Consider the following 55185-nt stretch of genomic DNA (forward strand, 5'->3'; position numbering starts at 1 on the left):
GATGGATCCCGGCCCCGCTGGGAAGCGTATGGCACGCGCACCCCAGGTAAAGCCGACCCGGCTTAGTTGTGCGGCTCGCTTTAGTCTGGGGTTGCGTTTTCGGCGTTGTGGGCGCCTGGCAATTCATCCTTTAGAGCCATGATCGTCTATTTTATTCGTATAGAATAGGGGTATGGACCCTGATGCCGTCCTCAAAGCGGCCTTCGTGGGCATGGGTAAAGCCGTGGCTGAGTTTTCGGTGACCCTGCTCAACTATGTATCCGATCTTGAGCCTCGTGATCGGGAATTCTCTGAAGAGCTGTTGATGCGTGAACTGCGCGTGTCGAGGGTGAAAGCGGGTTGGTTGATTGACCGTGCCACGGACCTCGCCTCCCGCCCGGGAGTGTTGAAGGCGATGGTCGAAGGCCGGGTTGATGAGGGCAAAGCGTTGATGATCATTGATCTGTTGCGGGTTCTCTCGGTCGCGCATGCGGCGGTCGCTGAGGAGGCGTTGTTGGCGCATGCGGAGAAGAACTCTTACTCGACGACGCGTCAGTACGCGGTTCGGTTCATTCACCGTCTTGATCCGAAGGCCGCTGAACGTCGGTTCCAGGCCAAACGCAAGCAGCGGATGGTGGAGAAGATCAACCTGGATGACGGCATGGCTCTGATCAGGTTGATGATGACCGCCCATGACGCGGCGATGGTGTATGACCACGTGAACCGCATTGCCCGTTCCCTGCCGAAGGATGACCGGACTCTGGATCAGAAGCGCTCTGATGTCGCCCGGGATCTGTTGTTGGGCCATGACACTCCGGCGCCGCAGGGTCAGACGATGGTGTATCTGACGATGCCGATCACCTCGGCGTTCGGTATGACCAACGACCCGGCGATCCTTGGTGGTTACGGGCCGATCCCGGCTCGCATCGGCCGGGATATCGCCGCAGGCGGCATCTGGAAGCGGATCTTGACCGATCCGATGACGGGGATGGCTGAAGAGATCAGCCACGTCTACCGGCCGTCCCCGAAACAACGGGAACTCATCGCAGCCCGCTACCCGACCTGCATGGCCATCGGATGCAACCAACCCGCACACCGCTGCGACCTCGACCACTGCTGCCCGTTCGACGGCACGAACACCACACTCAACAACCTGCGGCCGAAGTGCCGCAGGCATCACCGGATGAAGACGCATTCGAACTGGAAGTGCACCAACCAGCCTGATGGGACGCACACCTGGACGACACCGAACGGGAAGACCGAGGATGTGCATCCGGAACCCATCGCCGAACCGGCGCCGTTCTAAGACTCACGCACTCCACGAAGGGGAGCGGCCGCTCAAAGCGAGGGCCTTCTCCAGTATGGGTGCATTCTCCGACACGGAAGCTTCGGGGCCGTACACGCCCATTGAACGGCCCTGATCGGCGCTTCGAGCGACCTCGGCGTAAACGTAGGAGACGACATCGGCGTCCCACTCGGCGTGCTGGTTGGTGGCGCGGGCGAGATCCCATCCGTGCAGGACGAATTCGCCGATCACCATTCCTGCGACCAAATCTGCGGGGAGCTCGAAAGAACCGCCCATGGTGGTCATGCCCTCCCATGCGGAAGCCGGACGCCACGCGGTGAGAGTGCGGGCGACCTGGGTCTTCAAGGCCTCGGACCAGGGGCCGGGGAGCGCGCCGGGGGCGACGGCCTCCTTGCGCGCGGCGCCTTCCAGGGACGGGGCCCAGTGGAGGAAATGGTCGATGAGGGCTTGGACGTCGAACTCCGAACACGGGGTGGGAGCCGACAGGTGGTGGGGCTCGATGTTGCCGACGATCTCCAGGAAAGGCGCGGCGGCGCGGGCCATCAGGTCGCTCATGACAGGAGAGCAAACCCGCGCGGTCGGCGGGTGTCTTGCACAAAGGCGACATAGGCTGCGCGCCATGGGCAGGGACGCACGCGGGCTCGGCGGCGCGTGGGTGAAGCACCAGCGGCACGCCTTTCCGGGGCCGTCGGCGGACCTGGAGCCTTATGTGGCGCGGTACTGGGTGGTGTCGTGGGAGTACGACGAGCCGTACCGGCAGCTGATCGTTCCCTACCCCAACGTCCACCTGACCTTCCAAGGCGGTCGCGCGACGGTGAACGGCGTGGCCAGCGGGCACCAGGTCAAGGTGCTCGACGGGCACGGAGGAGTGCTCGGCGTGGCGTTTCGGCCGGGGGTGTTCCGGCCGTTCCTGGGGGCGTCGGTCAGCACGATCACCGATCGCGTGGTCGACGCGGCGGAGATCTTCCCCGGAGCCCTTCCCGGCGAGCCGGACGTGCCGGAGGTGGAGGCGTTCCTGCGGGCGCACCTGCCGGAGCCGGACGCGCGGGCGCAGCACGCCGCCGAGGTGGTCGACAAGATCATCGCAGAGCCGGGGATCACCAGGGTGGACGCGCTCGCGCGGGAGCTCGGCGTGAGCGTGCGGGCCTTGCAGCGGATGTTCTCCGAGCACGTGGGCATCGGTCCGAAGTGGGTGATCAGGCGCTACCGTCTGCGCGAGGTGACGGAGCGGCTGGCCGGGGGCGAACCGATCGACTGGGCGGTGCTGGCGGCCGACCTTGGCTACTCCGACCAAGCGCACTTCGTCCGCGACTTCCGCGCCATGTTCGGCGAACCACCCACGCGGTACGCGCAGCGCTACTGACCACGCGCCACTGAACATTCACGGTTTTGTGAAACGGGTGTAGCTTGGTGGGCATGGGCCGCGAGAAGATCACGCTCACCGGGACGCAGGAGACCATGCTGGCCACGCTCTACGGCCGGGCACTGGACAGCGCGCTGCCCCGGCCGATCCTCGGTGACGCGGTCTCGGCCGAGGCGGTGCGGCGCATCGACTACGACTTTCGCAAGACCGGGATCACCAGCGCTACCAAGTCCGCGAGCGTCACGTTGCGGGCGAAGACGCTGGACGACTGGGCGCGGGAGTTCCTCGCGGCCAACCCGGAATGCACGGTGCTGCACCTCGCGTGCGGCCTGGACACGCGCGCGCACCGGCTGGCCCCGCCGTCGGCGCGCTGGTTCGACGTGGACTTCCCCGACGTGGTCGAGCTGCGCGAGCGCCTGCTGCCGACACCGCCCGGCGACTACGCGATGATCAGCTCCTCGGTGACCGACGAGGCGTGGCTGGAGCAGGTGCCCGACGACCGCCCGGTGCTCGTCGTCTTCGAGGGGCTGAGCATGTACCTGCGCGAGGAGGACGGCGCCCGGCTGATCCGCCGCGTCACCGAGAGCTTCCCGTCGGGCGAACTGCTCTTCGACTGCTTCAGCTCGCTGGGCATCCGCGCGCAGAAGCTGATCCCCGCCGTGCGCAACTCGGGCTCGACACTGCACTGGGGCATCGACGACCCGCGCGAGATCGAGCGCCTGCACCCCGGCCTGACCTGCGTGAACGCCCTGCGCAGCGTGGCGGTGCCCGGGATCGAGCTGCTGCCGCTTCCCGCGCGGATCGGGTTGAAGGTGTTCTCCGCCATCCCCGCGCTGCGTGACTTCGGCAGGATCATGCGGTTCAGGTTCACCAGTGCTTGACTTGGAGCGCACTCCAACGGTGAGGATGCGCGCATGGACGAATCGCACGGGGCGCTGACGGTCAGCGAGGCCGCGGCCGCCGCCGGGGTCAGCACGCACACGCTGCGCTACTACGAGCGCGCCGGGCTGCTCGACCACATCGAGCGCGGACCGTCGGGCCGTCGCCGTTACAGCGAGCGCAACCTGGGCGCGATCGAGTTCATCCTGCGGCTGCGCAGCACCGGCATGTCGATCGGTGAGATCAAGAAGTACACGGACCTGGTGCGCGCGGGCGAGGGCAACGAGCGCGCCCGGCTCGGCCTGCTGGAAGACCACCGGGACAAGATCGTGGCCTCGCTCGCCGAGCAGCGCGCCCACCTCGCCGCCATCGAGAAGAAGATCGAGATCTACTCCGAGCTGCTCGGCGTCGCACCCGCGCGTCGCGATCTGCCCAGCAGCCCGAGCAGCACGGTGGTGCCGGCGGCGAGGGCGAACCTCCGCAGCGTGCGGTAGTCCCTGCGCACTCCTCCGTCCACAGTGGATCGATCGGGTTGTTCGCCGGAGCCGCTGAGCTTGCCGGCGCTGAGCGCGGGACTGGTGCCCCGGACACCCGCGCGCATCCCGGCGAGCTGCTCGCGCGCGCAGTCCGCGCTGCTGTGCCGGGGCGAGAAGCCGAGTTCGCGCCGAGCACGCGAGGTGTCCAGCAGCGGCGACACAGCGGCGAGGTCGAACCACCCCGGCGACGTGCCGATCAGCCTGGCTCGCCACAACAGCGCGACGATCGCCTTCACCAGCACGTCCGGCACGGGAATTGCTTTGGCGCGCGCGACTTCCGCCAGCGCGTCGCGGTCGAGGGTGTCGTCGGCGGAGAGGTTGAACGCGCCCGTGGCCCGCTTCTCCAAGATCGAGATGATCGCGTCGGCCACGTCGTCGGCGTGCACGAGCCGGAGCTTGAGCCCGGCCGGGATCGGGAGCAGCGGAGGCCGCACGCGCAGCAGGAAGGGCGTGACCAACGGCCGCAGGTACAGCGCGGCGATCCCGGCCGAAGCGACCCGCTGCATGACCAAGGTCGGCCGAACGACAGCGACGGACAAGTCGGTGAAGCCCGCGAGCTCCCGCTCCACCGCGACCTTGTGCCTGCTGTAGATGGAACTGGGCACTCCGGTCGTCGGAGAGGACTCGTCGACCGGGAGCGCGGAGGGCGCGTAGGCCCCGACGGACGAGGCGTGCACGAGGTGCGGGACCCCGGCCCTCCGCGTCGCTTCGAACACCGCGCGGCTGCCCTCGACGTTGACGTGGTGCAGCCACTGCTCGTCGCGGATCGGCTGCACCGCCCAAGCCAGGTGCACCACCGCGTCCGCTCCCGCGAAGATCTCGCTCAACCGCTCGGTGTCGGTGATGTCGGCGGCCTGCCACGCGGCGAGGTGGTAGGGCGGCGACGAAGCCGGGGGAGGCCTGCGGCACACGCCCACGATCTCGTGCTGCTCGCCGCTCTCACCCAGCCGCCGCAGCAGAGCCGTTCCGAGGTTGCCCGATGCTCCGGTGATCACGATTCTCATGCGGAAGGCTTACCCACCACGGGCGGCATCAGTCGCGGGCGTGCTCCAGGTAGCGCTTGGCCGAGCGCCGCACGACCTCTTCGGCGTCGCGCGGCACCTCCGACTCCCACCACGCTCCGTAGATCGTTTCGAAGCGGTGGTCGGCGAGCAGCTCGGCCGCGCGGCGCACCACGCTCGGCCGCTCCGGGATGAGGTTCGGGTAGGAGTACATGAAGCCGACGAAGTTCCGGTCGGGGATGACCTGCACGATGTCGCCGGTGAGCAGGGTGCCCGCGCCGTTCGCGCCATCGCGCCAGTGCAGCACGGTGCCGCCCGCGAAGTGCACGCCGAGGTTGATCAGCGTCAGGTCGTCGGCGAGCTGCTTGGTGGTGCCGCTCCACAGCTCGACGGACGGATCGGGGCGGCCGATCCACTGCTTGTCGTTCTCGTGCAAGTGGATCGGCACGTCGAAGGTGTGCGCCCACTCCACCATCGTCGTGTAGTAGTGCGGGTGGCTGATCGCGATGGCCGTGATGCCGCCGAGCTCCCGGACCCGCTCGACGACCTCGTCGTCCAGGTAGGCGGAGCAGTCCCACAGGACGTTCCCGGACTTCGCCCTCACCAGCAGCGCGCGCTGCCCGATCGCGAAGCGCGGTTCGCTGCCGATGCCGATCAGGCCCGGCCCCTGCTCGCGCACGGCGGCCCGGTGCTCGCCCGCGCGCAGGGCCGCGAAATCGGTCCAGGCCTGCCCGGTCGACGGCACGTACTGGCGCTCGTCCTCGCAGATCGGGCAGTCCGGGCGCGGCGCCGCGTACTGCGTGCCACAGGTGAGGCAGATCGGCATGGTCGTCATGTGCGTCCTCGGGGTGCGCGCCCCTCCGGCTGACTCACCTTCGGCGGCTCGGGTGCGGGTGGGATCGGCAGCGTCACCTCCGAGCCGGTCTCCACCACGATCGCCTCCCCGTGGTGCGAGGTGTGCAGCGGTGGACCGGAGTCGACGCGGTAGGTGGCGCTGTCGCGGTCCACGGTTACGGAGAACCTGGTGTCCCGCAAGCGGATTCGGAAAGAAAGTCGGTTCAGCGCGGGCGGCGTCCTCGGCGCGAAGGTCACCTTCCCGCCGTGGTCGCGCATCCCGCCGAACCCGGCGACCACCGCCGTCCACGCCCCGGCGAGCGAGGCCATGTGCAGGCCGTTGCGCGAATTGCCGTGCAGGTCGTCGAGATCGGTGAACACCGCTTCGAGCAGGTAGGAGTACGCGAGGTCGAGGTGCCCGATCTCGGCGGCCAGCACCGCCTGCGTCCCGGCGGACAACGAGGAGTCCCGCACGGTCCGCGCTTCGTAGTAGGCGAAGTTGCGCGCCTTCTCCTCGTCGCTGAACGCGTCGCCGCGCAGGTGCATCGCGAGCACGAGGTCGGCCTGCTTGATCACCTGCTTGCGGTAGAGGTCGAAGTACGGGTAGTTGAGCAGCAACGGGTAACCGGAGTCCGGCGTGCCCGCGAAGTCCCACTCCGCGTGCGCGGTGAAACCCTCGGACTGCTCGTGCACGTCGAGCGCGCGGTCATAGGGGACGGTCATCGCGTCGGCCGCCGTGGTCCACGCCGAGACCTCGTCATCGGAGACCTCCAGCCGACGAGCCACATCGGGCTGGCGCTCGCACGCCGCGACGGCCTCGCGCAGGTTCTTCTGCGCGATCAGGTTGGTGTAGACGTTGTTGTCCACGATGGCGCTGTACTCGTCGGGACCGGTGACGCCGTCGATGCGGAAGCCGTCCTGCGGGTCGTGGTGGCCGAGCGCCGCCCACAACCGCGCCGTCTCGATCAGCAGCTCCGCGCCGCACTCGCGCTCGAAGTCCTCGTCGCCGGTCGCCGCGACGTACTGCGCGGTGGCGTAGGCGACGTCGCCGGACACGTGGAAGGCCGCCGTGCCCGCGGGCCAGTACGCCGAGCACTCCGCGCCATTGATCGAGCGCCACGGGAACGCCGCGCCGCGCTGACCGAGCTGCTGCGCGCGCTCCAACGCTTTGTCCAAAGTGGAGTGCCGCCAGCGCAGCGCGTCCCGCGCGGCCTCCGGGACCGTGTAGGTGAGCAGCGGCAGCACGAAGATCTCGGTGTCCCAGAAGGCGTGCCCGTCGTAGCCGGGACCCGTGAGGCCCTTGCCCGCGATGGCCCGTGTCTCCCCGCGCGCCCCCGCCTGCAACACGTGGAACAGCGCGAAACGGATCGCCTGCTGCACGCGCTCGTCGCCGTCGATCTCCACGTCGGCCGCCGCCCAGAACCGGTCGAGGAACGCGCGCTGCTCGGCGAGCAGCCCTTCCCAGCCGGTCTGCAACGCGCCGTCCAACGCCGCCTCGACCTGAGCCCGGAGCGCGGGCACGGACCGGTTCGCCGACCACCCGTAGCCCAGGTACTTCGTCAGCCGCAGCCGCTCGCCCTTGCGCACGTCGACCGCGACGGTGAAGCGCGCGAGGTCGTCCTCGGCGTGGATGTTGGTGCGCAGGTTGTCCTTGGTGTGCAGCGTGTGGTCCATCGCGGCGGCCATCCGCAGCCCGGAGTGCCTGGTGTGGTGCGCGAGCACGGCCCGGCTGCCGCGCGCCGCCGCGAAGTCGGCCACCAGCGGGTCCTCCAGCGCGGCGGCCACGCGCGGGTCACCGGAGCGCTGCTCGATCGGCTCGTTGGCCAGCAGGTCCGACTGCACCACGAGCTGGATGTCCTCGGCGGGCTCGATCTCGTAGTGGATCGCGGCGACCGCGCGCTGGGTGAAGGACACCAGCCGCTCGGTGCGCACGGTGACCCGTCGCCCGGTCGGCGACTCCCACTCCGTCCGCCTGCGCAGCGTTCCGGAGCGGAAGTCCAGCACGCGCTCGTGCGAGAGCGCGCGGCCGTAGCGCATGTCCAGCGGCTCGTCCTCGACCAGCAGCCGGACGATCTTGCCGTCGGTCACGTTCACCACGGTCTGCCCGGCCTCGGGGTAGCCGTAACCGCCCTCGCCGTAGGGCAGCTGGTGCTCCTCGTAGAAGCCGTTGAGGTAGGTGCCGGGCAGCCCGCGCGGCTCCCCCTCCTCCAACGTGCCGCGCAGCCCGATGTGCCCGTTGGACAGGGCGAAGCTCGACTCGGTGCGGTCGAGGCTGCCGACGTCCAACCCCCGCCAAGCCAGCTGCCACGGATCTGTCTGGTAGCTCACAGCAGCTCCTCCAGATCGTTCACGACGACGTCCGCCCCGTGCGCGCGCAGCGCCTCGGCCTGGCCCGCGCGGTCGACGCCGACCACGTAGCCGAAGTTCCCGGCGCGCCCGGCCTCGACGCCGGACAGCGCGTCCTCGAAGATCGCGGTCGCCGACGGCTCCACGCCGAGCTTGCGCGCAGCCGCCAGGAACGAGTCCGGCGCGGGCTTGCCGCGCAGGCCCTCCTCGTCGATCACCACGCCGTCCACCCGCACACTGATCAACGGCGCGAGCCCGGTCGCGGCCAGCACGCGCTCGCCGTTGGCCGAGGAGGTCACCACGCCCAGCGCCATCCCGGCTTCGTGAGCGGCTTTCACGAACTTCACGGAGCCCGGGTAGGGGGAGACCCCTTCCTCGGTGAGGATCTTGTCGATCAGGTCGTTCTTGCGGTTGCCGACCCCGTGCACGGTCGCCAGGTCGTGCGGGTCGTTCGGCCCGCCCTCCGGCAGCGTGATCCCGCGCGAGGCGAGGAACGCGCGCACGCCGTCCCGCCGCGGCCTGCCGTCGACGTGGTCCAGGTAGTCCTGCTCGCTGAACGGCGTGAACGACGGGCCCTCGCGCGCGGCCAGGAACTCGTCGAAGACCTGCTTCCACGCCCTGCGGTGCAGCTCGGCGGTGCTGGTGAGCACCCCGTCCATGTCGAACAGGCACGCGGTGACCCGTCCCGGCAACGTCGTCGGCATCCGAGGAACCCCCGTGTTTCGGTGATCGTTTCGCGCTCGGAGTGCCCTCCGCCGTCCGAGCCTAACCGCGCTGCCCCCGCGGCACCGCCCGCCCGATTCCTGGGGGGCCACGTGGGGAAACGGGTCCGTTTCATTACTCGATCATTGTTGTGTGTTCTTTTCGTGATCGCTGCTCGGGTTGTGAAAACGGGACGGGAAGGGGGAAAATTCACCCCCGCTTCACCGCGGCGCCAGCCTTGCTAGGTGGAGCGATAGGACGGAGCTATGGCTTGCCGCTATGGCGGCTGAGTACGGTGTGAAGTTCCTGATTCCAGGCGAAGCGAGACATCCCCGCACTGGTAAGTTCCCGTTCCGAAGTACCGGCGAACCATTCCTGGGACGGAATGACGGGCGCGGCGCGGGAAGTCAATCCCTGCACCCCTGTGTGGATCTGGGGGTCTTCGACGGGGATAGGGGTCGGCTTTCGGTGCCACCGTCCCTAGGTTCGGTGGTGCCGTGCGCGCTTGGGGGCGTGCTCGGCACCGACCGCGTGTCGCCGGCGTGCTTGACGGCCCTCGGGGTCGTCGAGAAAGGGGACGGCAATGTCCGCACGGGACGAGCGGATCGCGATCGTGTCGGTGGCGCACCGGCAGCCCTGCGCGGGGCAGCCCGGGTTCGACTCGGCGCTGTTCGGGATCGACGCCGCGGACCTCGACGCGGCCAGGCGGGTCTCGCTTGAGCTGGCGTGGGAGGTCCTGGAGCGCGGCGGCCTCGATCCGGCTTCGGCGCGCGAGGGCCGGACGGGCGCTTACGGCTGCGCTGGCGCGGAGCTGGCGGCCGCGTTCAGGCTGGCCGGGCCGGCGATCACCGTGGACACGGCGCACACGCCGCTGGTCGCGGTGCACGTGGCCGCCCGCGCGCTGCGCGAGGACGAGTGCGACCTCGCCGTCGCGGGCGGGGCGACCGCCACCGACGGCGCGGCGATGCTGTTGCTGGAGCGCCTTTCCGACGCGCGCAGGCACGGGCACCCGGTCCTCGCCGTGATCGTGGCGAGCGCTGTGGGCTCAACGGTAGAGCGCGCTAACGACGCCGTGCTGCGCCTTGCGGGCCTCGAACCGTCCGAAGTGGACAGTCTGGCCGGGCTGCACGCGCTGACACCGGATCTCCCGGGTGCGGTGGGCGTGTCCTCGCCGCCCGGGGCCACCGGCGCCTCCCTCGTGCTGGAGTCGGTGAAGACCGCCGTCGAGCCGAGCACCGCCGTCGAGCTGCCCGACACGCCGCTGCTGCTGTCCGCGGCCAACCGCGCGGGGCTGCGCGCACAGGTGCTGCGGTTGCTCGACCACCTCGAAGCCGACGAGGACGCCAACCTCACCGACGTCGCCTACTCGCTCGCGACGAGCCGGGCCGCGCTGCCGCTGCGGATCTCCGTGGTGGGCGACCGCCACGAGGTGCTCGACGGGCTGACCGCCATCGCCGCGAGCGAGCTGGACGTGACCCGCGCGACCCAGGTCTCTCCGACGTACTTCTGCACCGGCGAGGCGCCCCCGGCGTTCGGCCGCGAGCTGCACGCCGAGTTCCCCGTCTTCGCCGAGGCCTTCGACGAGGTCTGCGCGGAGTTCGACGCCTTGTTGGACCAGCCGTTGCAGGACGTGGTTTTCGAGTCTGAAGACCCCGAGGCCGACTACGAGCGCGCCGCGACCTTCGCCGTCGAGGTCGCGCTGCACCGGCTCGCTGAGCACTGGGGCCTGCTGGTCGACCGCGTCGAAGGCCGTGGCGTCGGTGAGATCAGCGCCGCGTACTGCATGGGCGAGCTGTCCTTGGTTCAGGCGTGCGTGCGCGTGCTCGCCGCTGACTCGGAGATCGTTCCGCTGTCGCGCTTGGACCTCGGCCCGCTCGCGGTGCTCTCGACCATGCCGGAGATCGCGTTCGGCACCGCGCCGAGCACCGCGCGCCTGGCGCTGCTGCACCCCGACGAGGCGGAGCCGCGGTCCCTGGTGACCGGCTTCGCCCAGCTGCACGACCGGGGCGTCGAGCTCGACTGGGCGGAGTTCTTCGCGGACACCGGCGCGCGCCGCGTGGACCTGCCGACCTACCCGTTCCAGCACGTCACGGTGCCGTCGCGGCCGGATGGCGAGCTGTGGCGCGGCACTCCGGAGTCCGGCACGTGGCTCGTGGTCACCGCCGCGGACTGCGCCGACGAGCCGCTGACCGGTGCGCTGCGCGATGCGCTCGCTCGCGATGGAGCGGTCGTGCGGTCCATGGAAGCCGGGCCGTGGAGCCGCGAGCAGTTCGCCGAGCACCTCCGCGCCGCGCTCGGCGACGAGGCGCCCGACGGAGTGCTCGCGATGGCCGGGGTGGAGACCGACGTCCTCGTGCTCGCCATGGGCGACGCGGAGATCGACGCGCGGTTGTGGCGCTTGGCGCCTGCTCTACGCGTCAACTCCGGAGCGGCGCGCCGAGGCCCGCGCGGCGCGTTCTGCCACCGCGGCCGCCGCTGACCTGGCTTCCCGCTCGCGGCGCGTGTTCGTGGCGTGCCCGCGCGGGAAGCCGTACTTGGTGAGCCGCGTGTCGGCGTTCTCCGGCGCGTAGGACAGCGAGTAGTACACGCCGACGATCATGCCGAGCACCAGCGCGAGCAGCACGACCTCGCCCGGCCCCGCCAGCGCGACGCCGAACACCAGGTACAGCAGCGCGAGCACGGGGGAGACCAGGACCAGCGACCGCACGACGTGCCGGGCGAACCAGGTCCGGCAGGTCAGGTCGCGCACCACCCAGTCGCGGTAGCGCGCGGGCAGCTTGCCGCCGAAGGCGTACCACAGCCACAACGCCGGGTTCGGTCGTCTCACGGGAGCCTCCTCGATTGCTGGCCCAATTCTTGCCGGACCAATGGTTAGTGTACCAACTATTGGTACGCTCTCCACTGTGACTCAGCAGACGGATCCGCTCGAACTGGAGCGGCAGGTGTGCTTCGCCCTCTCGGTGGCGTCGCGCTCGGTGGTGGCGATCTACCGGCCGCTGCTGGAGCCGATGGGGCTGACGCACCCGCAGTACCTGGTGATGCTCGCGCTGTGGCAGTACGCGCCGCTGTCGGTGAAGGACCTCAGCGGCCTGCTCCAGCTCGACCCCGGCACGCTCTCCCCGCTGCTCAAACGCTTGGAGGCCGGAGGTCTGCTGCGGCGCGAGCGGGACAGCCGCGACGAGCGCAGCCTGGCCGTGACGCTCACCGCCGCCGGGCGCGAGCTGCGTGCCGATGCGGAGAAGATCCCGCCCGCCGTCGTCGCCCGGCTCGGCATCCCGCTCGACGAGCTGGAAAGCCTGCACAAAGCGCTGACCAGGGTGATCGCCGCGGCGACCTGAGCCGTTTCGGGCACAAGGCGCCGGGTACCTCTGGTGGCATGCCTGCTCTGACTCGTGTGCTCGGCGCGGCCACCGCGGCCTACGGCGCCACCATCACCGCGCGTCCTCGCGTACTGGCCAAGCCCTGCGGTTTGACCACGCTCACCGGGGACACCACCGCACCCGTGCGCACCCTGGTCTCCGCGATCGGCGTGCGCGACACCGCGATCGGCGTGGCGATGCTGTGCGCTGCACCCGGCCGCGCGCTACGGGTGGCCGTGATGACCCGAGTGGCCTGTGACGCCGCCGACGCGCTTGTCTTCGGTCTCACGCTCCCAGACCGCAAGGCGCGCAAGAAGGTCGCCGTCTTCGCCGTCGGCTGGGCGGCGCTGTGTGCGCTGTCCTCGTTGCAGCGCTAGGGATTCGCGGCGCGGTACTTGCGGTAGGCGGGGCGCATCATCAGCTTGTCCTGGATGACGTGGACCGCCGTGACCACCTCCGGCTTGGCCAACGGGTGCAGCTCGGGCAGCGCGAAGAACGCGGCCGTCGCCCGCACCACGAGCAACCAGCAGTCCGCCTCGGCCTCGGTGAACCCGGCTTCGAGCACGCGCTTGCGGTCCTTCAACTCCTCCGGCGTCCACCGGTTCGGTGCGGCGGAAGCCGTTGCGGGAACAAGGGAAAGGGTGGCGGCGGTGCCTGCGACGGCGGCGGAGCGCAACATCGCGCGGCGGGGCATTTCAGTCATGTCTCCTGCCTATTGGCCGCCCCACGGCGTGACAACCCGCTGATCGGCGCACCCCTTTCACAGGTTTTTCGGTAGGCGTGTCGAACCACGCGCGGCCCGTTCGACGCACGGGTATGACTGAGAAAGCACCGATCTCCACCCGCAACCTCGACCAGTACGGCAGCGCCGAGCTGCCGTGGAGCCGCGCGCGTAACGTCCTCAGCGACTCAGGCTCAGCCGACCTGACGTTCTTCGTGTCCACCGTGCGCCCCGACGGGCGTCCGCACTCCGCAGGCGTGGGAGCCGTGTGGGTGGACGACGCGCTGTACTTCAAGGGCGGTCCCGCCACGCGCAGATCACGCAACCTAGCGGAGAACCCCGCGTGCAGCGTCTCGGTGCGCCTGCGCGGAATCGACCTCGTGCTCAACGGAGAAGCGCGTCGAGTCTCCGACTCCGAGACCCTGGAGCGCGTGGCCGCCGTCTACCGCGCAAGTGGTTGGCCCGCCACTGTGGAGGGCGACGCGCTCACCGCACCCTTCACCGCACCGAGCGCCGGCCCCGCGCCGTGGCACCTCTACCGCCTCACCCTGCACGACGCCGTCGGAGTGGCCAGCGCCGAGCCCCACGGCGCCACCCGCTGGACCTTCAAGCACCCGTGACCGGTGTGCCTGGCCGACGTTGAGGTGCGTGCGATGTTTCCGACCGCGCGGGGCAGGGGAACAGCACAGGGATGAGTCGTTCCTGGGAGTTCGTCCCGTTCGTCCTCGGCTCGTTGCGCAGGCCGGTCAGCACGGGGGCGTTCGTGCCCAGCACTCGGCGCTGCGCCGCGGCCCTGCTCGACGGGATCGGCGCGGAAGCCACCGACACCGTGGTCGAGCTGGGCGCGGGCACCGGAGCGATCACCCGCGCGCTGGACGCCGCGTTGCCCGTCTCCTCCCGCCTGATCGCGGTGGAGATCAACGACGGGTTCGCCGCGCGCTTGCGCCGGACCGCGCCGCCCCGGGTCGAGGTGGTCTGCGACTCCGCCGTCGAGCTGCCCCGCATCCTCGACGAGCGCCAGGTGGAGCGGGTGGACGCCGTGGTCAGCGCGCTGCCGTGGACGGTGATGCGCCCCGAGGACCAACGCGCGGTCCTGATGGCCGTCGCCAAGGTGCTCCAGCCCGAAGGCTCCTTCGCCACCCTGCTGTCGGTGCACCGTGCGCGCACCGACAGCGGCAGGGAGTTCGCGTCGCTGCTCGCCGACACCTTCGGCGAAGTGCGCCGCAGCCGGACGATCTGGGCCAACCTCCCGCCCGTCACGGCCTTCCACTGCACCCGGCGTTAGGACTCCACGGTGGTGAGCGGGTTGGCGAACTGGGCGGCGTAGAGGCGGGCGTAGGCGCCTTCCGCCGCGAGCAGTTCCGCGTGCGAGCCCTGTTCGACGATGCTGCCGGATTCCATCACCAGGATCAGGTCGGCGTCGCGGATCGTGGACAGGCGGTGCGCGATCACGAAGCTCGTGCGGCCCTCGCGCAACGCGTTCATCGCGCGCTGGATGAGCACCTCGGTGCGCGTGTCCACCGAGCTGGTCGCCTCGTCGAGGATCAGGATCGCGGGCTCGGCGAGGAACGCGCGTGCGACGGTGATCAGCTGCTTCTCGCCCGCGCTGACGTTGTCGCCCTCCTCGTCGATCACCGTGTCGTAGCCGTCCGGCAGCGTGCGCACCAGGCGGTCCACGTGCGTGGCCTCCGCGGCGGCCACGATCTGCTCGCGCGTGGCACCGGGGGAGCCGTAGGCGATGTTGTCGGCGATGGTGCCGCCGAACAGCCACGCGTCCTGGAGCACCATGCCGGTCTTGGCGCGCACGTCCTCGCGGGTCATCTCCGCGATGTCGACGCCGTCGAGGGTGATCCGGCCGCCGTCCAGCTCGTAGAAGCGCATGAGCAGGTTGACCAGCGTGGTCTTGCCCGCGCCGGTCGGGCCGACGATGGCGACGGTGCGCCCCGGCCGCACGCTCAGCGACAGGTTCTCGATCAGCGGCTTGTCCTCCTCGTAGCGGAAGGACACGTTGTCGAACTCGACCTGCCCGCGCACGGTGGGCTGGCGCACCGGCTCGGCGGGCTCGGGGCTCTGCTCCTCGGCGTCCAGCAGCTCGAAGACCCGTTCGGCGGAAACCACACCGGACTGCAGCAGGTTCGCCATCGCGGCGATCTGCGTCAGCGGCTGGCCGAACTGCCGCGAGTACTGGATGAACGCCTGCACGTCACCGAGCGAGATCGCGCCGGAGGACACCCGCAGCGCCCCGACGACCGCGACCAGCACGTAGCTGATGTTGCTCAGGAACATGATCGCGGGCTGGATCATCCCGGAGATGAACTGCGAGCGGTACGCGGCGTCGTAGAGGTCGTCGTTGTGCTCCTTGAAGGTCTGCTCGGCCTGCTGGCGCCTGCCGAAGACCTTGACGAGCCCGTGGCCGGTGAACATCTCCTCGATGTGCCCGTTGAGCTTGCCGGTGGTGCCCCACTGCTTCACGAACTGCGGCTGCGCGCGCTTGCCGATCTTCGCCGCGACCAGCATCGACAGCGGCACGGTCACCAGCGCGACGAGCGCCAGCAGCGGCGAGATCACCAGCATCATCACCAGCACGCCGACGATGGTCAGCAGCGAGGTCATCATCTGCGCCATCGTCTGCTGCATCGACATGGCCACGTTGTCGATGTCGTTGGTGACCCGGCTCAGCACCTCTCCGCGCGGCTGCTTGTCGAAGTAGCGCAGCGGCAGCCTGGCGAACTTCTCCTCGACGCGCTCGCGCAGGTCGAACACGGCGTGCTGGACCACGCGCGCGGTCAGCCTGCCCTGCACGAGCGCGAACAGCGAGGAGAACAGGAACAGCACCATCGCCAGCAGCAGCACCTGACCGACCGCGCCGAAGTCGACGCCCAGTCCCGGCCGCAGGTCGAGCGTGGAGAACGTGTCGGCGAGCGTGCCGTTGCCCTCCGCGCGCAGCTGCGCCAGCACCTGGGCCTTGTCCAGGCCTTCCGGGTACTGCTTGCTGACCACGCCGGAGAAGATCAGGTCGGTCGCCTTGCCGAGCAGCAGCGGCCCGACGACGGTCAGCGCGATGCTGACGACGCTGACCGCCAGGATGCCGAACAGCGACAGCCGGAACGGCGCCAGCAGCTTGAGCAGCCGCTTCACCGAGCCGCGGAAGTCGGTGGCCTTGGACGTGGGCGGGCCGCCCATCATGCGCGCCATGGCGTTGCCGCCGGGGCCCACCGGAGCCGACGGCCGGGAGTTGGTCGTGGTGCTCATGCCGCTTCCGCCTCACTGAGCTGGGAAAGCACGATCTCGCGGTAGACCTCGCAGGAGCCCATCAGCTCCTCGTGCCTGCCGGTTCCGACGACGCGGCCCTCGTCGAGGACGACGATGCGGTCGGCGTGCCGGATGGTGCTGATGCGCTGGGCGACGATGACCACGGTGGAGTCGGTCGTCTCGTCGGCGAGCGCGGCGCGCAGGGCCGCGTCAGTGGCGTAGTCCAGCGCCGAGAACGAGTCGTCGAAGAGCAGCACGGGCGCGCGGTGCACCAGCATCCTGGCGATGGCCAGCCGCTGGCGCTGACCGCCGGAGACGTTGGTGCCGCCCTGGGCGATCGGTGCTTCGAGCTGGTCCGGGAGCTTCTCGACGAAGTCGCGCGCCTGGGCGATCTCCAAGGCGCGCCACAGCTCTTCGTCGGTCGCGTCGGGGTTGCCGTAACGCAGGTTCGAGGCGATCGTGCCGGAGAACAGGTAGGCGCGCTGCGGCACGATGCCGATAGCCGAGGACAGCGAGTCGGCGTCCAGCTCGCGGACGTCGACGCCGTCGAGGAACACGGTGCCCGCCGTGACGTCGAACAGGCGTGGCACCAGGCTCAGCAGGGTCGTCTTGCCGCTACCGGTACCGCCGATGATCGCCGTGGTTTCGCCCGGCCGCGCCACCAGGTCGATGTCGTGCAGCACCGGTTGCTCCGCGCCGGGGTAGCGGAACTCCACGCCGCGCAGCTCCACCTCGCCGCGAGGTTCGGGCAGCCGCACAGGGTTCTTCGCCGGCACGACACTGGGCGCGGTCGCGAGCACCTCCTGGATGCGCTCGGCGCAGACCTCCGCGCGCGGCAGCATCATGAACATGAAGGTGGTCATCATGACCGACATCAGGATCTGCATCAGGTAGGACAGGAACGCGGTGAGCGCGCCGACCTGCATGGCACCGCTGTCGATCCGCCCGGCACCGAACCAGAGCACCGCGACGCTGGAGGCGTTGAACACCAGCATCACCACCGGCGACATCAACGCGGTCAACCTGCCGACGCGCAGCGACACGTCGAGCAGCTCGCTGTTGGAGCCGGTGAAGCGCTCGCGCTCATGGGTGTCGCGGACGAAGGCGCGGATCACCCGGATACCGGTGATCTGCTCGCGCAGCACGCGGTTGATGCCGTCGATGCGGGTCTGCATCGAGCGGAAGGCCGGGCGCATCCTCGCGATGATGAAGCCGACGCCCACGCCCAGCAGCGGCACGGCGACCAGGAGCAGGCCGGACAGCGGCACGTCCTGGTCGAGCGCGAGCGCGATGCCGCCGACGGCCATGATCGGCGCGGAGGCCACCATGACGAACATCATCACGGCCAGCGTCTGCACCTGCTGGACGTCGTTGGTGGTCCTGGTGATCAGCGACGGCGTGCCGAACTGGCCGACCTCGCGGGCGGAGAAGTCCTGCACCCGGTGGAAGACCGCGGCCCGGATGTCCCTGCCGAGCCCCATCGCGCTGCGGGCGCCGTAGTAGACCGCGCCGAGCGCGCACACCACCTGCACGAGGGACACGGCGAGCATGACGGCGCCGATCCGCAGGATGTAGCCGGTGTCGCCCTTCACCACGCCGTAGTCGATGATGTCGGCGTTGAGCGTCGGCAGGTAGAGCGCGGCGAGCGTCTGGGCCAGTTGGAACAGGACGACGAACAGCAGGGGCCGCTTGTAGGCACCCAGATGCGCGCGGAGCAGCTTGGTCAGCACGAGGGCTTCTTTCGGCGTGGTGGTTGAGGAAGGCCCGCGGCGAGTGACCGCAGGGCCTCAGTCATGAGCGGGAGCAGCTCCACGGGTGGGTCGGCGTTCAGCCAGCGGCCCATGACCACCCGCGTCGCGCTGGCCACCGCGCCCGCTACAAGGCTCGGGTACATGTCAATTCGGATATCGGTGCCGATCCGCTCGGCAATGCCCTCGGCGAGCACGCGTTCGAGCGCCATGCCCGCCTTCAGGTGTTCGCCGAGCAGCGCCGGGTGACGCATCTGCATCCGCACCCTGGCCACCATCTCGCGGTCCGGCTCGCCCCCGTACTGCTCCAGCACGGAGGCGATCACCGCCTCCCACAGCGGTTCCTCGGCCGGGCGCTCCAGCAGCGCGGCTCGCACCCGCTCCTGGCGGTCGAGCCCGATCGCGCAGATCGCCTCCTCCTTCGAGGAGAAGTAGTTGTTGAAGGTCCTCGGGGAGACCCCCGCCTCGGCCGCGATCTGCTCGACGCGCACGTTCTCCGGGCCGTGTTCCATCGCGAGGCGCAGCGCTGCCCAGCTCAGCGCGGCGCGCGCCGCCAGCTTCTTGCGCTCCCGAAGACCCATGGCGGGGAGAGTACACGGACGTTTTGCGTGGTGCGCAATATTTCGCGCAACGCAGAAATCAGCTCAGATCTCGGCGAGTTCGGCCAGTGCGAGCGACCACAGGCGGCACAGCTGCGCGCCGTCGCGCACGGCCTGGTCCATGACGAACCCCGCGCCGACGTGACCCGCGTTGTCCACCAGGTACGCGCTCAGCCAGTGCCCGCGCGGCAGCGGCCCGAGCGGGGCCAGCTGGCGCATCCGGCAGTCCTGGAACGCCAGCTCCCGATCCGAGCCGCGCACGCTGCCCGCGACCAGGCCGATCCGCCTCGACCGCTGGGCGAACCATGACGGGCGGCTGCCCTCGCCGTCCTGCGAGGTGGCCGCGCCGATGACGGCCAGCCGGGTCGCCGGGTCCGGCTCCTGGCACGGCAGCAGCACCAGCCGGTCGATCCCCGGCACCACCGTCCACACCGGACACGGCAGCCCGCGTTCCCACGGGGTGTGCCGCCACTCCCGGATCGCGGTGGTCAGCGCGGCCAGGAACACGTCGTTCACGGTGAGCCCGTGCCGCCCGGCGATCCGGTCCAGCCGCTCGCGATCGGCTGCGGCCCAGAAGAACTGGCGCTCGCCGGAGCCGTCGAACTGGGCGAAGGCCCTGCGCGCCAACGGGAGCGGTCGGTGCTGCGCGGGCAGCCAGCCCCGGGTGGTCCGGTCGGAGCCGGAGAGCAGCGGGTCGCGCCGTCCGCGCTGGCGCGGGATCGGCACCGGGTCGAACAGGCCGGTCACCACGTGGATGATCGAGGCGGTGTCCAGCAGCGCTGAGTGCGTGGTGAGCACCACCGCCCACTCGTCCTTGGCGTAGCCGCGGATCAGCCACAGCTCCCACAGCGGCCGCTCGGTGCGCAGGTTGACCGACATGACCTGCTCGACCGCGGCGTTGAGGCCGGTGCCGGTCCGGCACACCCACTGCCGCACGTGCGTGGTGATGTCGGCTTCGGGAAGTCCCAGGCTGGGCCACTCGGCGAGCCGGGGCCGCATCGCCGCGCGGAAGTCCTCCAGCGTCGGCGGCCTGCCCTCGAACCGGGCGACGCCCCCGCCCACCAGCGCGCGCTCCAGCCCGGACGGTCGCACCTCGCCCGTTCCCTGGAGCAGCACCTGATCACCGTTTCGCGTCTCGCTGAGCCGTCGTCGTCGCGCTGATCATCACATCGGCCCCGTCGACCGGCAACCGGAGGCCCCTGGTGACCAGCCCGAACGAGCACTCGTCCGTCCTCATAGGACTGTCGAGCCGTCAGTCCTCGGCGGCCGCGAGATTCGCTTCGGTGAGCACCCGCATCCCGAGCAGCTGCACCAGCATCAGCGGAGCCATCACCAGGAACACCGCGTTCACGCCGAGCAGTTGCGCGATCAGCCCTCCGGTCACCGCGCCCAGCGGCATCGATCCCCAGGCCAGCAGCCGGTAGCCGCTGTTGACCCTGCCGAGCAGGCGGCCCGGCACGATGCGCTGCCGCAGGGACACCGTGATCAGGTTCCACGTCATGAGCCCGACCCCGCCGACGAAGAACACGCCCGCGATGACGAACGGGTTGGTGGTCAGGCCCGGCACGCCCACGACCCCGGCCGTGCCGAGCACGGTCAGCGCCAGCGTGCGCGAGCGGCCGAACAGCTTCTCGATGCGTTCGGCCACGAACGACCCCACCAGGCTGCCCGCCGCGACGCCGGTCATCAGCAGGCCGAAGGACTGCTCGGACAGGCCCAGCGCCGAGGTCGGCCCGACGGCGTGCAGCACGAACACCGAGAACGCCGCGTTCGTCGCGAAGTTCGACATGCCGACCATGGCCGCCAACGTGCGCAGAACCCTGTGGTGCGCAAGGAACTTCAGGCCTTCCGCGATGTCGGCGCGCAGCGTCGTGCGGTGCTCGCGCTCGATCCGGTACGACCCGCGCACCAGCAGCAGCGCCGCGACCGCGAGCGCCCAGAGCGCGACCGGGGCGCCGAAGGCGAACGCCGCCCCCGCCGCGACCAGGAACCCGGCCAGCGGGGGACCGGCGAACTCGTTCGCGGTCAGCTCCACCGCGTAGAGCTTGCTGTTCGCCCGGGAAATGCCCTCGCGCGGCACCATCTGCGGGATGATCGACTGCGCCGACGTGTCGTAGATCGTCTCCGCGGTGCCGATGCACAGCGCCACCGCGTACAGCGCCCAGATCGAGCCGAAACCCGTCAGCAGGGCCACCGTGAGCACGCCCAGCGCGAGCGTGCGCACGACGTTCGCGCCGATCATGGCCCGGCGGCGGTCGAGGCGGTCGGCGAGCGCGCCCGCGGGCAGCGCGAAGAGCAGCCACGGCACGGTCACCGCGAACGCCAGGCCCGCGACCAGCACGGGCGAGCGGGTGAACTGCACCGCGACCAGCGGTAACGCGACCTTCGCGACTCCGTCGGCCAGGTTCGACAGGCCCGACGACGTCCACAGCTTCCAGTACTGCGCCCCCAGCGCGTTCGTCATGCGATGGAGGCTCACACATCGATGGGGAAAAGTCCATCGATGGTAGAAAAGCCCACCAGGCCCTAGCCTGGGCCGATGCGCGAGCGCCGGGAGATCACCGCCGACGAGGCCAAGGCCATGAGTCATCCGCTGCGCCTGCGCATCCTCCGGCTGTGCCGCCAGCGCGAGATGACGAACAAGCAGCTCGCCGAACGGCTCGGCCGCGACCCCGGCACGGTCCTGCACCACGTCCGGCACCTGGTCAAGGCTGGATTCCTGGAGCAGGCGCCGGTGCGCTCCGGGGAGAGCGGCGCGCTGGAGAAGCCCTACCGCTGCGCCACGCACACCTGGTGGCTCTCCGCCCCGCCGGACGACGTCGGCGGGACCGCGCAGGCGCCGATCGCCGCGTTCCAGGAGGAGCTGGCCGAGGCCGGCCCCGAGTCGGTGCGCACCTACGCGCGCTTCATGCTGCACCTCTCCCAGGAGCAGGTCGAGGAGCTCGACCGGCGCATCTGCGCGGTGCTCGACGAGTACATCGAGACCGACGACGAACGCCTCGACCAGCCCGCGATGGGTGGCATCGTGGTGATCCACCGCCTCGCCGACTGAGCTGTGCCCTGCCGCCGGTACCGGCTCAGCGCGAGAGCTTCGCCTTCACCGCGCGCAGCAGCGTGCTCGGCCGGGCCAACGACATCGGGTGCGCCAGCATCATGGTCACCGCGCTCAGCCGGGCGTTGAGCTCCTGGTCCTTCATGGACGCGGCGAACACCAGGTCACCGAGCCAGCTGGTGACCCGGTAGCCCTTCGGGTACGGGCCGTCCACGTGCGGCAGCTCCAGGTCGGCCTGGGTGGAGATCTGCCACGCCGCGTCGACCACCACCTTGACCCGCTCGAAGTAGCCGTGCGCGGGCTCGGCGGGCGAGGCGCCGGAGCGCAGGTGCGCCGACAGGCACGAGGCGTGCAGCATCGCCGAGGTCATGCCCTGGCCGTAGACGGGGTTGAAGGAGGCCACCGCGTCACCGGCCGCGACGAGGCCCCCGGGCAGCCGGGAGAGCTTGTGGAACTCCCGCCGCCTGCTGTCGGCCTGGTGGTAGGTGATCACCTCGCCCAGCCGCTCCGCGCGCTCGGCGATGTCGCCGAAGACCGACGGGAAGTCGCGGCGGCAGCGCGCCTTGAAGTCGTCGAAGTCCCTGGTCGGCCGGTCGTCCCCGTACCCGGCGATGAGCATGATCCAGCGGTCGTCCTCCACCGCGTTGATGCCGCCCATCCGCGCCACGCGGCCCTTGCCCGCCGTGGTCTGCGCGACGACCACCATGCTGTCGCTGATGTCGGTGTCACGGCGGAACAGCGCGGTGGCGTAGTTGAGCTTGATCGGCATGCGCTTCAGCTCCGGGGCGGGCCAGCCCGCGTCCTCCAGCCAGTCGCTGAGCTTGCTGGAGCGCCCCATCCCGTCCACGACCATGTCCGCGGCCTCGGTCACCGGCTCGTCGGCGCCGGTCGGGGTGTAGCGCACGCCGGTGACCTTGGTCGAGGAGAGGTCGATGCCCTTGACCTGGCCGGTGACCAGCGAGATGTTCTCGACGGCGAGCGTCCGGCGCCGCACCAGGGTCTCCAGGAACGGTCGCGTGCTGACCAGCGCGCCGATGCCCGCCACCGGCGGTGCGGGCGGCCGGAGCACGTCGTTGAGGTAGATCCGCGCGCTCTCGGGTGTCGGGAGCGTCCCGCCCGCCTCGATCGCCTCGGCGGTGAAGCCCGGGAACCAGCGGTCCAGCTGCAGGTTTCCCGCCGGGAGCAGCCCGTGCACCTGCGTGCCCTGCGGAACGCCCGGACGCGGCTCGTTGTCCGCCTCGCTGGCGTCCCGCTCGATGATCAGCACCTCCTCGGCGTGGTCGCTGAGCACCCGCGCCGCGAGCAGCCCGGCCATGCTGGCGCCGAGCACCACGGCCCTGCGCATCAGCACGCGCGTGCTGCCGGGCCGCTCGGCGGTGCTGATCTCGGCGAACAGGCGGGACGGAGAGGACGCCACCACACACTCCCTCGGTCGGGTGATAGATCGCGCCCCATCCTGCCCTAAATCGCTACGGGTTCGTAGCGTTCGTTCGGTGTACGCCGCCAGGCGACTGCCAGGAAGCCGATGAGCCCGAGCAACGGCAGCGCGCTCACCGCCCAGCTCAGCGCGAGCGGCGGGCCTGGCTGGTCGAGCACCTGGATGCCGCTCAGCGTCCCCTCGCCGCGCCCGGCCGGGCCGTCGACGCTGAAGACCAACGACCACTCGCCCGGCCGGTTCAGCGAGTGGATGTCCAGGCCCCACACGTCGCGCTTGCGCGGGTGCCGGGCCAGCGGGGCGTTGCGCCCGCGCCTGGGGTTCTCGGCCTGCTCGGAGCCCTGGTGGACCTGGCGCAGGGTGCCGCTCTTGCCCGCGATGCCGTCATCGGGCACGAACGTGAAGTCCAGCGACTGCAACGCGCGCACGGGCCACGTGCTGAAGCCCACCGTGAGCCCGTACGGCCCGACCTGCACGCGCTCGGTGTGGACGATGTTGACCGGCTCGTAGGCCGTCGCGGTCGGCGCGCTCACGAACAGCGCGCCGAGCGCCACCACCAACGCCGACAGACGCTTGATCATCGAACTCCCTCCTCGGCGGGGGCTGCGTTCGTGGGGATCAGGGCGCGCAGCATCACGCCGAAGCGCCAGCCGAGGAATCCGGCGAGCAGGCCGAAGAGCGCGGCGACGACGCAGGTCAGGGCCAGGGCGCCGAGGTCGACGATCGGAAACCCCCTGGTGATCAGGCGCTGCACCGGGGCGAGCGCGGTGATCACGACCGCGCCCACCGCCCCGAGTGTCGGAGCGAGCACGCGCGCCGACCAGCGACCGCGCCTGGCCAGCTCCACCACCAGCGCGACGCCGAGCAGGCTCATCGGGATCAGGTTCGGCATCGCCGGAACGCCCTCGACGTAGTCCCGCACCGGCAGGCCCACCGAGTCCGCGTAGGTGGTCGTCGCCCACGGCGTGAACACCCACAGCACCGCCTGGACGCCCGCGACCGTGACCGCGGTCAGCAGCGCCGCGCCGGGCCTGCGGAAGAACGAGGTCGCCGTCAGCAACAGCATCACCGTGGTGAACGCGATGCTGATGTCCACCGCGTTGACCCCGAGGTTGGCGCTGCTGAACGCCAGCGAGGTGATGGTGCAGAACGCCACGAGCATGGCCACCGCGAGGAACACGCCCGCGCGGCCCCAGCGCTCGCGCTCCGCCACCACCGCGAAGGTCATCAGCGAGCCGATGATCGTGGCGGACACCGAGAGCAGCAGCCCGATGTGCGGTGGCGAGTCGATCGTGGCGTCGAAGCCGTAGACCCCGTGCCACCACTGGTCCCACAGGCCGTACACGAGGAACACCGCCGCTGAGGTGCCGGTGACCAGGTAGGCCACGGGGGCGGCGAAGGTCTTGCCGAACACGCCGACCGCCCGTCCGCCGACCGCCGCGTCGACCTCGCGGCCCGCGCGCTCGGCCACCGTCGTGCGCAGCACCACCGTCAGCGCCGTGAGCCCGGTCAGCGCGCTGCCCGCGTAGATGAACAGGTGCGGCAACGTGAAGAACGTGTCCGGCCCGACGTCGACGTGCCACTGCACGTCCCAGCTGAGGCCCACCAACGACGACAGCGCGCCCAACAACACCAGCAGCGCGGGCACGAGCCCCCTCGCCCCCGTGGTCCCGGCGCGCTCCGCCGGTGCGATCACAGCCATGGTTCTCCTTCTCCTCAGCTCACCAGCAACGGGAAGACGACGCGCTCGGTGCCGGTGCCGTCGCGCAGCACGACGGTCACCTCCCACTGCCCGGTCATCTCCAGCAGCACGTTCTCGGCGCGGAAGCGCCCCGGTCCCACCGTCGTTGTCGCGGCGGGCCGCATCGCGTGACCCATGTGCATCGCGGGCTCAAGCCGCACACTGTCCACAGTGGACGCTCCGGTGGCCTCCACGTCCATCGCCGTCGTGCCCACGCGCGCCCGCTCCACCACCAGGCGCACGGAATGCCTGGCAGAGCTCGACGTCAGCTCCACCCGGCCGCCGTCCCCACCGCCGAACAGCAGCACCGCACCCGCCACGAGGACCACCACCGCGAGCACCGCCGCTACCCACCGCGCCCACACCGGGGACGTACCCAATGTGGCATTTGTTTCGTCTGACGTAACCAATGCCACATTGGGTACGTTCGCGCTCGGAGTGGGGGCGGTCATGGGGCGTCCTCTTTCGGTGACACGAGGATCTCCACCGGCTTGGTCGTGAGGGCGTACTCGCGCTCCGCCTGAATCCACGCGCGGTAGCGACCGGGCAACGGGAAGGTGTGCGTGAACGACACCTCCGGCCCATATGCCGCAACGGTTTCGTCAGGGAGGCCGCCCGCGCCGCCCCGGGTCAGCGGTGCCATGTGGTGGACGTGCGACCACGTCGCCGCACCGGCCGCCGCGCGCCCGACCTCCGGCTCATCGGACAGCGGGCCGACCACGATCAGGTGGCCCACCATGCCGAGCCACGGTTGCAGGTCCCGCTTCTCGCTGAACCGCGCGGTGATCGTCTCCGGAAAGCCGTCCTCGGCGCGAACGGTCTCAACGGTCGGCACGGCGGCACGCGGAGTGCCAGGCAGCGTGAAACCCCTGGCAGAGCGCAATAACTGCACGCCACCGCCGCGCCGTGCGATCTCCACGGACACCGCGTGGTAGCCCGGCTCCGGCTCGGCGAGGTGCACCCGGTACTCGCCGGGAGCGACACGGACCGGGTGCAGGTGCCGCAGCGCTCCGGACGGCGGCACGACGAGCAGGTGTGCCAACGCGCTGTCGTGGATGAGCAGATCGTCCACCGGTCGCCCGCTCGCGCCATCGGTGAAGCGCAGCGCCAGCTCGACGCCACCGGGCACAGTCCCCTGTGACACCAACACGTTCACCGGAGGCCGTGATGTGTCCACAAGGGACTGCGCGCGGACCGAGTACGGATCGAGGACGTTGTCCACCGTCGCGTCGATGTCCGCGCCCGGCACCGGTGGAGCGGGCGTGGCCGCCGACAGCAACGCGCCGGTCACCGCGACGGCCAACGCCGCGACCACCCCGCCGCCCGGCACCAGTGCGAGCCACGGCCGCCGAGCTTTCACCGACACCGCAAGGGAAACGAGCAACAGCACACCCGCGGCCACGAAGCCGCCGTAGGTCACGCGCTCCGCCGGGGAGAGCACGGTCACGGGCACGACGAAGGGGATGCGCGCGACCTCGTCGAGCACGAGCTCCTGCGGTCCGGGCACGCTGACCGAGAGCGTCGCGTCGTGCGAGCCGGGGCGATCGCGCAGCTCCACGGTCGTGGCGCTCTCCGCGCGGACGCCACCCGCCGAGCCCGCGCCGGTCGGCACGAGTCGCAGAGCGAGCCGCCCCGGAGGACTTCCCGCGTGGGTGATCACGTTGATGCGCAACGGTCCTGGCACGGCGTCGACGCGGCGCAGCACCACGGTCAGCTCGCGGGAGCCCAGGGTCTGCGCCACGTGGACGTCGGCCCCGGCCGTCGCCCCGTCGGCGAACGCGTGCGGCGCCCCGCAGAGCATCAGCAGGAACGCGACCAGCGCTGTGGCTGTTGTTCTCATCGACGCCGAAGGTAAGCCCTGGCACCGACGAGATCGTCACGGTCGCGGGTGAGTGGCCGTCCCTCTCGTGGGGGATATCGGAACGAGTCCGTGCAGGTAGGAGTACACGGCAGCATGCACCCGATCGCGTAGTCCGAGTTTCGACAAAACCCGGGAGACGTGGGTTTTCACCGTTTCCTCGCCGACGCGCAGCCGCTCGGCGATCTCGGCGTTGCTGTGCGCGGCCGCGATCAGCAGCAGCACCTCGAACTCCCGGCTGGTCAGCCGGCGCACCTCGGGCGGCTTCGACGGCGGCTCGATGCTCGTGGCGAACCGCGAGATCAGCCGCTTGGTCACGGACGGGTCGATGAGCGCGTCGCCGCGCACCGCCACCCGCATCGCCGAGATCATCTCCTCGGGTGGCAGGCTCTTCAGCAGGAAGCCGCTCGCACCCGCGCGCAACGCGCGATAGACGTACTCGTCGCTGTCGTAGGTGGTCAGGACGAGGACTTTAGTGGCGTTGCCGGGCGTATTGAGGATCGCTTCGGCCGCCGCAAGCCCGTCGAGCCGAGGCATGCGCACATCAAGCACAGCGAGATCCGGTCGCAGTCGCGCGGTCTCCGCGACAGCCGCACGTCCGTCCTCAGCCTCACCAACGCACTCCAGGTCCTCCTGTGTGTCCAGCACCGCGCGCAACCCGGAGCGGAACAACGCGTGGTCGTCGGCCAACAGCACACTGAGACTCACGCGGCCTCCTTCGTTGGCAGGCTCACCCGAAGCACCCAGTTCGCGCCGTCTGGCCCGAACCGCGCCTGTCCGCCGAAGAGCGCCACGCGGTCCCTGATGCCGGTGAGCCCGGAACCGGGTTCTGTGCCGTTGTTGTTGAACCGCAAGGGGTTCGCCACGGTCAGGACGACCTCCTCGTCGCGGTGCTCCAGTACGACGTCGGCCACCCCGTCGCCGTGCCGCAGCGCGTTCGTCAGTGCTTCCTGGAAGATGCGGTAGAGCGCGACGTCGACAGAGCCCGGCAGCTCCAACGGCGCTCCGCTCGTGGTCATGGTGACCGGCAGCCCCGCCGCGCGCACTCCGGCGAGCAACTCGTCCGCGTTGCTCATCCCGGGCTGACGGTGCTGGTGGTCGTCTTTACCGTGCAACAGGTCCAGCAGCCTTCGCAGGTCCGTCATGGCGGAGCGGCTCGCTGTCTCCACCGCGCTCAGCGAGCGTTGCGCGGCCGTGTTGCCCGTTGAGCCGATGCCGAGGCGCGCGGCGCCCGCGTGCACACCGATGGCGCTGACGTGGTGGGAGATCATGTCGTGCAGATCGCGCGCGATGGAGCTGCGTTCCTCCGCGAGCGCGCGCTGCACCGCCTGCTCCTGGCGGTCCGCACGGCGCTCCAACTCAGCTATGTAGGCGCTGCGCGTGGTGGTGTGGCGGCCGACGATCCACGGCAGCACTGCGCTGCTGGTGATGGTGAGGATGAGCGGAAGTGGTCCTGTGCCGGGGAACTTGCTGTCGGCGAAGTCGGCGATCGCGAGCGCGCCGATCGAAAGCAGTCCCGGCCACGCGGGCAGCCACGCGCCGACCCTATAAGCGGCCATCATGCCGCCCGTGGTGCAAATGTGGTGCGAGCCGGGATCGAGCGCCAGCGGGATGACGATCTGTACGGCCGCCACGGCGACAGCGACCAGCCCTGAGCGCTTTGCGGAGCTGGCGAGTCCCGCGTTCACCAGAAGGATCAGCGCGATCGCGACGACGTCCACCCAGCCGAACGCGGGTTTGCGCAGATTCGTCACGTAGAGCACCGAGTCGACGCACATGCACAGCGCCGCGACGAGCCGGGACTGCCTGGTCAACGTTCCGGGTGTGTTCACCGCTGCCTTCCGCTCATCGTGCCCGGCGCAGCGTAATCGGCCGCGTGGGCCGTGACGTCCCCCGCGCAGGGGAGCCGCTTGGCCGCACTCGAACTAGCATCCGGGCATGCTTCCCTTCACGCTCGCGCTGCACCACGTCCTCGATCCGCGCGCGAACATCGCGTGGGCGCCTTACTGCGTCGCCAAGGCGCTGCGCGAGGTCGCGGAGGGTGCGCGCGGAACCACGCGCGAGGAAATGCTGGATGTGCTGGACGACTTCGCAGAGCGGGACGCGGAGGAGCTGGCCCCCGTGCCGGACTACGTCGAGCCGCCCGAGCTGGCCGTGTCCACGACGCACTGGGCCGATCCGAGCGTCGCGAAGCGGCCGGAGACCCGATCCGCGCCGTTCCTCGCCGCGCCGGAGGAGGCCAGGAGCCTGATCAACGCCGATGTCGCGGCCACCACTCGCGGGCTGGTCCCGTCCCTGATCGATCGGCTGCCACCTGGCTCGGTCTCGGCGCTCGTGGTCGCCGTGTACCTGCGGAGCGCCTGGTTGACTGCGTTCAGCGAGCTGCTGACTCACTCGGCCGTGTTCCACACGCCCGAAGGTGAACGGCATGTGCCCACGATGCGCGTGGTCACCGAGGACGCGAAGTACACCACCACCGGTGGCTGGCACGTCGTGAACCTTCCGGCGGCGGGTGGCTTGACCGGGGTGGTCCTGCTGCCGCGCGGCGACCTGGCTGACCAGGAGAGCGAACTGACGCCTGAGTCCTTCGCCGCGTTGCTCGCCCCGGCCCCGAACGCGCACGTCGATCTGCGGTTGCCCCGGTTCCGCCTGTCCACCGGTGTGGAACTGCGCGAGGCGCTGGGGCGTCTCGGCGTCGTGGAGGCGTTCGCGTCGGGCGCGGAGCTGGCGGACGGGGTGCCGCTGGGCAGCGTCCAGCACAAGGCCGTGCTCTCCATCGACGAGAACGGTGTCGAAGGCGCCGCCGCCACCGCGGCCATCTCGTGGATGTCCGCCCCGGCCGCTCCGCCGGTGGAGGTCCGGATCGACCGGCCGTTCCTGTTCGTGCTCCGCCACGACAGCAGCGGCGCCGTGCACTTCCTCGCGAGGGTCACCGACCCCGAGGGCTGAGCTCTCCCGCGTTATGCCCACATAACGCCATTGTGAGGGTGCTATTTTCGCGTTGTGCTGACTTATTGTTGGTGTGCAAGGGGAATTTGACAGCGCGGGATTGTGGTGAATAATGGTTTCGGGATGGCGGCGTGATCGATGGGCGCCGATCATGTTGCCTGCCACTGTTTTCTGTGCGTGAACGCCTTTGTCCATTGTGGACTCTCGGCGGTCTCCGGCCCTGCGGCGAAGGGAGGATGTCTGTGGACCGGGTGAACGGCCTCGACCTTGACGACGTTCGGGAACTCGCGGCTCTCGAAGAGGACGACAGCGTCGAGGGCGTGGAGTGGGACGAGTGGCAGGAGGACGAGGACCGCTGGGCGGACGCGGCGGTCCTGCCCCTGGACCGACCACGACTGGAATCGCTGCTCGGCCACGTGGAAACGGCCGTCGAGGCCGAGGGCTGCGACCACGGACTGCGGGCCACCGACGCGTGGGCGGTGCGCAACGGGGTCTCGCTCGATGATCTCCACCGTGGGCTGCGCGGGTACGGCGGCCACTGCGATTGCGAGGTGATGTTCAACGTCGACCCCGACACCGTGTTCCCGAGAGCGCGTGCGTCGCCGGACTGAGCTCGGTCAGCTGTGGATTCCGGTCACGGTGTCGTCGGGCGTCGAGGTGTCCAAGACCGGCAAGCCCCTCTGTTGATCATCGTTGACCGCCTCTCGCCTGGCGGCGTTGTCGGGTGCGTTGTCGGTGACGACGGCTGAGGTGTGGGTTGGGTGGTCTTGAAGACCTGCGAACCTGACGACTTGCAGGACAGGCCCTCGGCGGTGCCGGAACCGGTTCGCGCGGCCAGTGCTCGATCGCTAAGGCTGTGCACTCCAGCAGGTGGAGCACCTGGCGGGCCGCGTCGTCGACGGCGTGCAGGTGCTGCCTGATGGGCGGGTGGCGGTGACGACCTGGGACAGGCCGGGTCTGTGGCAGCTCAACGCGGACGGCACGTACCGGGAGCTTGTGCCAGGCCTCGTGCTGCCCGGCGCGGCGGACTTCGTCCTGGACCGGACGCGGTCAAGGCTGCCGCTGGAGAACCAGCTCCGCGCGGTCGACCTGCCCAGCTAGCGGGAGGTCAGGCCGCGCGGTGGACCCGTGCGAAGCGGCTGGGCAGCACGCGGTGCTTGCGCACGACCGTGGCCGTGGCGGTCGCCGTCGTCGTGGTCGCGCCCCGGTGCAGCGTGTGCCTGGCCTGCTTCGGGGCGACGCGGCCGTCGGGCTGGGCCTTGTCGTTCATGTGGTCGGACACGGCCATCAGCACGAGCACGGCCAACCCGGCGGCGACGCCGACCCAGGTGGTGATGATGGTGATCATGGCTGCCTCACTTTCGTCGTGATGTCACCACAATGGCTGGTCAGCGGGGTGCTGCGGCTCGGCCCAACGGCCGGACGGCGCAGCCGGAAGGCTGAGTCACGCAGGGTGCCCGGGTCCGCACCGCCGGTTGTGGCGCGGCGCTGACCGAAAGCGCGGTTCCGAGCGGCGGCGGGGCTCTAACCTGAGCCGGTGACCACCGAGTTGACCTTGTTGCCGCGCGTGGCCTACCGCGACCACGAGATCACCGGGCCACGGTTGCGGGGCCTGCTGGCTCTGCTCGCGGGGGACCTGCGCGCGGGGTGCGGCACGGGTCGGCTGATCGAGGGCCTGTGGCCGGACGCGCTGCCGGAGAACCCCGCGAAAGCCTTGCAGGTGCTGGTTTCCCGGGCTCGGTCGCAACTCGGAGCGGACCTGATCGTCAGCACCGCCACGGGCTACCGGCTGTCGCTGAGCGAAGAGCAGGTCGACGCCGCGGCGGTGGTGCTCAGCGTGGCGGAGAGCGCGCGGTGCGCCCGCGAAGGCGACCACGCGGCCGCCTTGGCGCGCGCCGAGGCGGGGCTGGCCCTGTGGGCGGGCGCCGACCTGGACGGGGCCGAGCCGGGCAGGGCGGAGCCGGACGATCCGGTGGCGGCGTTGCGCTCCGAGCGGGCCGGAACCCACCGCGCGCTGGAGCGGGCACGGGCGGTGGCACTGGCGCGGCTCGGCCGAAAGGACGAGGCGCTCGAAGCGCTGACCTCGCTCGCCGACGTGCTGCCGAGGGACGAGGAGCTGCTGGCGGAGCTCCTGCGCTGCGAACCCGTGCCCGCCGCGCTGGCGCGCTACGAGGCCCACCGCAGGGCGCTGCGCGACGAGCTGGGCGCGGACCCGGGGGCGGAGCTCCAGAAGATCCACCAGGAACTGCTGCGGGGCGAGGCGCCCGTGGTGCGGCACGGCATCGCGCACGAGCCCAACCCGCTGCTCGGCCGCGACGAGGACATCGACGCGGTGCTGAACCTCCTGCGGACCTCGCGGGTCACCTCCGTGATCGGCGCGGGCGGTTTGGGCAAGACCCGGCTCGCGCACGCGGTGAGCAGGCGAGCGGACCAGCGGGTCGTGTACTTCGTCGAACTCGCGGGCCTGCCCGCAGACGGTGACGTGACCCGCGCGGTCGCGGCGGCGCTCGGGTTGCGCGAGGTCCAGCGGGCCGACCTCGTCCCGGGGATCGCCCGCCTGGGCGGTGCCGCGTCGGCGTTGCTGGTGCTGGACAACTGCGAGCACGTGCTGGGGCGCGTCGCGGAGCTGGTGCGCGCGCTGGTGGCCCTCACGCCGGACCTGTGCGTGCTCACGACGAGCCGCGCGCCGCTCGGGCTGTCCTCGGAGTCGGTCTACCCGTTGCCGGAGCTGAGTCTGCCCACCACGGTCGAGCTCTTCCGGCAGCGCGCGCGTGCGGCCCGGCCGGACGTGGACCTGCCGGAGGACGCGGTCGAGTCGCTGTGCGGTCAGCTGGACGGGCTCCCGCTCGCGGTGGAGCTGGCCGCCGCACGGGTGCGCGTGATGTCGGTGGCGGAGGTCGCGGACCGCCTGAGCGACCGTTTCGCGTTGCTGCGCGGCGGATCGAGGGACGCGCCGCAGAGGCACCGGACGCTGCACGCGGTCGTCGACTGGAGCTGGACGCTGCTCGATCCGGCCGGCCAGACCGCGCTGAGGGCGCTGTCGGTGTTCCCCGGCGGGTTCAGCGCGGTCGCGGCCGAGCGGTTGCTGGGCGGGCACGAGACGCTCGACCTGCTGGAGCGACTGGTGGACCAGTCGTTGGTCAAGGTCGCGGACACGCCGAGCGGGATCCGCTTCCGGATGCTGGAGGCGGTCCGCGAGTTCAGTGCCGCGCAGCGCGAGGCCGCGGGCGAATCGGACCGTGTGCGCGAGGAGTTCCTCCGCTGGGCAAGGGAATTCGGCATTCGCAACCACGACCTGGTGTTCGGGCGGCCCACGGTGCGCGGCGCGGAGGTGGTCCGGGCGGAGGAGGACAACCTGGGGTTCGCGTTGCGCATGGGGCTGGACCGCCGTGACGGCGCGGTGGTCGCGGCGACCGCGGCGACGCTCGGCGGGCTGTGGCTGTTGGAGTCGAACTACGCGCGGATGGCGATGATCACCCGCGAGGTGGACGACGTGCTCGTGCGCTACGACCCCGGGCCGGAGCTGGCCGAGGTGACCAGGACGATCGCGGTGCTGAGCGCCATCACGACGTTCATGGTGCTCGGCCCGCACGCCGTCCGCTCGCTCGTCGTGCTGCGCCGCCTGCCACCACCGCCCCCGCACACGGTCAGCGGTGCGTTGACGATCGTGCTGGGCACGCGGGACGTCGACGAGCTGGAGGCGCTGTGTGACAGTCCCTGGCCGCTGGTCGCGGGCTTCGCCAGCGCGGTCGTGGGTTACCTGTGGGAGAACCGAGGCGACCTCGAACGCGCGCTCGCGGTGAGTGAACGAATGCTGGAGTGCTTGCACGACAAGGGAAGTCCGCTGTTGCTGAGCACCGCGCACGGGCGGCTGAGCGAGCTGTGCCTGTACCTCGGGCACTCCGACGCGGCACGCGAGCACTCCCGCGCGGCGGTGCGCGAGCTGGCCGAGTTCGGGGCGTTCAACCTGACGCAGATGCGCCTCGGCGTGGTGCTGGCCGACCTCCAGGCGGGCGACGTCGACGCGGCGGAGCGCGGGGTCGACGGGATCGTCCCGGACCGGCTGGCCGAAGCCGTCGGGCTGATCACCTTCGAGATGGCGACGCGGGCGGAGATCAAGCTGGCGCGCGGGGAGGTCGATGCGGGGCTGCGCCAGTGGCGGCTGGTCGCCGAACGCGTGCTCGTCGGCGACGACCCCGGCGTCGGCACCGCCGAGCTGGGCATCAACCCGTGGGTCGTGGAGGTGCACGGCGTGGCTGTCGTCGCCCACGCGCGGCACGGCCGGATCGAGCTGATCGCGGGCATCGTCGACGGCCTGCCGAGCGTCCTCGCCGCGCTGCTCACCAAGCGCCCGCTGAAATCCCCGTCGGTGCTGATGGACCACGTGCTCTACGGCACGCTGCTGGCCGCGCTGGGCATGGCGGACATAGCCAGGGGAGACGACGCGGGGGTGCGGTTGATCGCCCTGGCTGAGCGCTTCCGCTTCCAACGCGGTTTCCAGCCCACCATGTCCGCGTCGGCGATCCGCGAGGCGGCCGAGAACGCGAACGGCCCCGCCTACGCCGAGGCGGTGGCGGAGTACGCGGACCGAAGCCTGGTGGAGCTGCGCACGGACGCGCTCGCGGTCGTCCGCGCCCGCTGGCCACGCGCCTGAGCCGTTTCGCACTCCTAACGGGATCTCCGCTAGGAGTACGAAACGGCGAAATGTCGGCGGTGGTGTCACCGGGGTTGCGGGTTTGTCGTCGTTGGAGACCGCTGGGGCGGGGGTTTGCTGGTCTTGAAGACTGGCGAACTTCGGTGACCCGGGGGAGTGGCTAGGCGGTGACGCGGAGGGGGAGGGCGTTGACGCCGGTCATGTCCGGGGAGGCCATGAACGTCGGCGGTCGGCCGGGGATCGTCCGCATCGCGGGGAAGCGGTCCAGCAGCAGGTTCACCGCGATGCGGCCTTCGAGCCGGGCCAGCGGAGCACCGAGGCAGAAGTGCGCGCCCCGGCCGAAGGCGATGTGCGGGTTGGGATCGCGCGCGGGGTCGAACTCCTGCGGCCGGTCGAACTGCCGGGGGTCGCGGTTGGCGGCGCCGAGCATCGGCAGCACCAGCTGGCCCTCGGGGATCACCCGCCCGGCCAGCTCGACATCCTCGGCGGTGACCCGCGCGGTGGTGGCGAAGGGGCTGAGCATCCGCAGCGACTCCTCGATCGCGGTCGGCACCAGCGAGCGGTCCGCGCGCACCCGCTCGGCCTGATCGGGGAAGCTGTCCAGGCACAGAACCGTGTTGCCCAGCAACATGGTCGTGGTGATGTGCCCGGCCACCAGCAACAGTCCCGCGAAGTTGACCACCTCGGTGTCGCTGAGCCGCTGCCCGTCGACCTCGGCCTGGACGAGCCTGGTCAGCAGGTCCTGCCTCGGCGCGCGCCTGCGCTCGGCGGCGTGCCCGATGAGGTACTCGGTCATCGGCTTGAGCACGGTGGTCTGCTCGGCGAAGTCCTCCTTGAGCTTCTCCTGGTCGTCGTTGAGCGAGAACGCCTGCGGGTTCTCGAAGAGCACGTCGACCCACTGGCGGAACAGCTCGCGGTCGCTCGCGGGCACGCCGAGCAGTTCGGCGATGACGATCACCGGGAGCGGGTAGGCGAGCGCGGCGACAAGTTCGATCTCCTCCTGCCCGTCGACCGCGTCCAGCAGCTCACCGGTCAGCTCGGCGATCCTGGGCGCGAGGTCGGCGACGACCTTCGGCGTGAAGGCGTTGCTGACGAGCCTGCGGAGCTTGCGGTGGGCATCGCCGTCCATCTGGATCAGGTTGCCCTCGTTGAAGGACATGTCCACGGTGTCGGGGAAGGCGGAGCTGAGGTTGGACAGGAACCGGGTGGGGTCGCTGAGCGCGGCGAGCACCTCCGCGTGGCCGGTGATGATCCACATCCCGCGCTCGGCGTCGAACTCCACCGGGTGCTCGCGGGTCTGGCCGCGCAGCCAGAAGTGCGCATCGTGCAGGCCCCAGGTGTCGGCGGGCAGGGTCATGGCAGTGGTCCCTTTCTGGGAGTGGGTCAGCGGGCGACGGCGCGGGAGAACGCCCGGCGCGCCCAGAGGAATCCGGCGAGCGAGATCAGCGCGCACCAGCCGAGCGCGAGCGCAGCGGTGCCCCAGGAGGTCGGCGTGCCCATCAGCAGGCCGCGCAGCGTCTCGATGACCGGGGTGAACGGTTGGTGCTCGGCGAAGACGCGCAGCCCGCTCGGCATGCGCTCCGGCGGCACGAAACCGCTGCCGAGCATGGGCAGGAACATCAGCGGCATCGGCGCGTTGCTCGCGGCCTCCGGCCCCTTGGCCACCAGGCCGAACGCGGCGGCCAGCCAGGTCATCGCGAAGGTCATCGCCAGCAGCAGCCCGATGACGCCGAGCCACTCCATCGGTCCTGCCGACGGCCGGAAACCCAGCAGCAGAGCCACTCCGACGACGAACGCGATGCTCGTCATGGTTTGCAGGACGCCGCCGACCACGTGCCCGGTGAGCACCGAGGTCCGCGAGATCGCCATGGTGCGGAAGCGGTTCACGATGCCCTCGGTCATGTCCACCGAGACCGACACCGCCGTCGCGACGCTGCCGGAGGTCGCCGCCATCAGGATGATTCCCGGCGCGAGGTAGTCGACGTAGTTCCCGCTGCCGATGCCCGTGCCCAGCGCCGTGCCGAACACGCCGACGAAGAGCAGCAGCATCAGCACCGGCATCGCCACCGTGCTGATCGTCATCGAGGGATAGCGCCGCGCGTGCAAGAGGTTGCGGCGCAGCATGGTGACGCTGTCATGTATGGAGTCACGCACTGGGCACCTCCTGGCGGGAGTCGGTCAACGCGAAGAACACGTCGTTGAGGTCGGGGGTGTGCACGGACAGCTCCTCGACCTCGATGCCGGCGTCGTCGAGCCGGTCCAGCAGCGCGCGCAACGAACGCACGCGGCAGTCGCTGGGCACGCGCAGGCTCAGCCCGTCCTCGCCCCGCACCACGTCACCGAGAACCCGCGACGCGGCGATCAGCTCGTGCTCCTCGGTGAAGCGCAGCCGCACGTGCCCGCCGGGGACCAGCCGCTTCAGCTCGTCGGGCGTGCCCTCGGCGGCCAGCTTCCCGTTGTGCAGCACGGCGATCCGGTTGGCGAGCTGATCGGCCTCCTCCAGGTACTGGGTGGTGAGGAAGATCGTCACACCGGTGTCGACCAGCTCGCGGATGATCTGCCACATCGTCTGCCTGCTGCGCGGGTCCAGCCCGGTGGTCGGCTCGTCGAGGAAGATCACCCTCGGGCTGCCGACCAGGGTCATCGCCAGGTCCAGCCGTCGCCGCATCCCGCCGGAGTACGTGCCCGGCAGCTGTTTTCCCGCCTCCACGAGGTCGAAGCGCTCCAGCAGTTCGGCCGCGCGCCGCCGCCCGCTCACGCGGTCCAGGTGGTGCAGGTCGGCCATGAGCAGCAGGTTCTCCTCGCCGGTGAGGAGCCGGTCGATGGCGGCGAACTGCCCGGTCACGCCGATCTCGGTGCGAACTGCCTCGGGCGCTTGGCGGAGGTCGTGCCCCGCGACCCGCGCCGTGCCCCCGTCGGCGCAGATCAGCGTGGACAGGATCTGCACGGTGGTCGTCTTGCCCGCGCCGTTCGGCCCGAGCAGCGAGAAGATCGTTCCGGCCTGCACGGTCAGGTCGATGCCGTCGAGCACGACCTTGTCCCCGTAGGACTTGCGCAGTCCCTCCGCGGCTATTGCGATGGTCATGCCGCAGAGCGTGCGTGCCGAGAGCTTTACCGCGGTTTCAGACCGGTTTCACGCGGGTGCGCAGGTGAAACTGGCCGCCGAGTTCGGGTCGCCGTGGCCGTCGTAGACCGGCTTGCGAGGGTGCGGGCACAGGTCGCGGGTGGTCTTGGCGTCGGTCGTCGCGGCGGGCAGCGTCGCCGGGGCGCGACCGTGCTCCACCCAGTCGATCATCGCGCGCACCGGGTCTACCGGCGAGACGCCTACCCCGCTGCCGCAGTGGCCGGAGCCGGGCGCGAGGAAGAGCCGGAAGAAGTCGTCGGTGCCACCGGTGGCCCGCCGGACCCGGTCCCAGTAGTCGATCGTGGTGCCCGGGGCGATCTCCGCGTCCGCCAGGCCGTGCCAGGACAGCAGCTTGCCGCCGCCCGCGCGGAAGGCCGACAGGTCGGCGCGGTCGGTGGCCAGCAGGTGGTCGTACACGCCGGTGGAGGTGAGCACCAGCCGCTCGAAGCCGGTGTAGTCGATCTTCGAGGTGTCCATGCCGGGATCGCGGCCGACGAAGTACCTGATCCAGTTGTCGGCGATCGGCAGCGGGGCCGGACCGGCGAGCGCGGCGAAGCTGCCGCCCTTGACCAGGCCCTGCCCGAGCCTGCCGGAGTACCCGCGCGGCCCCTCCCAGATCCGCCGGACCACCTCGGCCGCCGCCGCGCTGACCGTTCCTCCGCACGGCAGCGGCGCACCGATCAGCCGCGCGGGGTCGAAGCGGCACGTGGCCGGGTCGCCGATGATCCGGTCCTCGACGCCGTCGAGCAGATCGCACTCGTCGACGGCCGCCCTGGTGAACGCGTCGAACTCGCAGGCGGAGGGCCGGGTGCGCTCCTGGTTCATCACCACCTGCGGCCAGAACTGCGCCAGCGAGAAGCGCGGCATGTCCATCGCGGGCACCCCGGCGACGATCCCGTCGTAGTCGCGCGGGTGCAGCTGCGCCTCGGCCAGCCCCTGACGCCCGCCCGTCGAACAGCCGTTCCAGTACGAGTACGAGGCGGCGCGGCCGTAGAAGCTCCTGGTCACGGCCTTGCCGACCAGGGTCATGTCGTGCACCGAGCGCGTGGCGAAGTTGGTCAGCAGCCCCCAGTTGACCCGGCCCGAGGCGTCCAACGCCCACCTCTGCGGGCTGGCGGGGTTGATCCCGATCCCGCCGTCGGTGGCCGCCGCCGCGAAGCCGTTCTTGACCGCGGGCGCCAGGCCCTCCGCGGAGAACCCGGTCGCGAAGCCGCCGCCGCCGGTGCCGAGGAACCGCCCGGTCCAGCCGCTCGACGGCAGCCACACCTCCACCCGCACGCGGTCACCCGCGTCGGCGTGGCTGAGTTCCACCGTCACCTCGCACCGCGCCGGAACCCCGGGGATCGGCGGGCGACCTGGAACCCCGGCTTCACCGGCGGGGCGCTCGACACCGGTCACCGAGAGCACGCGGGCGCCGGGGACGGCCGGAGCGGCGATCGCTGAGCAGGTGCTCTTCGCGGGCTGGAGCTGGAGCGTCGGCAGACCAGCGGCGAGCAGCAAGGTGACCAGGAGCTGGCTGACCGTCTTCATCGCTCTCCATTGAGCCGCTGAGTCGGGGAGAAGCCACACAAGGTATCCGAATCGATGCAGGGCGCCAACAAGGATCTTGAAACGGTGATGGACCAGGGCCCTGAACGGCACGGCGGGTGCCAGCGCGAGCGCGTCGGCGCTCGACCGGTCCTCAGTATCTCCTCGAAATTCACCTGAAGATCGCTCGCAATTATCGCTGTCCCCTGAAAGGGGCTCGTGCTGTGATCGAACGATCCTGTCAGCATGCTTATCAAAGCAATTCCTGAACGGGGAGGGAATGACAGCTCTTCGTCTTGCCGCCGTCGTCACCGCGGAGCGCGACTGCCGCGTGCCTGGGCTGGAGCAACCCGCCCGCACGACCTCGGCCTGACCTTCCAGGGGCGCGAGGAGCCGGTTGCCGTCACGAAGATCGGTGACTGCTCAGGGCGGACCTTGTAGTGCGGATTCGAAATCCGAGTGTTGAACAATTCAGAAAATCAATTTTTGGTATGGGGAGAAAATGACCGCTCTTCGTCTTGCCGTCGTCGCCGCGCTGTCCGTCGCGAGCCTGTCGCTGTCGGTGTCCGCAGGAGCCTCGGCTTCGGCGTCCACCGAGCAGGCGCGAGGCATTCCCTGCAACAAGATGATCAGGGCGCTCGACGCTCCGCAGTACGGTCTGCCCAAGCACCTGCACTGGAACAACTGCAGCGGCCGCAAGCAGCACACCGAGATCCGCGCGGTCTTCCGCACGACGACCTGGTGCGTCGGCCCCGGCCTGCACGACGTCTCCAACGCCTTCCAGGGGCGTCAGGAGCCGGTGGTCGTCGACTTGCTCGGAGGCTGCTGAAACACGCGCTGAAATCCTGGCGCGGGACCTCGCCCTCTGTGCGACGGTACGGCCCGTGACAGACGAGAAGAACGGGTCGGCGGTCTCCGGCGAGCTGCTGGAGATCGCCGACGCGCTCCTGCCGGGAGTGCCGCTGGACTCCGCGCGGATGGCCGGCGGCTCGATGCACGAGGTCGTCCTCGTGCCGGAGGTCGCCGCCATCCGGATCAGCAGGCGCGCGATGCACGCCGAAGCCCTGCCCCGCCGGACCGAGGTGCTGCGGCTGATCGCCGCCGCCGATCCGCCGTTCGCCGTTCCCGAGCCGCTGACGCCGGTGACCACCTTCGGCGAGCGCGCGGCCGTCGCGCTGTCGTGGATCGGCGGCAAGCCGTGGCAGGAGGGGTACGGCGACCCCGACAAGATCGGCCACCTGCTCCGCGCCGTCCGCGAATGCCCGGTCAGCCCCGAGCTGAAGGCGCTGCTGCACGTGCCGCCCACCTACCCGGACGGTCGCGGCTGGGCGCAGGTCCTCGCCGAGGAGGTCATCCCGCGCCTTCCTCGGGGCGAGCGCGCCGAGCGCTCGCGCCGCCTGGAGGAGGCGCTGGCCATGGAGCCGGTTCCGGACGCGCTCGTGCACGGCGACATCGGCATGGGGAACGTGCACTGGGGCGACAACGGCGACCTGGTCGGAGTGCTGGACTGGGACCTCGCGCTCGTCACCGATCCCGCGATCGACGCGGCGCTGATGGCGTGGCACGGCTGGGAGAACGTGCGCGGTGCGGTGGACGAGCGGACGTACCGCCGCGCGCGGGCGTGGGACGCGACGATCGGCGCGGGCTACCTCGTCTCGGCGCTGCACACGCGGAACCTGGACAAGGTCGACTCCTTCGTCGAGCACATCGTGGCGGACCTGCACCGGCTCCCCGCAACGGTGTGACTGAACAATCAGTGTCCACTTTGGACTTTCATGTGGCGGTAGGTCCTATCGGGGACCGAGCCGTCGGCGCCGCCGCTTCCCACGGCTGAACCCGTTGCGTAGTAGGGCTTGCAGACCGGTCCGTCGTAGTCTGTCGCGATCTCCAGCACCCGCTGCCCGTCGCGGGAGGGCACCAGTGTCGAGCTGTAGTTCGGGCAGTAGTTGTTCGGCGGGTCGGCCACCTGGACCGGAGCCGGGACGGTGAACCAGTTGCCGTGCCCGCCCTCGGTGTTGACCAGCAGCGCGCGCCCGCTCTCCGGCGAGGTGCTGCCGTCCGCGCGGCGCAGCTGCTGGCCGACGGCGATCAGCCGACCTCGCGCGGTCCCGTCGTCCGCCCAGGAGAAGGTCGGTGCGTGCGCGAGGTAGCCGCCGTCCCGCGTGCGCACGAGCGGCCCGATGTCCCCGACGCCGCCCCAGTTCCACCCGTCAGCCGAGGTCCTGAAGCGCGCGGCGCAGTCGAACTGGCCGGGGACGCCGCACACCTCGTAGAGCATGGCGTAGCTGCGATCGGGCATCCGCCGCACCACGGGCATCCCCGGGCGCTCGCCCTGCACAGCGAGGGCGATGGTGTCGACCGGCGCACTCCACGTCACGCCGTCGGTCGAGGAGACCCGCGCGAGCAACTGGCTGTGCCGGCCGCTCCTGGTCTCGTCTGCGTAGTGGCAGACCAGCCGCCCCGAGGCGTCCACGGACAGCTCGGGCTCCCACAGGCCGCCGGTGTTCGGGGCGACGCGGCAGGAGGAAAGGTGGGACCAGGTGCGCCCCTGGTCCGGGCTGCGCCACACGCGCAGCGACATCCGCCGGTCCGGCGCGTTCTGGCCGATCGAGGCCGCCCACAGCAGCGTTCCGGTCGGTAGATCACCCACTCGACCCGGTAACTCGAACAAACTCCCGCAACACAGGCCGCGACCCTCTGAAGCGGCCGGATCGGCAATGTTGCCGATCTGGGTGAAGCTTCCACCGTCATCGGTACTGCGGTAGATCGCCGCTATTCCTCGGTTGCCCTCGAAAGTCACGACGCTGGCCACGACCGCGCCGTCGGACAAGCGCAGGGCGCGCGGATACAGGCCCGTTCCCTCGCGCAGCGGCGTTCCGGTCGCCGCAACCGCCGGGAGGGTGAGGTTGGTCAGGGTGAGAAGGACGATGAGCGCCAGCGGAATGCTTCGTGAGAACACCGATCGTTGCAGTGACAACGAAACCTCCACGTCGAGGCGGCGTCATGGGTGCGCTCGTGCGCGCGGGAACCATCAGCGTGGCGGTGCGGACAGGCCTGCCACAAGGTGTTCGACCGAAGATTCGCGAAATGCATTCTGTTCCGGTCGGGGTGGCACATCAGATTCTTGAGACGCTACTTCTTCCATTCCTTCGGGGGAGTTCTGGGTGAGCGGAGCGCTCCGCTATGCTCCGCCCACTCGCGTGATCAACTCGCTCTGGCCGCGTGATCGCTTCAAGCCAGGAGTTCTCCGATGCCCCAGAACCCGATGCCGCAGAAGGTGTCCCAGAACAAGGCGCACGGCACACGTGGAAGGGTCGCCGTCGCGCTCGCGGCCAACCGGCTCGGCGTGCCCTCCGTGATCTTCTTCGCCATGTCGGCGGCCGCCCCGCTGACCGCGGTCACGATGGTGATCACCTCGGGCTACTCGGTCACCGGACTGATCGGCATCCCGGTCGCCTTCGTCGTCGCGGGCGGGCTGCTCGCGCTGTTCTCCGTCGGCTACGTGACGATGGCGCCGTACGTGGTGAACGCGGGAGCCTTCTCCGCCTACGTCAGCAGGGGACTGACCCGGCCGCTCGGGGTGTCCGCCGCGCTGGTGGCGCTGATCGCGTACACGGTGATCCAGATCGGGGTCTACGGCGCCATCGGGGACGCGGGCGCGGCGCTGTTCCGCGACTGGGGCGTCGACCTGCCGTGGTGGCTCATCGCATTGGTGGGCTGCGCCCTGGTGGCCTTCCTCGGCCTGCAGCACGTCGACTTCAACAGCAAGATCCTCGCGGTGCTGCTGGTCGCCGAGATCCTGGTGATCGTCGTCTACAGCATCGGCAACCTCACCCACCCCGCGGGCGGCGTGGTCACCGTCGACGCGCTGAACCCGGAGACGCTGTTCTCGCCCGGTGTCGGCGCCGTGCTCGCGGTGGCGATCACCGCCTTCGTCGGCTTCGAGAGCTCGGTGGTGTTCAGCGAGGAGGCCAGGCGGCCCGGCAAGACGGTGCGCGTGGCCACCTTCACCTCGCTCGGCGTGCTCGTCGGGCTCTACACGCTGGCCTCGTGGGCGATGAGCGTGGCGACCGGTCCCGCGCACATCGGCAAGGCCTCGCAGACCGAGAGCACCAACCTGATCTACAGCCTGGCCGCGAGCAGCCTCGGCACGAGCTTCGCGATGATCGGCCGCGCGCTCTACGTCACCGGCGCGCTGGCCACGCTGATCGCCTTCCACAACCTCGCCGCCCGCTACACCTTCGCGCTCGGCCGGGAACGCGTGCTGCCCGCCGTGCTCGGCAGGACCTCGCTGCGCACCGGGGCGCCGAAGAACAGCTCGCTCATCCAGAGCGCGCTGGCCCTCGCGGTGATCGTCGTCTACGCGCTCTTCGACCTCGACCCGGTGATCAACCTGTTCTACTGGTGGTGCACGTCGGGTTCGCTCGGCGTGATGCTGCTGATCACCGCGACCTCCTTCGCCGTCATCGGTTTCTTCGTCAAACGCCCCACCGCCGAGTCCGCGTGGCGCAGGGTCATCGCCCCCGTGCTCGCCGCGATCGGCATGTGCGTGGCGATGGTGCTGGTGCTGGCCAACTTCGACAAGCTGCTCGGCGTCGACCCGGACTCACCGCTGGCGTGGGGCATCCCCACCACCTACCTGGTGATCGCCCTCGTCGGCTTCGCGTGGGGCCTGTGGCTGCGCGGCGCGTGGCCGGAGGTCTACACCACCATCGGCATGGGCTCCAAGAGCGCCATCGCCCGCGACCGCGTCGTCGACACCACCACCCGCCCCGGCTCCTAGCTGGGGCGGGGGAGGCGTTCGGTGACGGGCAGGATGCCGAAGGGCTTGTGCGGCAACGTCTGGTACCAGTAGGCGACCGAGGACAGGTCGTCGGAGCGCTTGTTGGCGTGGCCGTGCTCGATGGTCACGCGGATGGACCGGGTGAAGGTCACCGGGTCCTCGACGTGGAAGCGGTACATCGAGATCTGCCCGCTCCAGTTCGGCCCGCCGGGCAGCGTGAGCCCGTGGTAGGGCGCGGAGTAGGACTGCGTCGGGCACCACGCGGTGTTGAAGTAGTCCTCGGTCCCGGTGCCGTACAAGGACGGCGGGAACGGCTCGTCGTCGATGAAGATCATGTCATCGCCCTCGCCGTACCAGTTCCACTGCTCGGTCTCGCGGAGGTTGTGCACGTTGAGCACGCAGCCGACGTAGTGCCCGCGCCCGGTCGCGTCGAGCACCACGTAGTTGCCGGCGCCGTCGGGGTTGGTGCCGCCGAAGAGGAACTCCTCGTTGGACTCCTCGCCCTGCTCGACGCCGTCGGTGGGGTTGACGCGGTTCCACTGCGCGTGGAAGTAGCCGAGGTCGTCCTCGAGGGAGTCGAAGACCTCGTAGTCGACGTAGTAGTAGAAGTACACCGGCGCGCTGGACATCTCGCTGATCAGTTCGAGCCTGGCGCGGCGCCGGAACGGCATGTGGAACCAGCAGTTGAAGCCCTTGCCGTCCTCCGGGCTCATCTGCAGCGGCGCGGACACGAAGTTGCCGGTCTTGCCGTGGCCCATGCCGAAGAAGTCGCCGAGCGGTACGAGCACGCTGGGGTCGGCGCTGTCCTCCCACGTGATCTTGAGCAGCAGCCTGCGCAGGAAGTCCGGCTCCTGCTCGGCATCGCCCGGCAGCGCCACTGTGCACCAGATGTGGGTGATGGAGCCGCTGCCCTCGATGTCGGCGAGCAGCGCGGTCTGTCCGGGCTGGACGGTGAGCCGGTCGTCGTTGCCGCCGCTGCGGTCCCGGCTGGAGGCCCTTCGCCTGCGCGAGGACCGCAGGCGGGCGAGGTCGCGCAGACTGCTCCCGTGGTTGCCGTAGGACATCGTGCCGCCTCCCGACCGAGAAAACGATCTCTGGCAACCTAGGCGCCCGTTCGGCGGCACGTCAATCCGCCGATCAGTTCCTCGCAGCGTCCACTGTGGACTGTGGAGAAGCATGGAGAACCCGGTCACGGATTGAGATCGCTTCGGGACCCCTCCCGGTTCCGGTGGCCACAATGGGCGAACCCTGCCCTGCCTTCCCTGAAGGGACCCCGATGGACGAGCCGACTCCGGTCGAGCCCCAGGCTGCGCCTCAAGTGGGTCCGCTCGGCGCCGCGCTCGGCAACGCGTCGCTGTTCGGCGCGGGCTACCTCGCGCTCGGCAAGCGCCGCCTCGCCCTGGTCACGAGCCTGGTCACCGTCGTGCTCGTCGCCCTGCTCGCCACGGTGGCGCGCGTGTGGTGGTTCGACGTGGTCGTGCTGCTGTGGTGGGCCGCCATGATCTGGCACGGCTGGTTCCTCGCGGGCGGTCGCAGCGCGAAACGCGGGCGCTGGGCGGTGCTGCTGGCCTTCACGCTCCCGGTGGTGATCACCGTGAGCCTGCTGCGCTTCGACCTGCACCGGATCGACGTCGCACTGGCAGATGCCCGTGCTGCGGGCGACTGCGCGCGGGCGGTGGACTCCGTCGATCAGCTGTGGTTCGGCCACCGCGTCCTGGACCTGACCACGACCTATCGGGGCGAGCTGACCCGCGAGGCGTGCGGCCTGGTGGGCACGGCCAAGGACAAGCTCGCGACCGCGCTGACCGGGCGCACCGACTCGCTCAAGGAGGGCTTCGACGGCCTCGCCCAGGTGCTCCTCCAGTTCCGAGGCCACGAGAAGGTGGTGGACGTCGTCCTGGACGGCTTCCTCGCCGGGCTGCCCGCGAAGAACCCTTGCCACACCGCCGTTGTGACCGACTGGCTCCGCGAGCGCAAGCCGACCGGGATCGCGCTGGACCGCTCCTCCGACGTGGTCGGCAGGACCGCGCCCGCGGCGCTGCTCGCGTGCGGCGATGACCTGATGAAGGCCAAGAACTGGCAGCAGGCCCGGCAGCGCTACCAGCAGCTGATCGACCAGTACCCCGGGCACGAGCTGATCGCCAAGGCGCGGGAGGGCGTGAAGCAGGCGACCCTCGCGCTGGAACTGGCGAACGTGCGCGACCTGCTGCGCGGCTCAGCCGGTTCGCAGCCCGCCTACTGCTCGCGGCCCGCCCAGTACAGCGGCGCCGCGCCCTACGGCAAGGGCACCAACCGCTCGCTGATCTACGGCAACAGCGAGTACGCCGACAAGCTCCCCGGCGAGTGGAAGGCCGGAGACGTCGCCGATGCCGTGCTGGTGGTCTGCGCGGGCACGACGGAGTTCGGCGCGGCCATGCGGACCTGCCCGTACGAGAGCAAGCTGAGCCCGCGCTTCCCGGTCCAGGTCACCTTCCACAAGATCGCGATCCCGGTGAAGGCCTACGAGCTGCGCACCGGGAAGCTGGTCACCGACACCAAGATCGAGATCGATGGCTCGACCTGCCCGAAGGTGCTCACCTACTCCCGGCCGCGCCTGCTCGCCGACATCGGCCCGCCCTCGCAGGTGCACGTGATCACCACCGACGACAAGGTGCACGCGGCCTTCGGCTCGTTCATCAACCAGTAGGGCGGATCAGAGGCCGGTCGCGCCGTCCACCCGCTCGCGGAGGAGGTCGGCGTGACCGCAGTGCCTGGCGTACTCGGCGATCATGTGGGTGTAGATCCAGCGCAGGCTGAACTCGGCACCGCCGAAGGTGCCGGTGTCCGCCAACTCCTTGGTGGCGCAGTGCTTCCTGGCTGCGGCGACCTCCGCCTCCCAGGTGGCGCGGGCGGTGGCGGAGGTGGCGTCCTCGGCGAGCTCGAAACCGCCGTCGTGACCGTGGGACTCCGAGGGCCTGGGGTGGATCGGCGGCGCGTCCTCCCCGGCCAGCACGCGGCGGAACCAGTTCCGCTCGACCTCGGCCAGGTGCTGGAGCAGGCCGAGCAGGGTGAGCGAGGACGGCGGCGCGGAGGCGGTGCGCAGCTGCTGCTCGGTCAGCCCCGCGCACTTCACGACCAGGGTGGCGCGGTAGAAGTCGAGCCAGTTCTCCAGCGTCGTGCGCTCATCGGCGGTCGGGTTCGGCATCGGGCGTTCGGGCGTCGTCACCCCGACATGATGCGTGCAGCCGGACGCAGCAGTGCCCCGGGGTCGGCTCCAGGCGCGCGCTGACACCCTCGGCGCCCAAGCCTTCGAGCAGCCCGTCCAGCAGGCGCAGGGTCATCCCGCACACCATCGCCGCGTGCCGCTCGGCGAGGCTGTGGAACGGGCAGTTGCCGAGCGAGGTCACCGCGCCCGAGGTCCTCGGCTCGAAGCCGTGCCGCTCCAGCATTTCGTCCACAGTGGACGATCCTGCGGCCTCGCGCCCCCACCGCGTCCCGAGCGCGTGGGCGTGCCGGTCGAGCACGGCGCGCGGAGCTTCCCCGGTCTCCTGCGCCTCGGCGACCGCGTCGGCCAGCAACCGCGCGGCCAGCTCGTAGTGGCGCTCCGGCAGGGACACCGCGATGTGCTCGGGGCAGCGGCGGTACAGCTTCGCCGGGCGTCCCGCTCCCGGTCCGGAGCGGCCGGTGCGGCGCTCGTAGACCACCTCCAGCAGCCCCTCCGCGGCGAGCTTGTCGAGGTGGAATGCGGCGGTCGTCCTCGGCAGCTCGACTGCGTCGGCGGCCTCGTCCCTGCCGACCGGGGCGCCCTGCCGCGCCACGAACTCGTAGAGCCGCCGCCGGGTCGGCTCGTCAAGTGCGGCGATGGCGGAGAGGTGGGACATTCTTCTAATGTTAGCGTGAGTTGGCGATAGAAGGAGGAGCCCATGACCGCTCAGCTGCGCGTGGTGCACGGCCGCACCGGTGTCGACGTCGAAGCCGCCCGGCGCGCGGTCACCGACCTGTTGGTCGCGTTAGGCCGCGACCCGGGCTCGGAGCACCTCGCGGACACACCGAGACGGGTCGCGCACGCCTACTCCGAACTGCTCACCCCGCGCGAGTTCGACCTGACGACCTTCCCCAACGAGGAGGGCTACGACGAGCTCGTGCTGGCCAGGTCGATCCCCGTGCAGTCGCTGTGCGAGCACCACCTGCTGCCCTTCCACGGCGTCGCCCACGTCGGCTACCTGCCCGGCGAGCGCATCCTCGGCCTGTCCAAGCTCGCGCGCGTCGTCGAGCTGTTCGCCAGGGACCTCCAGGTTCAGGAGCGCCTGACCAAGCAGATCGCCGACTGGCTGCGCGACCACCTGGCGCCCAAGGGCGTCGGCGTGGTGATCGAGGCCGAGCACATGTGCATGTCGCTGCGCGGGGTCCGCGCCACCGGTTCGCGGACCGTGACCTCCGCGTTGAAGGGGGTTCTCCGCGAGGACCCGCGCTCCCGCCAGGAGTTCTTCGCGCTGGCCGGGATCAGCTGAGCGCTCAGTTCTCTCCGCGCAGCACTCCGCCGACGCGGCACACCACGGCGACCCCGGTGAGGATCAGCGCGAGGTAGTGCGCCGTGCCGCCGTCGTCCCGCACCGTGCTCGCCGGAACCGGGCCCACCTGGCGCAGCGGGTCGTGGACGATCTCCAGGCGCTGACCCGGCTCGGCGACGCGGGAGGTCCAGCTCAGCAGGTCGACCGGTGCCCCGTCGCAGCGCAGGCGGTGGTCGTGGAAGGTGACGGTGTTGACGAAGATCGAGCCGTCCGCCGTTGTGTGCGTCCGCAGCTCGTCCCGCTTGACGACGCTGAGCACCGCGCAGCTGGCACGGACGCTGCGCTCGCGCACGGCCTCGTCGTCGCGGGCGGAGATGGTCCCCGCGACGGCGAGCAGTGACGCGAGCATCCCGGCGACCAGCCAGCCCGTGTCCGCCACCAGCAGTACGCCCGCCACCAGGACCGCACAGGTGAGGACCGTGGGCGCGCCGCTGTGCGCCGTCCACAGCACCAGCGGTGGGTGGCAGATGGCGACGATCAGGTTGACGAAGAGTCGCACCCGGTCAGGATGATCCCTCAGCGGTGGGAGGGGTCCCGGTCGGTGGTCACCCAGGACGGGCGTTCGCCAGGCGTGCTCCCTCCTCGGTGTGCAAGCTTGTCGCATGCGTGCCACGGCTCTGGCCATGCTCATGGTCACGGCGCTCACCCCAGCGCCGATCGCTCCGGTTTCCGCTTGCACCCCAACGGAATCCATCGCTCTGACGCACCACTACTCGCCGGACGGGAGATCGCGGATCGGCCTGCGGCTGTGCGTGCGAGTGGACGACGGCAACGTGCTGCGCGCCAGCACCGTCGTGAGCGCGGAGTACCGCGACGACTTCGGCTGGCACTTCGAACAGCCCGCGCGGGTGGCGTTCATGAGCGCCCAGGTCGACGGGCAGACCACCGTGGTGGAGCGCGGCTCCGGGCACCAGTGGTCGTTCTCGTGGAGCAATGTCGTCACCGAGGCGCGCAACGGCCCCGTCGAGGTGGACTCCACGCCCGGCGGCGTCGGCGTCCGCCCGCGCGAGAGCTACACCGTGCGGTGGGACATCGTGCACAAGATCGGCGGTTACTGGCGCGAGCGCGAGGCCCCCGCGCAGAGCTACCAGGTCTGGGTTCCGCGCTACGGCGAGGAAGGGCCGTCGATCACCGTCGTCACGACCTGAGCGCACGCGACCTGGACGAAGCGCGCGATCCACGGCGCGGTCGAGCCCGCGGGCCACGCGAGCACCGTCGTGTAAGGGCTCGCGTCGAGCACGGGCCGGTAGACGATGTCCGGTCGCGGCGTGTGCTCGGCCAGCGAGCGGGGGATGAGCGCGACGGTCAGCCCGAGCGCCACGTTCTCCATCAGTTGTGAGTTGTCGTGGATCTCCGGGCCGCCCGTCGGCAGGTCGTGGTCGCGGCCCGCCCAGTACACGCGGTCGGCGTGGCACGACTCGGGCCACTGCGACATCGGCTGGCCGAGGAGATCCTTGCAGTGCAACGCTTCCCGCTCGGCCAGCTCGTGCCCGGCGGGCAGTGCGGCCACCCTCGGCTCGCTGACCAGGTGCTCGGTGTCGAAGCCCGAGTGGTCGGCGGGGGAGCCGATGAGGGCCAGGTCCGCGCGGCCGTCGCGGAGCATGACGGCCTGCTCGCCGTAGCCGCTCACCACGACCTCAACCGCTTGTGCGCCAGGCGCTTCGGCATATGCGCGAACAACGCGGCGAAGCAGTTCGGTCGCCACCCCGGCCTTCGCGGTCACCACCACCGACGGCGTAGCTTGGCCCGCGCGGCGCGTCCTGTGCACGGCCGCCGACACCGCGTCGAACACGCGCCCGGTCTCCGCGAGCAGCGCGTGCCCGGCCGGGGTGAGCGCGACCTGACGAGTGTCGCGGACGAACAGCTGCACGCCCACGCGACGTTCGAGCTGGCGGATCGCCCTGGACAGCGGTGGTTGGGCGATGCCGAGCCGCAGTGCCGCCTTGGAGAAGTTCAGCTCGTCGGCGACCGCGCGGAAGTACCGCAGCTCCCGCACCTCCACATCTGCCATACCCCCAGGGTATAAGCATGGATCGAAGTGGTCTTTCCCCGGCGGCGGGGTCCGCTGGTGGAGTGAGCTCATGAGCGGAGAAGTCGCGCTGGTGACCGGCGCCAACAAGGGGATCGGCAAGGAGATCGCGCGCGGTCTCGCGGCCGAGGGAATGACCGTCTACCTGGGGGCGCGCGACCTCGAACTGGGGCAGCGCGCCGCCGACGAGCTGAGCGGCGACGTCCGCGCGGTCCGGCTCGACGTGACCGACCAGTCCGAAGTGGACAGTGCGGTCGCCACCATCGAGGCGGAGTGCGGGCGGCTGGACGTGCTCGTCAACAACGCGGGCGTGGCCGTCGAGTGGGGCGTGGCGGTGCCCGATCTCACCGCGGACCTCGTGCGCGAAGCCTACGAGGTCAACGTCTTCGGTGTCGTCGCGGTGACACGGGCGTGCGTTCCGCTGCTGCGGCGCGCGCCGGTGGGACGCGTTGTCAACATGTCCAGCCCGCTGGGGTCGCTGCACCTGCTCGCCGATCCCGGCAACCCGATCGCCTCGCGCGGCCTGCTCGCCTACAGCTCGTCCAAGGCCGCGCTCAACGCGATCACCCTGCTCTACGCGAACGCGTTGCGGCAGGACGGAATCCTGGTGAACGCGGCGAATCCCGGCCTCGTCAAGACCGACCTCAACACCGATTCCCCGTTCCCTCGGGGTGAGCGGACGCCCGTCGACGGCGCCGTCGCACCGCTGCGGCTCGCGCTGCTCGGCGCCGACGGCCCCACCGGCGAGTTCTGGGGCGACGATTCCACCGTCCCTTGGTAGTGACTGGAGAAACCATGAGTGACGCGAACAAGAAGACCGTCCTGGCGTTCCTCGACCTGGCGTTCAACGAGAAGCGCCCCGAGGAGGCCGCCGTCACCCACCTGCACCCCGACTACGTCCAGCACAACCCGCACGCACCCTCCGGGGCCGCCGCCTCCGGTCGCTTCCTCCGCGGCTTCGTCGACCAGTTCCCCTTGCTGCGCCTGGACTTCAAGCGCGTGCTGGCCGACGGGGACCACGTGATCGTGCACTGCCACATGCGCTTGACGCCGGAGAGCCGGGGCTCGGCGATCGTGGACATCGTGCGCTTCGAGGGCGATCGGATCATCGAGCACTGGGACGTCGTGCAGGACATCCCCGAGCACTCCGCCAACGACAACACGATGTTCTAGTACTGCAACGGCATTTGCGTCGTAGGTGGTGGATCATGTCACGTGGAAATAAGCATGATCCTTTTTGTCGGCGAATCGATCTTGAATTCTCAAACTTCTTCAGGTATGTGTGAAGTCGCTCACGGCCCCGTTTTCTCGTGGTTACCGTTCTGCGTGCTTGCTCGACCGGTACGAAAAGGAGGGCATCATGCGCAAAAATCTTCGGGCCGTTGTCGTGATGGCGACGACGATCATTGCCACGGCAGCCGTCGTCGCGCCAGCGAGCGCGAATCTGATGGCGGAGCCCGTCCGGTGCGGGTACGACGAGTCGACTCCCACCGGCCACCCCGAGCGGTACCGCGACGCGAAGTACAACCACTGCGCCAGCACGAGGGTCGAGATCTGGGTTGACTACGTCTCGCAACCGGACCGTTCCTTCTGCACCTCGCCCCTGCCCTGGGTGTACTACCTCGGCAGGGCGGACCAAGTCAACAACGCCTGGTACACCGGCCGTCTCTGCTGATATCCGGCCCTGTTGGGAGGAAGCCAGTCAAAGGTCGCGGACGGTCACATCTGGATCATTCAGCTCCATGATCGGAAATATGCGCAAGAAAGGCTTCGAGCAACTCGGCGACCGTACAACGGCGACCTGACGAGGACAGCCGTTCACCGTGTCCGGTATCCACTCCGGCAGGGCGAGCGTGGAATACCTCGGCAGGTCGCCGCTGTGGGTGAAAGGGAGCGGGCTGGAGGGTGGCGCGGTGGAACACAGCTCCGCTACCGGGAAAAGATCAACCGCCCGGCTCACTGGAGTGATGTAGGTCCTGCGGAGTGCTAGAGGGTGGCGCGCAGGGCGGTGGAGGCGCGGACGACCAGTTCGGGGGAGAAGACGACCTGGCGGTGCTCGTGGCCGTCGCCGGAACCCGCGGCCTCGTCGAGCAGCAGCTCCGCCGCCGTGCGCCCGAGCAGGTGGCGGGGCTGGCTCACGGAGGTCAGCGGCACGGCGGCGGCCCCGGCGAACTCGATGTCGTCGTAGCCCACGATCGCGAGGTCGCCCGGCACGTCGAGGCCGAGCCGCACCATGCGCTGCAACAGACCGAGCGCCAGCAGGTCGTTTGCGCAGAACGCGGCGGTGGGACGGCGCGAGCCGGGTAGCCCGGCGAGGCGCTCGCCCGCGCGGCGCCCCTCGGCGACGTTGAGCGCGGCGGTCTCCAACACGATCAGCTCGGCGCCGGGGACCGCCGCGACGGCCTTGCGCGCGCCCGTCAGGCGGTCGGCGGCCTGGCCGATGGTCAGGGGGCCACCGATGTAGGCGATCTTGCGGTGGCCCGCCTCCAGCAGGTGCGTCGCGGCCAGCTCCCCACCCGCGACGTCGTCCACGGTCACCGAGCAGAAATCGGGGCCCGCGTCGCGGTCGACCACCACGACCGGGATGCCGCGCCCGCGCACGCGGTCCAGCCGATCGGTGGCGTTGTCTGTCGGAGTGATCAGGATGCCCTCGACCCGTTGCTGCTCAAGCATGTCGAGGTAGAAGTCCTGCCGCCCGCCGTCCTCCCGGCTGTTGCACAGGAACACCGCGAGCCCGGCTGCCTCGGCGGCGTCCTGCACGCCCTCGGCCACGTCGGTGAAGAACGGGTTGCCGGAGTCCAGTGCCACGTAGGCCAGGGTCCTGCTGTGCCCGGAGCGCAGCTGGCGCGCGGTCTCGTTGCGGACGAAGCCGAGCTGCTCGATGGCGGCGCGCACGCGGTCGCGGGTCTGCACGCTGACCCGGTCCGGCTTGTTGAGGACGTTGGAGACGGTGCCGAGCGACACCCCGGCGCGCGCCGCGACGTCCTTCATGCTCGGTGTTCCCGGACCCGCCACGCCGCCCCCTGACTCCGACCTCTGAAACGTGCGGACCAGCCGATGTTTGACGGTCGCGCTCGGCCATCGTACCGTCATGACCACGGTTTGAAACGTTCCAACGCGCCGGAGGAGAGTTCATGGCCGAGCCGAGTGCCGTCCGCTTCGAGCACCTCCCGCGCCGTGGGTTGGTGGTCGTCGGCACCTCCGAACCGCGCCTGAGCTGGCAGGGGAGGGCGACGGAGCTGGAGCTGACCGACGCCTCCGGTCAGGTCAGCCGGTGCCGCGTCGACGGCGAGGAGCGGGTGCTCGTCCCGTGGCCGTTCGCGCCGCTCGGCTCGCGCTTCCGGGGAAGCCTGCGTGTGCGCGGCGGTGAGCCGATCGAGTTCGAGACCCCGTTGCTGAGCCCTTCGGACTGGACGGCTCGGTTCGTCTCGCCGAGCGCGATCGGTCGGATCGGCGATCCAGCTCCGCTGCTCAGCTCGCGGATTTCCTTGCCCAGCAGGGCAGTTCGCGCGCGCCTGCACATGACTTCGCTCGGCGTTCACGTGGCGTCGATCAACGGTTCGCGCGTTGGCGACATCCACCTGGACCCGGGCTGGACCTCCTACGAGCACCGCCTCCGCTACCGCACGCACGATGTGACGTCGCTGTTGTCCAGCGGAGACAACGACATCGATGTGCTGCTCGGCAACGGGTGGTACCGGGGGAGGCTCGGTTGGCAGGGCAAGCGCGCCCACTACGGTGATCGTCTCGCCCTGCTCGCTCAGCTCGAAGTCACGTGCGAGGACGGCTCGGAGCACGTGTTCGGCACGGACTCCACGTGGACCGCGCGGTCGAGTCACATCACCGCTGACGACCTCTACGACGGTCAGACAACGGACCTGCGCGCGTCGGAGTCCACTGTGGACACCGTGGACGTGCTCGATGTCGATCTGAGCCGGCTTGAGGTGCCGCTCGGGCCGCCAGTGCGCGTGGTGGCAACGGTTCCCGCCGTTTCGGTGACGCGATCGCCGTCGGGCAAGCTTCTCGTGGACTTCGGTGAGAACCTCGTCGGCTGGGTGCGGCTCCGCGTCCGCGCGGGGGCCACGCGGGTCACGGTGCGGCACGCCGAAGTGCTCGAACACGGCGAACTCGGTACCAGGCCGCTGCGCTCCGCCCTGGCCACCGACCGCTACCTCCTGTCCGGCGACGCGGATGCGGTGTGCGAGCCGTCGCTGACCTTCCACGGGTTCCGCTACGCCGAGGTCGACGGAGTGGACTCGCTCGACGTCGCCGACCTCGAAGCCGTTGTGCTGTCATCGGATCTGCCCGCCACCGGGTGGTTCAGCTGCTCGGAGCCCGACCTGGAGACGTTGCACGACAACGTTCGCCGGGCGATGCGCGGCAACTTCCTCGACGTGCCGACGGATTGTCCTCAGCGCGATGAGCGGCTCGGCTGGACGGGCGACATCCAGGTCTTCGGCCCGACCGCGTCCTTCCTCGCCGACAGCGCCGGTTTCCTCACCTCCTGGCTGCGTGATCTCGCGGCCGACCAGTACGACAACGGCTGCGTTCCCTTCGTGATCCCGGATGTTCTGCGTGAGCACGCGCCGAGCGCCGCCGCGTGGGGTGACGCCGCGACGGTCGTGCCGTGGACGCTGTACGAGCGCTACGGCGACCTTCGCGTGCTCGCCGACCAGTTCGCCAGCATGCGCGCGTGGGTCGACCGCCAGACCGCGCTCGCCGGGCCGGATCTCCTGTGGTCCGGCGGTTTCCAGTTCGGCGACTGGCTCGACCCGGCGGCGCCGCCGGAGAACCCGTTCGCCGCGAAGACCGACCACGACATCGTCGCGACCGCTCACTTCGCTCACTCTGCGTCGAT

55 protein-coding genes (1 of these 55 only partly in view) are annotated in these 55185 nt (G+C 70.2%); 24 read left to right on the forward strand and 31 right to left on the reverse strand.

Translation table 11 applies throughout. The annotated features are described in order from the left end of the window. Window positions 1-172: 172 nt before the first annotated feature. Window positions 173-1285, forward strand: coding sequence for an HNH endonuclease signature motif containing protein (locus ABD798_RS19070; protein WP_344876646.1), 1113 nt, complete (start codon window positions 173-175; stop codon window positions 1283-1285). A 3-nt stretch (window positions 1286-1288) separates the two neighbouring features. Here the strand turns inward: ABD798_RS19070 and ABD798_RS19075 are convergent, their stop codons facing one another. Further along, entirely contained in the window at window positions 1289-1840 is a 552-nt protein-coding gene (locus tag ABD798_RS19075) for a TIGR03086 family metal-binding protein (RefSeq protein ID WP_344876648.1), read from the reverse strand. A gap of 64 nt (window positions 1841-1904) precedes the next feature. On the opposite strand from ABD798_RS19075, the gene ABD798_RS19080 reads away from it, so the two are divergent. The 3 genes from ABD798_RS19080 to ABD798_RS19090 are packed head-to-tail and all read left to right on the forward strand — an operon-like array spanning window position 1905 to window position 4021. Then, the gene (locus tag ABD798_RS19080; RefSeq protein WP_344876650.1) at window positions 1905-2648 is read left to right on the forward strand and encodes a DUF6597 domain-containing transcriptional factor; all 744 of its coding nucleotides are present in this window, start codon (window positions 1905-1907) and stop codon (window positions 2646-2648) included. A gap of 53 nt (window positions 2649-2701) precedes the next feature. Then, window positions 2702-3529, forward strand: a complete 828-nt coding sequence (locus tag ABD798_RS19085) for a class I SAM-dependent methyltransferase (protein WP_344876652.1) — start codon at window positions 2702-2704, stop codon at window positions 3527-3529. 33 nt (window positions 3530-3562) lie between these two features. Next, a complete protein-coding gene (locus tag ABD798_RS19090; RefSeq protein ID WP_344876654.1) occupies window positions 3563-4021 on the forward strand; it encodes a MerR family transcriptional regulator in 459 nt (152 codons plus the stop codon). On the opposite strand, the gene ABD798_RS19095 is transcribed toward ABD798_RS19090, so the two are convergent. Genes ABD798_RS19095 through ABD798_RS19110 form a run of 4 tightly spaced genes read right to left on the reverse strand, consistent with a single transcriptional unit; the run spans window position 3916 to window position 8948 of the window. Further along, the gene (locus ABD798_RS19095) at window positions 3916-5067 is read right to left on the reverse strand and encodes an NAD-dependent epimerase/dehydratase family protein (protein ID WP_344876656.1); all 1152 of its coding nucleotides are present in this window, start codon (window positions 5065-5067) and stop codon (window positions 3916-3918) included. The genes ABD798_RS19090 and ABD798_RS19095 overlap by 106 nt on opposite strands. A 28-nt stretch (window positions 5068-5095) precedes the next feature. Further along, on the reverse strand, window positions 5096-5899 hold the full coding sequence (locus tag ABD798_RS19100) for an MBL fold metallo-hydrolase (protein WP_344876658.1): 804 nt from the start codon (window positions 5897-5899) through the stop codon (window positions 5096-5098). Then, entirely contained in the window at window positions 5896-8226 is a 2331-nt protein-coding gene (locus tag ABD798_RS19105; protein ID WP_344876660.1) for a glycoside hydrolase family 65 protein, read from the reverse strand. Before ABD798_RS19105 ends, ABD798_RS19100 begins: the two co-directional genes overlap by 4 nt. Beyond that, window positions 8223-8948: an HAD family hydrolase gene (locus ABD798_RS19110; protein WP_344876662.1), complete on the reverse strand. Its 726-nt coding sequence runs from the start codon at window positions 8946-8948 to the stop codon at window positions 8223-8225. Before ABD798_RS19110 ends, ABD798_RS19105 begins: the two co-directional genes overlap by 4 nt. 581 nt (window positions 8949-9529) lie before the next feature. On the opposite strand from ABD798_RS19110, the gene ABD798_RS19115 reads away from it, so the two are divergent. Next, a complete protein-coding gene (locus tag ABD798_RS19115; RefSeq protein WP_344876664.1) occupies window positions 9530-11425 on the forward strand; it encodes a beta-ketoacyl synthase N-terminal-like domain-containing protein in 1896 nt (631 codons plus the stop codon). On the opposite strand, the gene ABD798_RS19120 is transcribed toward ABD798_RS19115, so the two are convergent. Beyond that, window positions 11357-11773, reverse strand: coding sequence for a DUF5313 family protein (locus ABD798_RS19120; protein ID WP_344876666.1), 417 nt, complete (start codon window positions 11771-11773; stop codon window positions 11357-11359). The genes ABD798_RS19115 and ABD798_RS19120 overlap by 69 nt on opposite strands. Window positions 11774-11813: 40 nt before the next feature. Here ABD798_RS19120 and ABD798_RS19125 point away from each other — a divergent pair, with 40 nt between their 5' ends. After that, a complete protein-coding gene (locus ABD798_RS19125; protein WP_344876667.1) occupies window positions 11814-12284 on the forward strand; it encodes a MarR family winged helix-turn-helix transcriptional regulator in 471 nt (156 codons plus the stop codon). Between the two features lie 38 nt (window positions 12285-12322). Continuing rightward, entirely contained in the window at window positions 12323-12682 is a 360-nt protein-coding gene (locus ABD798_RS19130) for a hypothetical protein (protein ID WP_344876669.1), read from the forward strand. Here ABD798_RS19130 and ABD798_RS19135 read toward each other — a convergent pair. Further along, the gene (locus ABD798_RS19135; protein ID WP_344876671.1) at window positions 12679-13008 is read right to left on the reverse strand and encodes a hypothetical protein; all 330 of its coding nucleotides are present in this window, start codon (window positions 13006-13008) and stop codon (window positions 12679-12681) included. The genes ABD798_RS19130 and ABD798_RS19135 overlap by 4 nt on opposite strands. A 113-nt stretch (window positions 13009-13121) precedes the next feature. Between ABD798_RS19135 and ABD798_RS19140 the strand changes: the two genes are divergently transcribed. Both ABD798_RS19140 and ABD798_RS19145 read left to right on the forward strand, forming a co-directional pair. Continuing rightward, complete coding sequence (locus tag ABD798_RS19140) at window positions 13122-13646, forward strand: pyridoxamine 5'-phosphate oxidase family protein (protein WP_344876672.1); 525 nt, start codon at window positions 13122-13124, stop codon at window positions 13644-13646. Window positions 13647-13717: 71 nt separating this feature from the next. Beyond that, complete coding sequence (locus ABD798_RS19145; protein WP_344876674.1) at window positions 13718-14311, forward strand: class I SAM-dependent methyltransferase; 594 nt, start codon at window positions 13718-13720, stop codon at window positions 14309-14311. Here the strand turns inward: ABD798_RS19145 and ABD798_RS19150 are convergent. The 5 genes from ABD798_RS19150 to ABD798_RS19170 form a co-directional block, all read right to left on the reverse strand. Further along, complete coding sequence (locus ABD798_RS19150) at window positions 14308-16278, reverse strand: ABC transporter ATP-binding protein (protein ID WP_425549239.1); 1971 nt, start codon at window positions 16276-16278, stop codon at window positions 14308-14310. The genes ABD798_RS19145 and ABD798_RS19150 overlap by 4 nt on opposite strands. Further along, window positions 16275-18008: an ABC transporter ATP-binding protein gene (locus ABD798_RS19155; protein WP_344876676.1), complete on the reverse strand. Its 1734-nt coding sequence runs from the start codon at window positions 18006-18008 to the stop codon at window positions 16275-16277. The genes ABD798_RS19150 and ABD798_RS19155 overlap by 4 nt, the downstream gene beginning before the upstream one ends. Further along, window positions 18002-18607 carry an acyl-CoA-like ligand-binding transcription factor gene (locus tag ABD798_RS19160; RefSeq protein WP_344876678.1) on the reverse strand — a complete coding sequence of 202 codons (606 nt, stop codon included), beginning with the start codon at window positions 18605-18607 and terminating at the stop codon, window positions 18002-18004. Before ABD798_RS19160 ends, ABD798_RS19155 begins: the two co-directional genes overlap by 7 nt. 63 nt (window positions 18608-18670) lie before the next feature. Next, entirely contained in the window at window positions 18671-19741 is a 1071-nt protein-coding gene (locus ABD798_RS19165; RefSeq protein ID WP_344876680.1) for a wax ester/triacylglycerol synthase domain-containing protein, read from the reverse strand. A 136-nt stretch (window positions 19742-19877) separates the two neighbouring features. Next, on the reverse strand, window positions 19878-21089 hold the full coding sequence (locus tag ABD798_RS19170) for an MFS transporter (protein WP_344876682.1): 1212 nt from the start codon (window positions 21087-21089) through the stop codon (window positions 19878-19880). 75 nt (window positions 21090-21164) lie between these two features. On the opposite strand from ABD798_RS19170, the gene ABD798_RS19175 reads away from it, so the two are divergent. Further along, window positions 21165-21677: a helix-turn-helix domain-containing protein gene (locus ABD798_RS19175; RefSeq protein WP_344876684.1), complete on the forward strand. Its 513-nt coding sequence runs from the start codon at window positions 21165-21167 to the stop codon at window positions 21675-21677. A gap of 25 nt (window positions 21678-21702) precedes the next feature. Here the strand turns inward: ABD798_RS19175 and ABD798_RS19180 are convergent, their stop codons facing one another. The 7 genes from ABD798_RS19180 to ABD798_RS19210 all read right to left on the reverse strand — a co-directional run bounded on the left by ABD798_RS19180 (window position 21703) and on the right by ABD798_RS19210 (window position 28543). After that, entirely contained in the window at window positions 21703-23094 is a 1392-nt protein-coding gene (locus ABD798_RS19180; protein WP_344876686.1) for an FAD-dependent oxidoreductase, read from the reverse strand. Window positions 23095-23138: 44 nt separating this feature from the next. Further along, the gene (locus ABD798_RS19185) at window positions 23139-23693 is read right to left on the reverse strand and encodes a hypothetical protein (protein WP_344876687.1); all 555 of its coding nucleotides are present in this window, start codon (window positions 23691-23693) and stop codon (window positions 23139-23141) included. Further along, a complete protein-coding gene (locus ABD798_RS19190) occupies window positions 23690-24814 on the reverse strand; it encodes a hypothetical protein (RefSeq protein ID WP_344876689.1) in 1125 nt (374 codons plus the stop codon). Before ABD798_RS19190 ends, ABD798_RS19185 begins: the two co-directional genes overlap by 4 nt. Before the next feature lie 14 nt (window positions 24815-24828). Then, the gene (locus tag ABD798_RS19195; protein WP_344876691.1) at window positions 24829-25233 is read right to left on the reverse strand and encodes a FixH family protein; all 405 of its coding nucleotides are present in this window, start codon (window positions 25231-25233) and stop codon (window positions 24829-24831) included. Window positions 25234-25301: 68 nt separating this feature from the next. Further along, a complete protein-coding gene (locus ABD798_RS19200) occupies window positions 25302-26693 on the reverse strand; it encodes a hypothetical protein (protein ID WP_344876693.1) in 1392 nt (463 codons plus the stop codon). Window positions 26694-26729: 36 nt separating this feature from the next. Beyond that, entirely contained in the window at window positions 26730-27419 is a 690-nt protein-coding gene (locus ABD798_RS19205) for a response regulator (RefSeq protein WP_344876695.1), read from the reverse strand. Continuing rightward, window positions 27416-28543 carry a sensor histidine kinase gene (locus ABD798_RS19210; RefSeq protein ID WP_344876697.1) on the reverse strand — a complete coding sequence of 376 codons (1128 nt, stop codon included), beginning with the start codon at window positions 28541-28543 and terminating at the stop codon, window positions 27416-27418. Before ABD798_RS19210 ends, ABD798_RS19205 begins: the two co-directional genes overlap by 4 nt. A gap of 106 nt (window positions 28544-28649) precedes the next feature. Here ABD798_RS19210 and ABD798_RS19215 point away from each other — a divergent pair, with 106 nt between their 5' ends. The 3 genes from ABD798_RS19215 to ABD798_RS19225 all read left to right on the forward strand — a co-directional run bounded on the left by ABD798_RS19215 (window position 28650) and on the right by ABD798_RS19225 (window position 30761). Further along, window positions 28650-29660, forward strand: coding sequence for a serpin family protein (locus ABD798_RS19215; RefSeq protein WP_344876699.1), 1011 nt, complete (start codon window positions 28650-28652; stop codon window positions 29658-29660). 242 nt (window positions 29661-29902) lie between these two features. Next, on the forward strand, window positions 29903-30271 hold the full coding sequence (locus ABD798_RS19220; RefSeq protein ID WP_344876701.1) for a DUF2695 domain-containing protein: 369 nt from the start codon (window positions 29903-29905) through the stop codon (window positions 30269-30271). A gap of 259 nt (window positions 30272-30530) precedes the next feature. Further along, entirely contained in the window at window positions 30531-30761 is a 231-nt protein-coding gene (locus tag ABD798_RS19225; RefSeq protein WP_344876703.1) for a hypothetical protein, read from the forward strand. 7 nt (window positions 30762-30768) lie between these two features. Here ABD798_RS19225 and ABD798_RS19230 read toward each other — a convergent pair whose 3' ends face one another. Continuing rightward, on the reverse strand, window positions 30769-31008 hold the full coding sequence (locus ABD798_RS19230) for a hypothetical protein (RefSeq protein ID WP_344876705.1): 240 nt from the start codon (window positions 31006-31008) through the stop codon (window positions 30769-30771). 189 nt (window positions 31009-31197) lie between these two features. Between ABD798_RS19230 and ABD798_RS19235 the strand changes: the two genes are divergently transcribed. Next, on the forward strand, window positions 31198-34314 hold the full coding sequence (locus tag ABD798_RS19235) for an ATP-binding protein (RefSeq protein WP_344876707.1): 3117 nt from the start codon (window positions 31198-31200) through the stop codon (window positions 34312-34314). A 160-nt stretch (window positions 34315-34474) separates the two neighbouring features. On the opposite strand, the gene ABD798_RS19240 is transcribed toward ABD798_RS19235, so the two are convergent. The 4 genes from ABD798_RS19240 to ABD798_RS19255 are packed head-to-tail and all read right to left on the reverse strand — an operon-like array spanning window position 34475 to window position 38968. Beyond that, on the reverse strand, window positions 34475-35671 hold the full coding sequence (locus ABD798_RS19240; RefSeq protein WP_344876709.1) for a cytochrome P450: 1197 nt from the start codon (window positions 35669-35671) through the stop codon (window positions 34475-34477). Between the two features lie 26 nt (window positions 35672-35697). Further along, complete coding sequence (locus ABD798_RS19245) at window positions 35698-36438, reverse strand: ABC transporter permease (RefSeq protein ID WP_344876776.1); 741 nt, start codon at window positions 36436-36438, stop codon at window positions 35698-35700. A 22-nt stretch (window positions 36439-36460) separates the two neighbouring features. Next, window positions 36461-37399: an ATP-binding cassette domain-containing protein gene (locus ABD798_RS19250; RefSeq protein WP_344876711.1), complete on the reverse strand. Its 939-nt coding sequence runs from the start codon at window positions 37397-37399 to the stop codon at window positions 36461-36463. A gap of 48 nt (window positions 37400-37447) precedes the next feature. Next, on the reverse strand, window positions 37448-38968 hold the full coding sequence (locus ABD798_RS19255) for a tannase/feruloyl esterase family alpha/beta hydrolase (protein WP_344876713.1): 1521 nt from the start codon (window positions 38966-38968) through the stop codon (window positions 37448-37450). Between the two features lie 499 nt (window positions 38969-39467). Here ABD798_RS19255 and ABD798_RS19260 point away from each other — a divergent pair, with 499 nt between their 5' ends. Both ABD798_RS19260 and ABD798_RS19265 read left to right on the forward strand, forming a co-directional pair. Continuing rightward, the gene (locus ABD798_RS19260) at window positions 39468-39794 is read left to right on the forward strand and encodes a hypothetical protein (protein ID WP_344876714.1); all 327 of its coding nucleotides are present in this window, start codon (window positions 39468-39470) and stop codon (window positions 39792-39794) included. A gap of 55 nt (window positions 39795-39849) precedes the next feature. Next, the gene (locus ABD798_RS19265) at window positions 39850-40710 is read left to right on the forward strand and encodes an aminoglycoside phosphotransferase family protein (protein ID WP_344876716.1); all 861 of its coding nucleotides are present in this window, start codon (window positions 39850-39852) and stop codon (window positions 40708-40710) included. 8 nt (window positions 40711-40718) lie between these two features. On the opposite strand, the gene ABD798_RS19270 is transcribed toward ABD798_RS19265, so the two are convergent. Then, entirely contained in the window at window positions 40719-41942 is a 1224-nt protein-coding gene (locus ABD798_RS19270) for a sialidase family protein (RefSeq protein ID WP_344876718.1), read from the reverse strand. 273 nt (window positions 41943-42215) lie between these two features. Here ABD798_RS19270 and ABD798_RS19275 point away from each other — a divergent pair, with 273 nt between their 5' ends. Continuing rightward, on the forward strand, window positions 42216-43748 hold the full coding sequence (locus ABD798_RS19275; protein ID WP_344876720.1) for an APC family permease: 1533 nt from the start codon (window positions 42216-42218) through the stop codon (window positions 43746-43748). On the opposite strand, the gene ABD798_RS19280 is transcribed toward ABD798_RS19275, so the two are convergent. Then, window positions 43745-44812, reverse strand: coding sequence for a glycoside hydrolase family 172 protein (locus ABD798_RS19280; RefSeq protein WP_344876722.1), 1068 nt, complete (start codon window positions 44810-44812; stop codon window positions 43745-43747). The genes ABD798_RS19275 and ABD798_RS19280 overlap by 4 nt on opposite strands. Before the next feature lie 212 nt (window positions 44813-45024). Between ABD798_RS19280 and ABD798_RS19285 the strand changes: the two genes are divergently transcribed. Continuing rightward, entirely contained in the window at window positions 45025-46434 is a 1410-nt protein-coding gene (locus ABD798_RS19285) for a tetratricopeptide repeat protein (RefSeq protein ID WP_344876723.1), read from the forward strand. Between the two features lie 6 nt (window positions 46435-46440). Here the strand turns inward: ABD798_RS19285 and ABD798_RS19290 are convergent, their stop codons facing one another. Both ABD798_RS19290 and ABD798_RS19295 read right to left on the reverse strand, forming a co-directional pair. After that, window positions 46441-46932: a DinB family protein gene (locus ABD798_RS19290; RefSeq protein WP_344876778.1), complete on the reverse strand. Its 492-nt coding sequence runs from the start codon at window positions 46930-46932 to the stop codon at window positions 46441-46443. Then, complete coding sequence (locus tag ABD798_RS19295) at window positions 46910-47608, reverse strand: helix-turn-helix transcriptional regulator (protein ID WP_344876725.1); 699 nt, start codon at window positions 47606-47608, stop codon at window positions 46910-46912. The genes ABD798_RS19290 and ABD798_RS19295 overlap by 23 nt, the downstream gene beginning before the upstream one ends. 42 nt (window positions 47609-47650) lie before the next feature. On the opposite strand from ABD798_RS19295, the gene folE reads away from it, so the two are divergent. Further along, a complete protein-coding gene (gene folE / locus ABD798_RS19300; RefSeq protein ID WP_344876727.1) occupies window positions 47651-48238 on the forward strand; it encodes a GTP cyclohydrolase I FolE in 588 nt (195 codons plus the stop codon). Between the two features lie 4 nt (window positions 48239-48242). On the opposite strand, the gene ABD798_RS19305 is transcribed toward folE, so the two are convergent. After that, window positions 48243-48797 (reverse strand): hypothetical protein, encoded by a 555-nt coding sequence (locus ABD798_RS19305; protein ID WP_344876729.1) that lies wholly within the window; start codon window positions 48795-48797, stop codon window positions 48243-48245. 103 nt (window positions 48798-48900) lie between these two features. On the opposite strand from ABD798_RS19305, the gene ABD798_RS19310 reads away from it, so the two are divergent. Beyond that, window positions 48901-49446 carry a hypothetical protein gene (locus tag ABD798_RS19310; protein ID WP_344876731.1) on the forward strand — a complete coding sequence of 182 codons (546 nt, stop codon included), beginning with the start codon at window positions 48901-48903 and terminating at the stop codon, window positions 49444-49446. Here the strand turns inward: ABD798_RS19310 and ABD798_RS19315 are convergent. After that, window positions 49404-50309: a LysR family transcriptional regulator gene (locus ABD798_RS19315; protein ID WP_344876733.1), complete on the reverse strand. Its 906-nt coding sequence runs from the start codon at window positions 50307-50309 to the stop codon at window positions 49404-49406. The two genes, ABD798_RS19310 and ABD798_RS19315, sit on opposite strands and share 43 nt — an antisense overlap. A gap of 70 nt (window positions 50310-50379) precedes the next feature. Between ABD798_RS19315 and ABD798_RS19320 the strand changes: the two genes are divergently transcribed. The 3 genes from ABD798_RS19320 to ABD798_RS19330 all read left to right on the forward strand — a co-directional run bounded on the left by ABD798_RS19320 (window position 50380) and on the right by ABD798_RS19330 (window position 52002). Continuing rightward, window positions 50380-51108 (forward strand): SDR family oxidoreductase, encoded by a 729-nt coding sequence (locus ABD798_RS19320; RefSeq protein ID WP_344876735.1) that lies wholly within the window; start codon window positions 50380-50382, stop codon window positions 51106-51108. 14 nt (window positions 51109-51122) lie between these two features. After that, complete coding sequence (locus ABD798_RS19325; protein WP_344876737.1) at window positions 51123-51500, forward strand: nuclear transport factor 2 family protein; 378 nt, start codon at window positions 51123-51125, stop codon at window positions 51498-51500. 187 nt (window positions 51501-51687) lie between these two features. Then, window positions 51688-52002: a DUF6355 family natural product biosynthesis protein gene (locus tag ABD798_RS19330; RefSeq protein WP_344876739.1), complete on the forward strand. Its 315-nt coding sequence runs from the start codon at window positions 51688-51690 to the stop codon at window positions 52000-52002. 311 nt (window positions 52003-52313) lie between these two features. On the opposite strand, the gene ABD798_RS19335 is transcribed toward ABD798_RS19330, so the two are convergent. Next, window positions 52314-53318 (reverse strand): LacI family DNA-binding transcriptional regulator, encoded by a 1005-nt coding sequence (locus tag ABD798_RS19335; protein ID WP_344876741.1) that lies wholly within the window; start codon window positions 53316-53318, stop codon window positions 52314-52316. A 143-nt stretch (window positions 53319-53461) separates the two neighbouring features. Here ABD798_RS19335 and ABD798_RS19340 point away from each other — a divergent pair, with 143 nt between their 5' ends. After that, window positions 53462-55185: the 5' portion of a family 78 glycoside hydrolase catalytic domain gene (locus ABD798_RS19340; RefSeq protein ID WP_344876743.1), read on the forward strand. The gene runs 979 nt beyond the window's last position; 1724 of the gene's 2703 nt are visible here — the first part of the coding sequence; the start codon lies at window positions 53462-53464; its stop codon lies off the right edge, out of view.

The organism is Allokutzneria multivorans, from assembly GCF_039537405.1.
GTDB lineage: Bacteria > Actinomycetota > Actinomycetes > Mycobacteriales > Pseudonocardiaceae > Allokutzneria > Allokutzneria multivorans.

Coding starts and splice junctions, on each gene's coding strand:
- ABD798_RS19140 (WP_344876672.1), top strand. CDS start 13,122: ATGACTGAGAAAGCACCGATCTCCACCCGCAACCTCGACCAGTACGGC.
- ABD798_RS19230 (WP_344876705.1), bottom strand. CDS start 31,008: ATGATCACCATCATCACCACCTGGGTCGGCGTCGCCGCCGGGTTGGCC.
- ABD798_RS19280 (WP_344876722.1), bottom strand. CDS start 44,812: ATGTCCTACGGCAACCACGGGAGCAGTCTGCGCGACCTCGCCCGCCTG.
- ABD798_RS19125 (WP_344876667.1), top strand. CDS start 11,814: ATGGTTAGTGTACCAACTATTGGTACGCTCTCCACTGTGACTCAGCAG.
- ABD798_RS19115 (WP_344876664.1), top strand. CDS start 9,530: ATGTCCGCACGGGACGAGCGGATCGCGATCGTGTCGGTGGCGCACCGG.
- ABD798_RS19090 (WP_344876654.1), top strand. CDS start 3,563: ATGGACGAATCGCACGGGGCGCTGACGGTCAGCGAGGCCGCGGCCGCC.
- ABD798_RS19080 (WP_344876650.1), top strand. CDS start 1,905: ATGGGCAGGGACGCACGCGGGCTCGGCGGCGCGTGGGTGAAGCACCAG.
- ABD798_RS19310 (WP_344876731.1), top strand. CDS start 48,901: ATGCGTGCCACGGCTCTGGCCATGCTCATGGTCACGGCGCTCACCCCA.
- ABD798_RS19170 (WP_344876682.1), bottom strand. CDS start 21,089: ATGACGAACGCGCTGGGGGCGCAGTACTGGAAGCTGTGGACGTCGTCG.
- ABD798_RS19200 (WP_344876693.1), bottom strand. CDS start 26,693: ATGAGAACAACAGCCACAGCGCTGGTCGCGTTCCTGCTGATGCTCTGC.
- ABD798_RS19070 (WP_344876646.1), top strand. CDS start 173: ATGGACCCTGATGCCGTCCTCAAAGCGGCCTTCGTGGGCATGGGTAAA.
- ABD798_RS19260 (WP_344876714.1), top strand. CDS start 39,468: ATGACCGCTCTTCGTCTTGCCGTCGTCGCCGCGCTGTCCGTCGCGAGC.
- ABD798_RS19185 (WP_344876687.1), bottom strand. CDS start 23,693: ATGATCAAGCGTCTGTCGGCGTTGGTGGTGGCGCTCGGCGCGCTGTTC.
- ABD798_RS19100 (WP_344876658.1), bottom strand. CDS start 5,899: ATGACGACCATGCCGATCTGCCTCACCTGTGGCACGCAGTACGCGGCG.
- ABD798_RS19285 (WP_344876723.1), top strand. CDS start 45,025: ATGGACGAGCCGACTCCGGTCGAGCCCCAGGCTGCGCCTCAAGTGGGT.
- ABD798_RS19290 (WP_344876778.1), bottom strand. CDS start 46,932: ATGCCGAACCCGACCGCCGATGAGCGCACGACGCTGGAGAACTGGCTC.
- ABD798_RS19145 (WP_344876674.1), top strand. CDS start 13,718: ATGAGTCGTTCCTGGGAGTTCGTCCCGTTCGTCCTCGGCTCGTTGCGC.
- ABD798_RS19175 (WP_344876684.1), top strand. CDS start 21,165: ATGCGCGAGCGCCGGGAGATCACCGCCGACGAGGCCAAGGCCATGAGT.
- ABD798_RS19255 (WP_344876713.1), bottom strand. CDS start 38,968: ATGAAGACGGTCAGCCAGCTCCTGGTCACCTTGCTGCTCGCCGCTGGT.
- ABD798_RS19325 (WP_344876737.1), top strand. CDS start 51,123: ATGAGTGACGCGAACAAGAAGACCGTCCTGGCGTTCCTCGACCTGGCG.
- ABD798_RS19275 (WP_344876720.1), top strand. CDS start 42,216: ATGCCCCAGAACCCGATGCCGCAGAAGGTGTCCCAGAACAAGGCGCAC.
- ABD798_RS19110 (WP_344876662.1), bottom strand. CDS start 8,948: ATGCCGACGACGTTGCCGGGACGGGTCACCGCGTGCCTGTTCGACATG.
- ABD798_RS19315 (WP_344876733.1), bottom strand. CDS start 50,309: ATGGCAGATGTGGAGGTGCGGGAGCTGCGGTACTTCCGCGCGGTCGCC.
- ABD798_RS19250 (WP_344876711.1), bottom strand. CDS start 37,399: ATGACCATCGCAATAGCCGCGGAGGGACTGCGCAAGTCCTACGGGGAC.
- ABD798_RS19320 (WP_344876735.1), top strand. CDS start 50,380: ATGAGCGGAGAAGTCGCGCTGGTGACCGGCGCCAACAAGGGGATCGGC.
- ABD798_RS19130 (WP_344876669.1), top strand. CDS start 12,323: ATGCCTGCTCTGACTCGTGTGCTCGGCGCGGCCACCGCGGCCTACGGC.
- ABD798_RS19330 (WP_344876739.1), top strand. CDS start 51,688: ATGCGCAAAAATCTTCGGGCCGTTGTCGTGATGGCGACGACGATCATT.
- ABD798_RS19075 (WP_344876648.1), bottom strand. CDS start 1,840: ATGAGCGACCTGATGGCCCGCGCCGCCGCGCCTTTCCTGGAGATCGTC.
- ABD798_RS19295 (WP_344876725.1), bottom strand. CDS start 47,608: ATGTCCCACCTCTCCGCCATCGCCGCACTTGACGAGCCGACCCGGCGG.
- ABD798_RS19335 (WP_344876741.1), bottom strand. CDS start 53,318: ATGAAGGACGTCGCGGCGCGCGCCGGGGTGTCGCTCGGCACCGTCTCC.
- ABD798_RS19135 (WP_344876671.1), bottom strand. CDS start 13,008: ATGACTGAAATGCCCCGCCGCGCGATGTTGCGCTCCGCCGCCGTCGCA.
- folE (WP_344876727.1), top strand. CDS start 47,651: ATGACCGCTCAGCTGCGCGTGGTGCACGGCCGCACCGGTGTCGACGTC.
- ABD798_RS19150 (WP_425549239.1), bottom strand. CDS start 16,278: ATGAGCACCACGACCAACTCCCGGCCGTCGGCTCCGGTGGGCCCCGGC.
- ABD798_RS19095 (WP_344876656.1), bottom strand. CDS start 5,067: ATGAGAATCGTGATCACCGGAGCATCGGGCAACCTCGGAACGGCTCTG.
- ABD798_RS19190 (WP_344876689.1), bottom strand. CDS start 24,814: ATGGCTGTGATCGCACCGGCGGAGCGCGCCGGGACCACGGGGGCGAGG.
- ABD798_RS19240 (WP_344876709.1), bottom strand. CDS start 35,671: ATGACCCTGCCCGCCGACACCTGGGGCCTGCACGATGCGCACTTCTGG.
- ABD798_RS19160 (WP_344876678.1), bottom strand. CDS start 18,607: ATGGGTCTTCGGGAGCGCAAGAAGCTGGCGGCGCGCGCCGCGCTGAGC.
- ABD798_RS19215 (WP_344876699.1), top strand. CDS start 28,650: ATGCTTCCCTTCACGCTCGCGCTGCACCACGTCCTCGATCCGCGCGCG.
- ABD798_RS19245 (WP_344876776.1), bottom strand. CDS start 36,438: ATGCTGCGCCGCAACCTCTTGCACGCGCGGCGCTATCCCTCGATGACG.
- ABD798_RS19085 (WP_344876652.1), top strand. CDS start 2,702: ATGGGCCGCGAGAAGATCACGCTCACCGGGACGCAGGAGACCATGCTG.